Here is a 57,671-nt window from a genome sequence, read left to right as displayed (position 1 = left end):
GGCCGGGGGCCGATCTCGTGTAGAAGACCGGGGTGTTGTGGGTGTCCATGCCCACGTGCAGGCGTCCGTCCTCGGCGGAGACGCCCAGGGAGATGGAGTTGTGCGAGTCGTCGACCGTGAGCCGGTGCGGCAGCCGGACGGTCCGCCACTCGCCGTCTCCGCCGCCGTCGAGGGAGCGGCGCGCGAGGACGGCGTGGCGGTCCCCGGTGTACCAGGCGGCGTACTGGAAGCCGCCGTGGGTGAGGATGCCCGACTGCTGGTAGGAGCCGTTGTTGACCAGGCCGTCGTACGAGACGAAGTACAGGGCGTTCTCGTCCAGGGTCCGGCTGCCCAGGGGTGTGGCCGAGGGCGCGTCGGCCACGGCGACCGTGTCGGTCGGTGTGGCGGCGGTGGCGGCGGCCGGTCCGACGAGTGCGGTGGACAGTGCCAGCGCCAGCGCGCCGGGCACGGTGGTGGTCAGGGTGCGCAGCGGTGATCGGGGGGTGGGGGGCAAGGGGGGTACCTCTCCGGTGGGGGGGTCAGGCCAGGTGGAAGATCTCGGTCAGCGGGACCATGCCCTCGTCCGGGCGGCCGGGCAGGTTCTCGAAGAAGGGCGCCATCTCGGCCTGCCAGCGGGCGTTGACCTCGGTCCTGGCCATCTCCTCGCGGGCGCGGTCGAAGTCCTCGGTCTCCAGGTAGCCGACGACCATGCCCTCCTCGGTGCAGAACAGCGAGTAGTTGTGCCAGCCGGTGGCGCTGAGGGCCTCGCGCATCTCCGGCCAGACCTCGGCGTGGCGCTCCCGGTACTCGGCGAGGCGTTCCTTGCGGACCTTGAGGATGAAGCAGACGCGCTGCACGGGCGTCCTCCTGTCACATCGAGCGGTCGAAACCGGTCAGAGAACTACGGACCGGGTCGAAGGCATGTAGAGCGATACGTACTCATACGGACAGGGGCGGGCGGGGGTGTCCCCCGGCCCGCCCCGAACGCGTCAGGGCCGTACACGCCGGCCCCGGGACGACCGGATCAGAAGTCGAAGTCGTCGATGTTGTCGGCGTCGAAGACCGTCGGCGGGCCGAGCACGATCTCCCCGTCCTCCTCGACGATGAACTCGCCCAGGTCACCGGCGGTGAAGGACTCACCCTCGGCACCGGTGATGCGTCCGGCCTTGAGCGAGGCACCGGCGTATCCGGCCAGGTAGCCCAGCTCCTCGGGGTTCCACAGCGCGAACGCCTCGACCGTGTCGTCCTTCACGAACTCGCGCATCTGGTTGGGGGTGCCCAGGCCGGTGATGGCGACCTCACCCTTGTACTCGGAGTCGCTGATGTAGCGCGCCGCCGCGGCGATGCCCACGGTGGTCGGCGAGACCACGCCGTCCAGGTCGGGGTGGGACTGCATCAGGCCCTGCATCTCCTGGAAGGACTGCAGGTCGTCGTCGTTGCCGTAGACGGTGTCGACCAGTTCCAGGTCTGCGTACTCCTCCTCGGTCAGCACCTCCTCCATCGCGGCGATCCAGGAGTTCTGGTTGGTCGCGTTGGGGGTGGCCGACAGGATGGCGAACGTGCCCTCCCCGCCGATCTGCTCGGAGATCATCTCCACCAGCGTGCGGCCGATCAGCTCGTCGGAGGACTGGTTGACGAAGATGTCGGTGCAGTTGGCGTCGGAGTCGTAGCCGACGATGGCGGCGCCGTTGTCCCTGGCCTGGTCGAGCGAGGGGCACACCGCGTCGGGGTCGTTGGCGGCGATGACGATGACGTCGCTGCCCGCCTGGCTGGCGGCGTTGATGTACTCCACCTGCGAGTCGGCGGTGGGCTCGGTGCCGCCCCGCTCGGTGAACTCGCCGTTCAGCTCCTCGACGGCGTTGGCGCCGCCCGCGTTGACGATGTCGGAGTAGGGGTTGTTGAGCTGCTTGGGCAGGAAGTCGATCTTGAGGCCCTCGGGAATCTCGGCGTCCGGGTCGGCGGTGCCGGTCGGACCCGAGTTCTCCTCCTCCTCGGCGTCGTCGATGGTGGTGCCGCCACAGGCGGCGGTCATCAGCACGGCGAACGCGGACGCTGCCAGGAGCAGGTGGCGTGGACGGGGCTCAGTCATGGTGCTTCTCCCTTGGTGGGGGCGGACGCGGAAAATGACGCGGACGCCGGTACTGGGTCCGGACCCGGGGTGGACGCGCGGCTGGCGCGCACCCGGGCCACGAGGTTGGGGGTGACGACGGAGGCGATGAGGATCAGGCCGGTGACGATCTGCAGGACCTCGCTGCTGATGCCGAACAGCTGCAGGGCGTTGCGGATGGCGCCGAGCAGCACCACGCCGCACATCACGCCGAGGATCGAGCCGATCCCGCCGAAGATGGACACGCCGCCGAGCAGGACGGCGGCCACCACCTGCAGCTCCAGGCCGAAGGCGGTGTCGGCGCGCGAGGTGCCGTACTGCAGGGTCCAGAAGACCCCGGCGCCGGAGGCGACCACGCCGCTGAGCGTGAACAGCCAGAACTTGGTCCAGCGCACCGACACCCCGGTGAAGCGGGCGGCCTCGTCGTTGTTGCCGATGTCGAACAGGGACCGGCCGAAGGCGGTGGCGTGCAGCAGCACCCCGAAGAGCACGGCCAGGAGCAGGATCGCCACGGCGATCCACGGCAGGCCCTCGATTCCCAGGAAGGGCGCGCGGACACCGCTGACCCAGCCCCGGGGGTAGCTGGCCACGGCCCGGTCGCCCAGCAGCACGTAGGCCAGGCCCCGGTACAGGGCCATGGTGCCGATGGTCACGGCCAGGGACGGCAGTCCGCACACGGTGACCAGGAACCCGTTGAAGGCTCCCAGGACCGCGCCGACGGCCAGGCAGATCCACAGCGCCGTCTCGATGGGTACTCCGGACTCCCAGAGCACGCCCAGGGTGGCGCTGCTCAGAGCCAGGGTGCTGGCCACCGACAGGTCGATCTCACTGGTGATGACGATGAGCGTCATCGGCAGGGCCATCAGGGCGATGGCCGCCACGCTCAGCACCAGGAAGTCGATGTTGCGTCCGGTGGCGAACATGTCCACGAACAGGCCGGCGCCCAGCAGGGTGACGATGAGCGCGCCCACGACCGGAGTCTCCCGGGCCGACAGCAGCGACCGGATCCGGGGGGCGGGTCGCTGCCCGGCCGGAGCCGGGGCGCCCTCGGGGGCCCGGTCCGGGACGGGTGCGGTGACGGTGGGTTCAGGCGCCACGGGCACCTCCTCCTCGAAGCTTGCGCGCCGTACGCAGCGCGAGCAGCCGGTCCAGGCCGATGGCGGCCAGGATGAGCGCGCCCACCACGGCCTGGTGCCAGAACTGGTTGATCTGCCAGATGGGCAGGGCGGCGGTGATGGTGGTGAGCAGGACCGCGCCGAGCGCGGCGCCGTAGACGGTGCCCACGCCGCCCGCGATGGCCACACCGCCGACCACGGCCGCGGCGACGACCTGCAGTTCCATGCCGGTGCCCACGGTGGAGTCGACGGTGCCGTAGCGGGCGGCGAACAGCACCCCGGCCAGCCCGGCCAGGGCGCCGTTGGCGGCGAAGGCCAGGGCGACGCGGCGCGCCGCGGGGATGCCCGAAAGCCGTGCCGCGTCGGCGTTGGAGCCGATCGCGTACAGCTCCCGTCCCGAGCGGTAGCGGGCGAGGTAGAAGCCCACCGCGGCGACCACCGCGATGGCGATCGCGGCGGGCAGCGGCACCCCGAGGACGCTGAAGCTGCCCAGGAGCAGGAAGGCGTCGGGCATGTCGTGGGCGTTGACCTGTCCGCCGTCGGCCCACCAGTGGTTGAGGCCGCGGTAGGCGTACAGGGTGCCCAGGGTGACGACGAGGGCGGGAACCCGGGCGGTGGTGACCAGCAGGCCGTTGAGCAGCCCGCACACCAGGCCGATGAGGACACCGGCGAGCATGACGACGGGGACGGGCAGGCCGGGGAAGGTCACGAAGAGGATGCCGGTGCCGAAGGCCGACAGCCCCATCACCGAGCCGACCGACAGGTCGACGTTCCTGGTGATGAGGACCAGGGCCTGGCCGACGGCGAGGACGGACAGGACGGTGGCGCCCAGGAACAGGTCGTGTACGCCCTGGCTGGACAGGAACCCCGGGTTGTACAGCCAGGTGGCGAAGATGAGGATCGCCACGGCCAGGAGCACGCCGAGTTCGCGGAACTGGCGCTGGCCGCGCGCGGGACGGCCCTCGGCCCGGGGCGGTGCCCCTGCGGTGGAGGCTTCGGGGGCGGCGCTGGGTGCGTTCATCAGGCGGCCTCGCTCGGTCGCTGTCCGGTGGCCGCGTACATGACCGACTCCTCGTCGGCCTCGTCGCGGTCGAGTTCGGCGGTGACCCGGCCCTCGTGCATGACCAGGACCCGGTCGGCCATCCCCAGGACCTCGGGGAGTTCGCTGGAGACCATGACGATGGCCAGCCCCTGACCCGCCAGGGTGGAGAGCAGGCGGTGGACCTCGGCCTTGGTGCCCACGTCGATGCCGCGCGTGGGCTCGTCCACGAACAGCACGCGGGGCTCGGTGGAGAGCCACTTGGCCAGGACGACCTTCTGCTGGTTGCCGCCGGAGAGGGTGGAGACCGAGTCGGTGAGCCCGCCGAACTTGAGGTTGAGGCGCTCGCCCCACTCGCGGGCGGAGTCGCGTTCGGTTCGCCGGCGCAGCAGTCCGAGCCTGCTGAGCGGTCCTCGGCGGGTGGCGGTGGCGTTGCGCTCGATGGAGGACTCCATGACCAGGCCCTGCTGGCGGCGGTCCTCGGGCACCAGGGCGACTCCGGCGTCCATGGCGGCCTTGGGCCTTCCCGGGGGCAGGGGCCTGCCCTCCACGCGCACGGTGCCGGCGTCGTAGCGGTCCACGCCGAACACGGCGCGGATGACCTCGCTGCGTCCGGCTCCGACCAGTCCGGCCAGGGCGACGATCTCCCCCGCGCGCACCTCGAAGGACACGTCGGCGAACACACCGTGGCGGGTCAGGCCGTCGACCTCCAGTACGGTCTCGCCGTGTTCGGCGTCCTCCTTGGGGTAGAGGCTGCTGACATCGCGGCCGACCATGCGCCGCACGACGGTGTCCACGTCCAGCTCCGTGGTGGGATCGCAGGAGACGAACGCGCCGTCGCGGACCACGGTGATGCGGTCGCACAGCGAGAAGACCTCGTCGAAGCGGTGGGAGATGAACAGCAGCGCCGCCCCGGAGTCGCGCAGTGTGCGGGCCACGGTGAACAGGCGCTCGGCCTCCACGCCGGACAGGGCGGCGGTGGGCTCGTCCATGACCAGTACCCGCGCCTGGCGGGTGAGGGCCTTGGCGATCTCCACGAGCTGCTGGTCGGCGATGGAGAGTCCGCGCGCGGGGCGGTCGGGGTCCATGTGGACCCCCAGGCGTGTGAAGACCTCCTCGGTGTCCCGGCGCATCCGCCCGCGGTCGATGGTGCGCAGGCGGGTGCGGGGCTGGCGGCCGACGAAGATGTTCTCGGCCACCGACAGGTCGGGGAACAGGGTGGGTTCCTGGTAGATGACCGCGACCCCGGCGCGCTGGGCGTCCACGGGTGCGGCGAACTCGGTGGGACGTCCGTCCACCAACACCTGCCCGCCGTCAGGTCGGTGCACCCCTGCGATGACCTTGACCAGGGTGGATTTGCCCGCCCCGTTCTCGCCGACCATCGCGTGGATCTCTCCGGAGCGCAGTTCCAGGGACAGCCCCCGCAGGGCCCTGACGCTCCCGAAGGACTTGGTGACATCGACCAGGGCGAGGGGTGGGGGGACCTCTGCTGGGTCCACGTGCGCCCTCCTTCTCCGGTGCCGGTCCGGCGTTGTTACCGGACTCGGAAAAAACGTTTTAATATGAAGTGGATGTTAAGTGTCACACACCATACCGTCAAGGGGATCCCCAAGAGTTCGCAGGTATCGCCCTGGTAACGAGTTCTGGCGCCGAGCCGGATCGACCCGCGCACGAGGGGTCATCACACCTCTGGGACGCGAAGGTTATTGACACGTTTCAATCCGGGTGTGAGCATGATGGCCCCCGGCCACGGGGCCATGTACACGTCCTGGAGATGGCGGCCGGGTCAGTACGATGCGACGCGTCGTCACCTGACGGCCCGTCCGCACACGCCCGGGAGAAGCCCCTTGTCCACCAGGTCCCGATCCACCCACCGCGTCGTGGGTATCACCGAGGTCGCCCGGCACGCCGGGGTCTCCCCCGGCACCGTGTCCAACGTCCTCAACCGCCCCGAGCGTGTCGCCGAGGCTACCCGGCTCAGGGTCGAGTCGGCCATCGCCGAACTCGACTACGTGCGAAACTCCTCCGGCAGCAGCCTGAGGTCGGGCCGCAGCGCGTCGGTGGGACTGCTCGTCCTGGACGTCACGAACCCCTTCTTCACCGAGGTGGCACGCGGCGTGGAGGACGAGGCGGCCGAATCGGGGCTGGCCGTGGTGCTGCTCAACTCCGCCGAGGCCCACGAGCGCCAGCAGCGCAACGTGCGCCTGCTCGCCGAGCAGCGCGCGGCCGGAGCCGTCGTGATGCCCGTCGACGACGACCTCTCCGACCTTCTGTGGCTGAACCGCCAGGGCACTTCCTGGGTGGCCCTGGACCGGGGCGACGTCGCCGAGGACGTCGGGTGCAGCGTCAGCGTGGACAACCACGCCGGAGGCATGGCCGCCGGGCGGCACCTGATCGGGCTGGGACACGAGAGGGTCACCTTCCTGACCGGTCCCTTCGCCATCGAACAGGTACGCCGCCGCCACGAGGGGCTGCGCGCCGCCTTCGAGGAGGCCGGGATGGACCCCGGCACCGCGGTGCGCGTGGTCGAGCAGCCCCTGCTCAACCCCGCGCAGGGCGAGCGGGCCGTGGACACGATCCTGGCCGGAGGACCCCGGCAGCGCCCGCAGGCGGTGTTCTGCGCCAACGACCAGCTGGCACTCGGCGTGATGAAGGGCCTGGGCCAGCGCGGTCTGCGCGTGCCCGACGACATGTCGGTGGTCGGCTACGACAACGTCGACATCGCCGACCTGGTCCATCCCGGGCTGACCACCGTGGCCCAGCCCAAGTACGAGCTGGGCCGCGCGGCGATGCGGCTGCTGGACTCGGAACTGAACGAGGCCGACCACGTCCACGAGCGGGTGCTGTTCACACCCGAGCTGGTGGTGCGGGGTTCCACGGCCGTCTACCGGCCCTGACCCGGCCCGGGCCCCGCCTTGGAACGCGACGGGGCCGATCCCACCCCCGGAGGAGACCGTCATGACCACCACAGCGCGGACCGCCGACGGCACCGGCACCCGGCGTCCCAGGCCCACGGTCGGCCTGGTCGCCGGAGGGCTGGGCGCCTACTGGCCGCAGTTCCCCGATCTGCTCCCCCAGCTGCGCGCCTCCGCCGAGACGGTCTCACGCAGGATGCGGGACTTCGACGCCGAGGTGGTCGACACCGGGTTCGTCTCCGACGCCGAGGAGGGCAGGGCGGCGGCCGACCGTCTGCGCGCGGCCGACTGCGACCTCGTCGTCTGCTTCCTGACCACCTACATGACCTCGTCCATGGTGGCGCCGATCGCCCAGCGCTGCCAGGCTCCGGTGCTGTTCATCAACCTGCAGCCGACCGAGTCCATGGACCACGCCACGTTCGACACCGGGCAGTGGCTGGCCTACTGCGGGGCCTGTCCGCTGCCGGAGATGGCCAACCTGTTCGAGCGGCTCGGGGTGGACTTCCGGTCGGTGTCGGGCTACCTGGAGGACGAGCGGGCCTGGGAGCGGATCGGCCGGTGGATCCGCGCGGCCGGGGTGCGCTCGACCATGCGCGACGCCCGGCACGGGCTCATGGGGCACCTGTACCCCGGGATGATGGACGTCTCCACCGATCCCACCCTCATCACCCGCAACTTCGGCGGGCATGTGGAGGTCCTGGAGTTCGACGACCTGCGCGAGCGCGTGCCCGGGTCCGAGGAGGCGTCCGTCGCTGCCAAGCTGGCCGAGGCACGCGAGGTGTTCGAGCTGACCGAGTCGGTGGTCGAGGACGAGCTGCGCTGGGGTGCCCGGGTGGCGGTGGGCCTGGACCGCCTGGTGGAGGACTTCTCCCTGGACAGCCTGTCGTACTACCACCGCGGGCTGGCCGGTGAACTGCACGAGCGGCTCGGTGCCGGGATGATCCTGGGGGCGTCCCTGCTGACCGCGCGCGGGGTTCCGGCCGTGGGTGAGTACGAACTGCGTACCTGCATGGCGATGCTGATGATGGACCGGCTCGGCGGAGGCGGGTCCTTCACGGAGCTGCAGGCGCTGGACTTCACCCGGGGCCACGTCGAGATGGGGCACGACGGCCCGGCGCACCTGGCCATCAGCGCACGGAAGCCGCTGCTGAGGGGGCTGGGCGTCTACCACGGCAAGCGCGGATACGGCGTGTCGGTGGAGTTCGACGTGACGAAGGGCCCGGTGACCCTGTTCGGGGTCATCCAGCGCAGGAACGGTTCGTTCGCGCTGCTCACCGCCGAGGGACGCACGGGTGACGGGCCGCTGCTGCGGATCGGGAACACGACCTCGCGGGTGGACTTCGGGTGCGATCCGGGTGAGTGGATGGACGCCTGGAGCGCCACGGGGATCTCGCACCACTGGGCACTGGGCGTGGGGCACCACGCGGCGCAGGTCAGGGCGGTGGCGGAGCTGATGGGGTTGGAGTTCGTCCAGCTCAAGCTCTGAGCCCGGCAGCACGACACGGAAGACCCCCGTTCCAGCGGATGGAGCGGGGGTCGCGTCGTTCGAGGGGCTGAGGGGCGAGGGGCTGGGGCGTTACTTCCGGCCGGTCACCAGAGTGACCAGGGAGGTCCACTCACGGCGGCCGAAGCTGAGGTGGCCCAATTCCCGGTTCTGCGTATCCCGAACGTCTGCCCCGTCCTGACGTTCACAGACCTCGACGCAGTGAGACGAGTTCTCACTGTAAGTCGCCTTGTGCCAGGGGTTCATAGCAGGCTCTCCAACAGCTTCACAGAGTGATCAACGGGGAGGGAACGAGCTAAAGCGTCCCTCACCAGGGAGCTTATCCGTTCCATGTGCGCAGGCTTCTCATAGACCAAGTTGCCTGCACCGTGATCGGAGGCCGCGATCACAGAGCCGTCAGGCAGGCGGTACAGCTGGACAGGAGCAACCAGGTCCAGTACCAGTGAACCCACCGGAATCATATGGACGTGGAACTTTCCCCGGTCCACCAAAGACAACAACCGTTTCACCTGATCCACACGCACCTCGTCCGAGACCCAGCGAAGAGCGGACTCGGGGAACACAGCGGTCACGAAGGGATCGTTCTTCGCCACCAACGCATCGAAACGACCAACTCGCAGTTGCGCGAGTCGTTCGATGTCCTCCTGTGAGGCTGTCGGACGACCCGAGCGGAACACCAGCCTCGCGTAGGCGTGGGACTGCACCAGGCCTGGAACCACCGACACGGTAACGGTGTCGATCGATACTGCTTTGTCTTCCGCTGAACCGGCTGACCTCATCCAGATGGGCACAGGAGAGCCGCTGGTTTCGGTCTGCCACGCCCGAACCAGCTGGCCGCGACCGTCCAGCAACCTGTCCAAGGCCTCCACTGTCGCGCGGCGGGGGAACACCTCCCCGTTTTCCCAGCGCGAGACAGAAGACGCAACCTTGCCCAAATCGGATGCAACTTCCGTTTGAGTGAGGCCGGATAGTTCTCGCAGCTTGCACAGCATGGCCGTGAAGTTTTCCTCAGTCACAGGGCAAAGCTATCCGGGAATGTGCACTCACAACCATCACTTTGCGGTTAGCTTCGTATGACTGTGGAAATCGAAATTCCCAGAAGAGCCTGGGGGCATGAACGGAACCAGGAAGTTCTCTGAAGACATGTTCACTGCGGCCGTCGCCGCCTTCGAAGGCCAGCGCGGCCTGGCATTCACCGTCGAGTGGCGGCGCTTCCCCTGGACCTACGGCCTGGAGGTCGAGCGTGCGCTGGTCGGCCCCTCCTACCTGGGCAACGTCGCCATCGGCCTCAAGGACGGCTTCTCCTGGGCCTACGAGGACCAGCACGGCGAGTGGAAGTACGTGCAGCGCGACCGTCTCGACATTCTCGTCGAAGCAGTCATACGGGACAGGGCGGGATTCCAGCCGCCGCTGCCGAGCCGTTCCGCTTACCAACAGGTCCGAGCAACAAAATAGGTTCTGACGGACATGATCCGAGAAATCGGAAGCAGAAACAGATCCCGTGCTCCGCCGACACCGGTGAGGAGACGCGGCGCTGCGCCGCCCTCAGTACGCACACCCGGCTCCGGATCGGACGGCAGGAGCCGCCGGCCCGCGGCGTCCGCAGCTCCTCCGACGGTCAGGCCGGGTACGCCGACGGCCCCGGCATCCGTCCTCGTCCGAGGACCTCCAGGTCGGTGCACATCGCCGAAAATTAGGCGTTCTGCACACCTTGTGGCGATACGTCACTACACATAGCATCAGGGCGACCTCACCGGGTCACAAAAATATCAGCACCCTTACCCCCGGGAGACCCCCATGCTGAGACGCGTTCTCACACCCCTGCTGATCGCCCTGTGCGCGCTGGCGCTGACGCTGGTGGGTACCGCACCAGCCACCGCGGCGCCCGCGGAGCAGTCCCAGTCGCTGCGCCAGACCGTCCTGTACTACGACGCCAGCCGGGCCGCGGAGTACACCTCCGCCGTCTCCTCGGCCGTGCGCGTGTGGAACTCCAGCGTCAGCAACGTTCGCCTGGAGCCGGCCTCCGCCGGACGGCGCGCCGAGATCCGCATCATCGCCGACAACGGCTGGCCCCGCGCCCACCTGGGCCCGGTGCGCCCGGGCGGTCAGGTCACCGTCTGGATGGGCCGCCAGGGCACCGCCGAAGGCTACGACGCGGTGCGCATCGCCGCACACGAGCTCGGCCACAGCCTGGGCCTGCCCGACGTCAAGCCCGGCCCCTGCTCGTCGCTGATGTCGGGCTCCACCGGCGGCGTGAACTGCACCAACCCCTACCCCAACGCCTCCGAGCGCTCGCGGGTCGAGGCCTACTACGGCAGCGGCCTGACCGGCCAGCACGCCACCGACGGGCAGCTCCTGGTCGACCACGCCTGACCAGGCGCACCGGCTCCGGAACCAACGGCCTTCGGCGCCGGCCCGCACCGACGGGCCGGCGCCGAAGGCGTCACGCTCCCGTTGCGCTCGCGTGACATCGGCCGGCGGGGGCGGCGGGAAGGCTCCATCGCGGCTTCCCGCCCGTCCAGCGACGGACACGTACTCGTACCCGACCCTCTGGGAGATTGAAAGAGCCCTGGCCCGCGAAAGTAATGCCAAAAACAATCAAACGCCTGGTGGGAGCACTCCCGAGGTAGTTCTCCCACCATATTGAGTTGACACCCGGACGGAGTCGAAGATAGGTTCCACATCGCCGATTCACTGCAGAGTGGGCGCGTCCCTCTGATTTCCTTTTCAACACCCGGCAGTCGCACGAAGCGCTCCATTCCTCAATCGAGACCCGCCGAAAGAAAGGCTGGTACACAGGGTGCCCGTCCCTGCCACCGAAGAAAGGGCGCACCTTGGGAGGGGCAGCCCGACGGCCCTGCTCAGGGCTCGGAGGGAATGGATTTTCTTCGGCACCCTATGGAAGTCCCACCCGAGGCTGACCGCGATGTGGTGGGCACTGATCCTGTTGCAGGGGATTCTTCCCGCCGGCTTCGTCGTGGCGGTCGGAGTTCTCGATGGTCCAGTGCTCGCGCGGGTGGGCGGCAGGATCAGCGGGAGCGGCCCCGTGGGCGCCGGGCTGGTGACGGCGTGGACCGTCGTCCGGGCCGCGCGCTGCCCGCCCGCCATCGGCGGCCCCGCTTTCCGGTGCGTCCCGTGAGCGTGTGAGAGCGGGGTTCGCGCGCTCCACCACCTGCCCTGGGACGGTCTGTCACCAGAGGTGCTTCACGATGATCTCGGCGTCATTGGCCTGGTGCTGGTACCGGTCGGGGTAGGCCGAGCGCTGCACTCCCTGGGCTACGTCACCGATCGGCTCGTCGGCCCAGCTCCCGCCGGGGTAGACACGGTCCATCTCGTCGTAGAAGGCGGCGGTGGCCCAACTGGGGTCGAGCCGCTGCTCATGCGAGCCGTAGTGGTCGCGCTGCTGGAACAGGCCGACGCTGTCGCGGTCACCCCCCGGGTTGTTGTACAGGTGGGTCTCGACGATGACGGTGGCGACCGCGATGGTGGCGCCCTGCTGATCCATGCCGCGCTCCTGCGCCGTCGCGACCACCTCACGGGCGTGGGAGACGCGGTCGTCGGTCATGTGGCCGGCCATGTCGTCGTTCAACTCGCTGTTGAGGGCCTCGGCGGCCGCTTCGTCCGCGTCGGTGTCCTCACCGGAGCCGTCGTTGGAGGCCAGCGTCACGCACGTGTCCTCGGAGCAGTCGGGGGCACCGAGCGTGTCCGCGGCGGCGGTGCCCGGTCCGGCCAAGAGCAGTCCTGAGGTGAGCAGCAGGCTTGAAGTCGCGGTAAACGTGAGCTTGGGTATCGATCCTGTAAATTTCACGAGTGCAATCTATGCGATGACCAGCCCTTTGAAGAGGCATGAAACCATCCCGATGGGGTGGGAAAGACAACACCAAGTCCGAGCAACCTCGTGGGTCGGCGGCATACAGCGTGCCCGCGCGCCCCGAAGCACCGCCACCGGCGAGACCAGCGCGAACGTGACCGAGACGGCTCCCGTCCGGCCCGAGCACGCCCGGGTCGACAAGGCCAAGGACACGTTGGATTACTCGGCGTCGGGCTCCCCTGTGGCGGGCGCGCTCGCGGCGTCAGGCCACCGCCCGCGGCCCGGTCGCCGCGGCGACCGGGCCGCGGAGCGCGGCACCGCGGCGGGGCGTCAGACCACCGTGAACGTGACGCTGGCGAAGCGCGGGTCGGCCTCGGTGACGGCCGCCGCCTCCGCCAGCGGCCCCGGGGCCACCCGGACCACGGGCACCTCGTCACCGGTCCAGGCCTGGTCCGGCAACTGCCGCAGCGTCTCGGTCACGTCGAAGGAGAGCCTGGTGCCGTCGGGGTGTGCGGCCCGGGGTCCGACGTTCTCGAAGAACGTCAGGTGGCCCACGAAGGCGGGCCCGTCGGGGTCGGTGTCCGACTCGTCCTCGCCGAGGAAGACGAGGAAGGTGGTACACGGTGCCGCGTCGGCGCGCACCCCCTCGAAGGTGAGCACGACCCGGTCGCCGGATTCCACCGCGGCCTCGATGGTGTCCGCGTCGCTCCTCCCGATACCGGGTGAGAGGGCGATCGGCTCGGCGCCCAGGTACGTCACCTCGTCGGCGACCGAGAACGTGGCCGCCCCCTGCGGCATCCCGGCGACGAGGAAGGCCGACGGTGCCTCGCCGGTGCCCGTGCCGTCGGTCAGCGACTCGTACGTGTAGGCGCCCCGGGGAAAGGTGAAGACCGGGCCCTCCAGCGTGTGTCGGCCGCCGTTCTCGTCGCGTAGCAGGTAGGGCAGGTCGGGGTCGTCGGTCGCGTGTTTCGGGCGCACCTCGGGCCACCGCCAGGCGAGGGGCACCTGGTGCCTGGTCAGCCAGGCGGCCCAGAAGCGGTCGACGTTGGCGTGGTGCAGCCAGAACACCGGGTCCCCGGCGGCCGTCGGCACCGCGCCCATCAGGCCGCCGGTGCTGCCGTGCACCTGGCCGTGCGGGGAGCCCTCCAACACCCGGGAGAAGCCGGCGTGGCCGATCTCCTGCTCCTCCGGCAGCCAGAAGAACTCCTCCCGCATCGCGGCGGCCGGGTCGACCACGTCGAGGGGCATGGGCTTATCTCCCAGGCAGCGCCCTTCCTTGTCGACCGGCAGGTAAAGCGGGTTGTCCTCCTCCTCCTGGCCCTGGGGGTTGTGAATCCGGCGCTGCCGGAAGGGCAGCGGGACCCTGCGCCACTCCTCCGAGGCCTCCGGGGTGCCGCCGGGCACCAGGTGCGCGTAGTTCCAGTACGGCAGTGCCCAGTCGGCCATGCTGTCCTGGTCCAGCTCGGTGACGATGACGTTTCGCACGATCCGTTCGAAGTAGTACAGGTACCAGCGGTGCCAGGGCAGGAAGTACCGGTCCCCGTGCGGGCACTGGTGCCACTCGGGGGGATCGTTCCGCTCCCGCTGGGGCTTGCCGTGCGTGTACCACTGGAACCGCCAGGAGCTCGGATCGGTCTGCTGCTGCCTCTTCATCCAGCCGACGGCCTTGGCGTACCAGTACAGCTCCGGCGCCCAGGCTCCCGTCCCGGCGTCGAACAGGCCGGCCACGTCCCTGCGTACGAACCGGCTCTGCGGCGGCTGCGCGAGGCCCGCCCGCAGCTGTGGTGCGGCCGCGGCGGCCGACTGGGGCAGTCCCGCGGAGAGGACAACGGCCCCCGTTCCCGCGAGCAGGGAGCGCCTGGACACATGCATGTGGTTCCTCCGGGGTGGTCCGGGTGGTTCAGGTGGTTCGGGCGAGCTCGCGCAGGCGGCCGATGGGAGCCTTCGCTTGCGCGCAATAGTTACCTTCCGCCACCAGACAATCACGCCGAGGGGCGAGGGGCTGGAGGCTCCCCGGAAACCACCGGGACCCGAAAGAAGGCTGTACATGCCTTTTACCTGCGCGGACGCACAATCATGGAGAACCGCTGCCCTTCCGGAGCGCATGTGGTCCGGTGTCCCTCCACCGGCCACAGCCCACCCGGAGCATTCACCGTGGGTGACGGCCTGAGTGCACGACAGGCGGCAGTGGCCAACGTTTCCGCGGGCCGGGAGGCAGGCCGGTCAACGTCTTCCGGACGCGGACGCGGACGCGGACGCGGACGGTCCGGGTCAACGGGTCCTCACGGTCCGGACGGGCCCTCAGGCCGCGGGCCCGGTCGCCCGCGCGACGTATCCCGCGATCATGCGGTAGGTCTCCCGCGCCGCGTCGTCGTGGCTCACGTCGTACCCGTGGTCGCGGCCGCGCACCTCGTGGAGCGCGACGAGCGCGCCGACCCGTTCGAGCCGTTCGGCGTACCGGACCCCCTCCGCTCGGAGGATGTCGTGCTCGGCGACGACGACCACGGCGGGCGCGATGCCGGTGAGGTCGGCCGTGTCGTCCGAGGCCGCCGGGGAGGCGAGCCGGTCCCGGCCCGCCTCCGGGTTCGGGACGTAGCAGGTGCTGAAGACCTCCCCCATCCAGGGCCGCAGCATGGGCCGGTCGATGGGCGAGGGCTTGTCCTCCGTCCGGACCGTCAGGTCCAGCGACGGGTAGTGCAGCACCTGCAGCGTGACCAGGGGGGCGCCGCTCTCCAGATCCAGCCGCGCGGCCGCCGCGGCCAGGGCTCCGCCCGCGCTCTGCCCGCCGACGGTCAGCCGGTCACCGTCCCAGCCGTGGTCGCCGCCGTGGGCCGCCACCCACCGCACGACCTCGTACACCTGGTGGGGCGGTGCCGGGAACGGGTGCCGCGGGGCGACCGCGTAGTCCACGTTCAGCACGACGGCCCCGGCCTCGGACGCCAGCACACGGCACAGCGGGTCGTCCATGTCCGTCCACCCCAGCACGAAGCCCCCGCCGTGCAGGTTGACGTGCACCGCCGGGGTCCGGGGACCGGGCTCGGGGCGGTAGACGGTGACGCGCACCGGTCCGTGCGCGGTGGGCACGGTGAGCGACTCGATCCTTCGCGGGTACTCGGGGAGCCTCGCGTGGGCGCGCCGGGTCGCGCGTCCCGCGGCCAGCGCCATGCCCGCCTGCATCGAACGGGCCACCAGGCGCGCCACCCACGGTCGCCTCATGATCGTCATAGCGCGCCACGGTACCAGCGGCGCCGCTCGGAGGCGCTCGCGGTCCCGGGCGGCGGACACCGCCCGGGACCGCTCCCCTACCTCGCCGTCGGGTACCGGGCGTCGGGCACCCCGACCGTCGCCCAGTCGGTGTCCGAGCCCAGGTGGAAGCTCGGGTAGGTCGGCTGGTTGTAACCGCTCTGCTGCCCGGCCACGCCCACCCGGTACTGCGGGTCGTGCATGAGGGTGTACAGCTTGCGGTCGGTCACCTCGGTGCTGGTGAGGACGCGCAGCGCCGTGCTGTCCCCGGTCCGCACGACCAGTTCCTCGCGCCAGTCGCCGAGCACGTCGGCGACCAGGGCCGGGTTGCCCTTCGTGCCGTTGTTGGTGTGGGTGCCCTCGGCGGTGCGCAGGGTGCCGCGGTTCCAGTCCTGGATCCTCGGGTCCCGCGTCCCCTCGACGATCTGGGTGGTCATGTCCGCGGCCCAGCGGATGCTCATGTTCGTGCCGGGTGTCCGGTCACCGAGGAACTCGCCGTCGGCGCTCCACAGGCCCGCCTCGATGTCGTCGCCGGGCGGCATCGAGGACCAGACCTCCAGCCCCGGGACCTCCGGGTCGATGTCGCCGGCCATGCCCCGGCCGGTGTCCGTGCCGGTGTACCCGCCGAAGAGCACCTCTCCGGTGGCGGCGTCGCGCATCGCGAACCCGTAGGGCACGCTCGCGGAGCCCTCGTGCACGGTCCAGGCCTCCAGGCCGTCCCGCTCGGGGTCGAGGTCGCCCACGTGCATCGCGTCGCCGTGGCCGAGCTTGACGTACTCTCCCGCGACGTCGCTCTCGGGGGGACCGTAGTCGTGGGAGGAGTAGAGCAGGGAGCCGTCGTCGTCCAGTGTCGCGGCGCCGTAGACGATCTCCTGGCGGCCGTCGCCGTCCACGTCGGCGGCGCTGAAGGAGTGGAAACCCTGGCCGGCCAGCGTTCCCGTCTCGGGGTCGGTGCCGTCACCGCCGTGCGGGGCGGCGTTGAACGGGTTGTCCATCGGCACGTGCCCGCTGTCCGCGATCCAGCGCTCGCGAATGGACTCGCCGTCGAAGTCGTAGGCCGCCACGGCCGCACGCGTGTAGTAGCCCCGGGCGAACACCGCCGACGGGCTGGTGCCGTCCAGGTAGGCCACGCCGGACAGGAACCGGTCCACCCGGTTGCCCGGCTCGATACGCGACATGGCGTAGTCGCCCCACATGAGGCCGTCATCGCCGCGCTCCGGTTCGTAGCGGACGGTGTCCAGTTCCGCTCCGGTCGCGCCGTCGAACACCGTCAGGTACTCGGGTCCGTCCACGACGAAGCCCTCGAAGTCCCGCAGGTCGTTCCTTCCGCTGCGCGAGGGCGCGTACTCGTCGATGAAGAAGTCGGCGAGGGACCCGGCGTCCTCCCGGGTCAGCGGGTAGTCGTGGCGCGGCTGCTCGCCGAAGGCCTCCTCCAGTGTCCGCGGCCAGTTCCCGGCCACGACCTCGGGGTGCTCGTGCCAGCCCAGGAACATCTCCACGACGTGCTCACGGTAGTCCTCGGCGCTCATCCGGTAGTCGTCGTCGTGCCCGTACCCGGCCTCGACGTCCTCCTCCGGCATGGTCACGAGGTCCTCGGACACCTCGCCGTCCCCGCCGAAGGTCAGCGACCTGCTGCCCGGGGCGGTCTTGAGCATCAGCTCCGAACGGCCGTCGCCGTCGAGGTCGTAGACCAGGAACTGCGTGTAGTGCGCGCCCGAGCGGATGTTCACGCCCAGGTCGACGCGGTGCAGCAGTTCCCCCTCCTGGGTGTAGGTGTCCACGTAGGTGTTGCCGGTGTAGCCCTTCTGGGAGACGTCCTTGGAGTTGGTGGGGTCCCACTTGACGACGAACTCGTAGCGGCCGTCCCCGTCCACGTCGCCGACGCTCACGTCGTTGGCGGTGTACCCGTACGCCTCCCCCGCCGGGGTCGTCCCGCCCTCGGGCTTGCTCAGGGCCAGGTCGTGGTGTCCCTCGCCCCACACGGCCGTCTCGCCCTCGGGCCCGGCGCCGGGTCTGCCCCGGGGCACCGGAACCACCCTGTACCCAGACTCCTCCGTGCCCTCCTCGTCCAGGAAGTTGGTGCTGTCCCGGACCACTCCGACGACCTTCCCGTCCCGGTACACCCGGAACAGCGGGCCCCGGAGACCCGAGCCCGTGTGCCCGGCGACCTCGGAGGCCAGCAGGCGCCAGCTCAGGAAAACGCCTTCCTCGACATCGACCGCGACCAGGCCCCGGTCCAGCCGTTCCAACTGGGTTCCGGACTGCTCCCGCGGCTCGGCCAGCGCGGTCGTGCTCGCCGCCATCAGCACCGCGCATACGCCTGCTATCAGCGGACTCGTTCTCAGGACGAAACGTGGGGGAATGCCCATGGGTACGCCTCCTCTATGGCTGGGGGGCGGCCCACCTTATAAGGCAAGCGCTTTCCAACCAAGACCCGTACGCACCACGACTTCCAGGAAGAAGCCGGAGTCACGGAACCCCGCCGCGGCGGCGGGAACGGAGCCCCGCGTGAAAATGGTTTGCCGGAACGGCATGGCCCGCTTCTAGGATGCCGGCATGGGCGACACCGGTAGTACCACCGACCTGACCGAGGGCAACCGACGGCACTGGGACGAGCGGGTTCCGATCCACACCGCGAGCGCGTTCTACGACCTCGACGGGTTCCGCGCCGGCGCCGAGCCCCTGGACCGGTTCCAGCTCGACGAACTCGGTGACGTCACCGGCCTCGACCTGGCCCACCTTCAGTGCCACATCGGTCTGGACACCCTGTCCTGGGCGCGCCACGGCGCCCGCGTCAGCGGTCTGGACTTCTCCGAGCCGGCCGTCCGGACGGCATCCGGCCTCGCCGTCGAGATCGGTCTGGGCCACCGGGCCCGCTTCGTCGCCGCCGACGTCTACGACGCCGTCGACGCGCTCGGCGCGGGCGCGTTCGACGTCGTCTACACCGGCACCGGCGCACTGATGTGGCTGCCCGACATCGACCGCTGGGCCCGCACCGTGGCCGGCCTGCTGCGCCCGGGCGGGCGGCTCTACCTGGCCGAGTTCCATCCGCTGACCGAGGTCCTCGACGACGGCGACGGTGTCACCGCCGTGCACGACTACTTCGCCCGCGAAGCGCGCACCTACGAGGTGTCGGGCTCCTACGCCGACGGGGAGACCGAGACCACGCACGACACCGCCACCGAGTGGCACCACACCCTCGGCGACGTCATCAGCGCCGTCGCCGGGGCCGGACTGCGGGTGGAGTTCGTCCACGAACACGACACGATCGCGTTCCGACGCTATGACGCGCTCGTCGCCGACGGCGCGCGCTTTCGCCGTCCCGACGGGTCCGCGCGCCTGCCGCTGACGTACTCGCTGGCCGCCTCCGCGCCCGCCGAGGCCCACCGGTCGGCGAGCTCGTACCCCACCAGGGCGACGGTGCGTCCCCACGCCTGACCGGCGATGGCCAGGTTCGGCCCGGCCTTCTGCCTGACGTTGACGCCCGGGGCCCTCCACCGCCCCGGGCTCAGTCGACGAGCGGCTGGGCGCTGCTGCCCCGCACCACCAGGTCGGTCGCCAGGTCCAGGCGCAGGTTGGCGGGAGTGGCCCCGCGTGCCAGGGTGAGCGCCATCCGGGTGGCCTCCTCGGCCATCTCGGTGAGCGGCTGGCGCACGGTGGTCAGCGGCGGGCCCATCCAGCGGGCCACCGGCAGGTCGTCGTAGCCGACCACGCTGAGGTCCTCGGGAATGCGCACCCCCAGTTCGCGGGCAGCCTCGTACAGGCCCATGGCCTGCAGGTCGTTGCCCGCGAAGATCGCCGTGGGCGGATCGTCCAGCCGCAGCAGTTCCCGGCCCCGGTCTCGGCCGCTCTCGACGTGGAAGTCGCCGTAGCGGATCAGTGCGGGGTCCGGCGTCAGACCGGCGGAGTCCAGCGCCGAGGAGTAACCGTCTATGCGAGCCTTGCTGCACAGCACGTGCCGGGGCCCGCCGACCACCCCGATACGCCGGTGTCCGAGTTCGAGGAGGTGGCGGGTCGCGACCAGGCCGCCGTTCCAGTTGGCCGACCCCACCGAGGGCATGTCGGGCCCCGGATCGCCCGCCGGGTCGACCACGACGAAGGGGATGCCACGAGCGGTCAGACGTGTGCGCTGCTCGGGCGCCAGGTCGGAGAAGACCAGGATCGCGGCGGTGGACTGGCGGGCGAGAACGGCGTCGACCCAGTCGTCGCGCGGGGTCTGGGCGCCGCCGGACTCGGTCAGCACGACGCTGAGGCCCTCGGCGCGCGCCACGCTCTCCACGCCGCGGATGACCTCGACCGCCCAGGCGCTGTCGAGCTCGTGGAAGACCAGGTCGATCATGGACGACCGGCCGCTGCCGGGGCCCCGGCGGCGCCGGTAGCCGTGGCGGCGGATCAGTTCCTCCACGCGTGCCCTGGTGTCGCTGGCCACGTCGGCCCGCCCGTTGAGCACCTTGGAGACCGTCGGCACCGAAACGCCGGCGGCTTCCGCAATTTTCGAGATGGTGACCGGCTCCGAGGGAGGCGTTCGCATGGAGTCGGGGGTCGGGTCTGCACTCACGATGCCTGATCCTACGCGGTCATGTCCGTGCTGTGGTGGTCCAGGTGACCCACCTCTCACTTGCCTATTGACGCCCCACGTCACGCCGCGTACATTCGGGCGCAAATATTTCGAAATACTTCCCGATAGTTTCGAAAGAGGAGTGGCCATGAGAACCCCCCGCCTAGGCTCCGTCGCCGGAGCGACGGCGCTCTGTCTGCTCGCCGCCACCGCCTGTTCAGGCGGCGGCGGTGGCGACGGCGATGACCGCATGCACGTGTGGATGTACCAGGACACGCTGGTCGTGGTGCAGGAGGGCGCCGTCGAACGGTTCAACGCGGAATCCGAGACCGAGGCCGTCATCGACGAGGTGCCCGGCGACAACTACGAGGAGCGCCTGCGCACCGCGATGGGCTCCAGCGAGCGGCCCGACGTGTTCTTCAACTGGGGCGGGGGCAGCATCGAGCCCTACGTCGAACAGGACATGCTCCAGCCCCTGGACGACATGCTGGCGGACAACCCCGAGTTCGCCGACTCCTTCATCCCCTCCATCCTGGAGGCGGGCCAGGTGAGCGGCGTCCAGTACGGCATCCCGCTGCGCGGCACCCAGCCGGTCATCCTCTTCTACAACGAGACGGTGTTCGAGGAGGCCGGCGTCGAGCCCCCCGAGACCTGGGATGACATCCTGGGCCTGGTCGACACCCTCCAGGAGGAGGGCGTCACCCCCTTCGCCCTGGCCGGGGCCGACCCCTGGACCGAGCAGATGTGGCTCCAGTACCTCGTGGACCGCATCGGCGGGCCGGAGGTGTTCGCACGCATCGTGGAGGGCGACTCCGAGGGCTGGCGCGACCCCGCCGTCCTGGAGGCCGCACAGATGGTCCAGGAACTGGTGGACGACGGCGCGTTCGGTGACTCCTACGCCTCCGTGAGCTACACCGAGGGCGCGGCCTCCGCCCTGCTGTCCGAGGGCCGGGCCGCCATGCACCTGATGGGCTCGTGGGAGTACTCCACCATTCTGGACCAGGACGAGGAGTTCGCGCGGGAGAACCTGGGGTACGTGGAGTTCCCGCCGATCGAGGGCGGCGAGGGCGACCCCGACAACGTGGTCGGCAACCCGACCAACTTCTTCTCGGTGACCGCCGAGACCGACCACATGGACGCGGCGCTGGAGTTCCTGACGTACACCTCGGAGGAGGAGTACGTGGCCGACATGGTCGAGAACGGCGAGGTGCCCACCACCACCAACGCCGAGGAGGCCGTGGCCGACAGCCCCAGCCCGGACTTCGCCACCTTCCAGTACGAGATGGTGCGCGACGCGCCGCACTTCCAGCTCTCCTGGGACCAGGCGCTGCCGCCGGAGGTGGCCACGCCGATGGTCACCGAGATCGAGTCGCTGTTCAACGGCCAGAGCACGCCCGAGCAGTTCGTCGACGCACTGGCGGCCCTGTGACCGGCCGCTCCAGCAGCCAGGAGACCGGTGACACCATGACCGGTAACCCGGCGGCCGAAGACCCCGGGGCGGGGAACCGCCCGCCCCGGGGCCCCCGGCCCGGCGGCCCGCGCGACGGTTCCGCCGCGCGGGCCGCCGCCCCCCGCACGGGGCGGCCGGGTCCGCTGTGGGCCGTCCCCGGGCTGCTGTACTTCGCCTTCTTCGCGGCCCTGCCGATGGTGCTGGTGGCCTACCTGTCCCTGACCAGCTGGGGCGGGCTGGGCACACCCCGCTTCATCGGTATGGAGAACTGGTCGCGCCTGGTCGCCGATCCCCTGATGCGCCAGGCCGTGTGGCTGAGCCTGATGCTGACCGCGCTCTCCTGGATCGTCCAGACCCCCATCAGCCTGCTGCTGGGAGTCTGGGCAGCCGGTCGGCAGCGCAGCCGCGCGGTGCTCTCGGCGGTCTTCTTCCTGCCGCTGCTGCTCTCCTCGGCGGCGATCGCACTCATCTGGAAGGCCCTGCTGGACCCCAACTTCGGCCCGCTGGCCTGGCTGGGTCCGCGCCTGGGCCTGGGGTCGGTGGACGTGCTGGGCGGGACGAACAGCGCGTTCCTGATGATCGTGTTCGTCAGTGCCTGGCAGTTCATCCCGTTGCACATGCTGCTCTACCAGGGCGGTGCCCGGCAGATCCCGCCGTCGCTGTACCAGGCGGCGGAGATCGACGGGGCGGGACGGCTGCTGGCGTTCTGGCACATCACACTGCCGCAGCTGCGGCACACCATCACCACCTCGTCGGTGCTGATGGTGGTGGGTTCGCTGACCTACTTCGACACCGTGCTCATCATGACCGGCGGCGGACCCGGGACCAGCACCACCATCGTCCCGTTCCTGATGTACCGGGCCGGGTTCGAGAGCTGGGAGCTGGGATACGCCAGCACCGTCGCGTTCACCCTGGTGTTGGTGGCGACGGTGGTCTCCCTGCTGATGGTCCGCTTCACCGGCTTCGGCAAAATGCGCAGTACCCGGGAGGGAATGTGAGCGTCCATACGGCCGAGAGGCCCTCCCCCCAGCAGCGTCCCGGCAGCCGGCGCCCCGCCGCCCTGCGGTGGCGGGCGGGCCGCCAGCGTCCCAACGTCCTGGGCTGGCTGGGCGCGCTGGTGTGGTTGGCCATCGTGGGGGTGCCGCTGTACGCGCTGCTCGTGGCCACGGTGCAGCGCACGGAGAACTACACCGCCGAGGGGCCGCTCACCCCGCCCTCGGACCCGACCCTGGAGAACTACGTCAAGGCGGTCGAGAACGGGGTCCTGGGGTTCGTGCTCAACACCGCGATCGTCACCGTCGCGGTGGTGGCGATCGTGCTGGTGCTCGCCGCCATGACCGGGTTCGCCGTGGTGCGCTCACGCACCCGGTGGACCTCGGGGGTGTTCCGGATGTTCCTGCTGGGGCTGGCGATCCCGTCCCAGGCGGTGATCATCCCGGTGTACCTGATCATCATCGAGCTGGGTCTGTACGACACGCTGACCGCAATCGTGCTGCCCACGGCGGCGTTCGCGCTGCCGGTGTGCGTACTGATCCTGGTGGGATCGATGCGCGACATCTCCGAGGATCTGTACGAGGCGATGGCCCTGGACGGCGCGGGTTCGGTGCGCACCTTCCTCCAGCTCGTGGTGCCGCTGTCGCGGTCCGGCCTGAGCACCATCGGCGTGTACGCCGCGCTCCAGGCCTGGAACGGGTTCCTGTTCCCGCTGATCCTCACCCAGTCCATGGACAGCCGGGTGATCACCATGGGCCTGTACGAGTTCCAGGGCGAGTACCGCGTGGACGTGCCCGGCCTGCTGACCGCGGTGGTGCTGGCGACCGTGCCGCTCTTCCTCGTGTACCTGTTCGCGCGCCGCTCCCTGGTGCAGGGAATGATGGGGGTCGGCGGCAAGTAGCTCCTCCGGCGGCCCCGGCCCCTCCCACCCGGCGGCCGCGGCCGCGCGCTCCCCGCGGCTTCTCTCCCCACACCCGGTGCCCTGCCCCTTGGTTTCGCTCCCCCCGAGGCAGGGCACCGGGCGTGTGTGGCCGCTGTCGCGCGGTGGAACGAGGGAATGTATGAGCGAACAGAGCATGGATCCGGCTTCTGTTGCGGAGTCGGAGCTGGCCACCCGGCGGGGGACGTTCCGCGCGGTGGCCTTCCGGGACCCGGTGGACGACCAGGAACACGTGGCCCTGGTGTTCGGCGAGGTCCTCGACTCCGAGGAGGTGCTGGTCCGTGTGCACTCGGAGTGCCTGACCGGGGACGCCTTCGGAGCACTGCGCTGCGAGTGCGGCGACCAGCTGGGAGCCGCTCTGGACGCGGTCGTGCGCGAGGGGCGGGGCGTGCTGGTCTACCTGCGCGGACACGAGGGGCGGGGCATCGGCCTGGTCGCCAAGGTGCGCACGCTCGCCCTGCAGGACCGGCTCGGCCTGGACACCGTGGACTCGGCGACCGAGCTGGGGCTGCCGGTGGACGTACGCGACTACGGCCCGGCGGCGCGGGTGCTGCTGTACCTGGGGGTGCGGTCGGTGCGGTTGATGTCGAACAACCCCGACAAGGCACGCGCCCTGGACGAGCACGGAATCAAGATCGTGGGGCGGGTCCCCCTGCTGATGCCCGCCCGCGCGGAGAACCTGGCCTACCTGACCGCCAAGCGCGACCGCCTGGGGCACGACCTACCGCACCTGGACGGAACACGCGGTTGAGGGCCGTGGATGAGCGGTCGGCCCTGGCCGCCGGTGCGTGCGCGCAGACGGCGGCACTGGTGGGCATCGCTGTGACCGTGGGCCTGGGAACGGCCGGCTGGGTGGCCGGGCTCACCTACCTGGTGGCGGGGACCGCGGTACTGGCGTGGGCGATGCGCCGCGCGGGCCACAGCGCCCTGGGACCCGCCGACCTGGTGACGCTGGTGCGGTCGGTGCTCATCGGCACGGTGACCGCGCTGGTGGCCGACGGCGGGCACGTGTGGCCGGTGGTGGCACTGGCTTCGGTGGCGCTGGCGCTGGACCTGGTCGACGGTCCGGTGGCTCGGGGAACCCGGACCGAGTCGTCCTTCGGGGCGCGGTTCGACATGGAGGCCGACGCGTTCCTGATCCTGGTGCTGAGCGTGCACGCGGCGCTCGCGCTGGGGCCGTGGGTGGCGGTGATCGGCGTGATGCGGTACGCGTTCGTGCTCGCCGGGCGTGCGGCTCCGTGGCTGCGGGCCCCGCTGCCACCGAGCCACATGCGCAAGGTGGTGGCCGCCGTCCAGGGGGTGGCCCTGGTGGCGGTCTCCTCCCGGCTCCTCCCCCACTGGGGGGCGGTCGCCGTGGCGGTCGGGGCGCTGGCCCTCCTGGTGTGGTCCTTCGGCCGCGACGCCGTGTGCCTGTGGCGGCGCCGACCACCGGTGGGACCCGCCGCACCGGCCGCCGACACGGGAAGCGAACGAGGAGGAGTATGAGCCGCACGGCACGGGCGTTCTGGGTGAGGTCACCGGGTGAGGGCGAGATCCGCGAGAGCGCGCTGCCCGGCCCCGGGCCCGGGGAGGTCCTGGTCCGCACCCTGTACTCGGGGGTGAGCCGGGCCACCGAGGCCCTGGTCTTCGGCGGGGGCGTGCCGCCGAGCCAGTACCGGCTCATGCGGGCGCCCTTCCAGGAGGGGGACTTCGACGGCGCGGTCAAGTACGGCTACCTCAGCGTCGGGGTGGTCGAGGAGGGACCACCCGGCCTGGCGGGACGCACGGTGTTCGCCCTCTACCCGCACCAGACGCGGTTCGTGCTCCCCGAGGAGTCGGTGCGGCGCGTGCCGGAGGACGTCCCGGCGCGGCGTGCGGTGCTGGCGGGGACGGTGGAGACGGCGGTGAACGCGCTGTGGGACGCCCCTCCGCTGCTGGGCGACCGGCTGACGGTGGTCGGCGCCGGGATGGTGGGCTGCTGCGTGGCGCGCCTGGCCGCCGGGGTGCCGGGAGTACGGGTGCAGTTGGTGGACGTGGATCCCGCTCGGGCGGAGGTCGCCGAGCGGCTCGGCGTGGAGTTCGCCCTGCCGGAGGAGGCCGGGAGCGGACGCGACCGGGTCTTCCACACCAGCGCCACCCAGGCCGGACTGGAGCGTGCTCTGGAGCTGGTCGCGGCCGAGGGCGAGGTGGTCGAGCTGAGCTGGTACGGCGACCGGCGGGTCAGCGTGCCGCTGGGCGAGTACTTCCACTCGCGCCGTCTGGCCGTACGCTCCAGCCAGGTCGGCGTGGTCGCGCCCGCGCGCAGGGACCGGCGCGGCCACGGCGGCCGGCTCGACCTGGCTCTGGAGCTGCTCGCCGACCCCGCCTTCGACTCGCTCGTCACCGGTGAGAGCCCCTTCGAGGACCTGCCGTCGGTGATGCCGCGCCTGGCCGGGGGCAGCCTGCCCGCACTGTGCCACCTGATCGTCCATCCGCGGCCGTGAACAGCCGCGACCACCGACCCCCGAGGGAGCACGTTCGTGTACAGCGTCACCGTCCGCGACCACATGATGGTCGCCCACAGTTTCCGGGGCGAGGTGTTCGGCCCCGCCCAGGGGCTGCACGGGGCCACGTTCGTCGTGGACGCCACCTTCCGCCGCCGTGAGCTGGACGAGGACAACATCGTGGTGGACATCGGCCTGGCCACAGGGGAGCTGAAGGCCGTGCTCGCCGAACTCGACTACCGCAACCTGGACGAGGAGCCGGACTTCGCCGGGGTGAACACCAGCACCGAGTTCCTGGCCGGGGTGATCGCGGACCGGCTGGTGGAGCGCCTCGACGCGCGGGCGCGCGGACTGGACGGGATCGCGGTGACCCTGCACGAGTCGCACGTGGCCTGGGCCGGCCACGAACGGGACCTGTGACCACCGTCCTCGTCGTACCGCCGGACTCGGTGCCCAGCGGCGGCAACACCTACGACCGGCGTCTGGCCGAGGCGCTCACCGGACTGGGGCGGCCGGTGCGCCGGGTCGTCGTCCACGGGGACTGGCCCCGGGCGGACGCCGACGCCCGCACCGGGCTCTCGCGCGTGCTGGCGGAGGTCCCCGACGGTGCGACGGCGGTCCTGGACGGGCTCGTCGCCTGCGGTGTCCCCGAGGTCCTGCTCCCCCACGCGTCCCGGTTGCGGCTGGTGGTCCTGGTACACCTGCCGCTGGCCGAGGAATGCGGCCTGTCCCCCTCCTCCGCACGCGACCTGGACGCCCGGGAGCGACGGGTGCTGCGCGCGGCCGCCGCCGTGGTGGCCACCAGCCGGTGGTCGGCGCGGCGGGTGGCCGACCGCCACGGACCGGACCGGGTACACGTGGTCGAGCCGGGGGTGGACCCGGCACCGCTCGCCCCCGGCGGAGACGGCACGCGGCTGCTGTGCGTGGCGTCGGTGACCCCGCGCAAGGGCCACGACCTGCTGCTGTCCGCGCTGGCCCGGTTGACGTCCCTGGAGTGGGAGTGCGCGTGCGTCGGCCCGGTCGGAGACCTGTCGGCCGACACGGGCTCGTCGGCCGCCTACGCCGAGCGCCTGCGCGCGCTGTGCCGCGATCTCGGTCCGCGAGGCCGGGTGTCCTTTCCCGGCGCGCTCCGGGGGGAGGAGCTGTCCGCCGCCTACGCCCGCGCCGACCTGCTGGTGCTGCCCTCCCGCGGGGAGACCTACGGCATGGTCGTGACCGAGGCGCTGGCGCGCGGTGTCCCCGTGGTGGCCGGCGACGTGGGCGGTGTGCCCGAGGCCCTGGGACACGATCCCCGGGGGGAGCGGCCCGGCATGCTCGTCCCTCCCGAGGACGCCTCCGCACTGGCCGGAGCGCTGCGCCGCTGGCTGACCAGTGCGGACCTGCGCGAGCGACTGCGGTGTTCCGCCCGTCTGCGACGCGGGGGGTTGGCAGGATGGGAGCGTGCGGCACGGGACATGGCCGCCGTCCTGGACCGGGAGGAGCCGCGTTGAGTACCACCGGGGTTCCGGCGTTCGCGCCGGAGTGGCTGGCGCTTCGGGAGAACGCCGACGCCGGGGCGCGTGCCACGGAGCCGCCCACGCTCCTGTACGGACACGGGCGGGTGGTGGCCGACCTGGGGTGCGGGACGGGCTCGCTGGGGCGCTGGCTGGCGCCGCGCCTGCCCGGGCCGCAGCGCTGGGTGCTCTTCGACCGCGACCAGGCACTGCTGGACCTGGCCCGGGGCGCGGTGCCCGCCACCGAGGTGGTCGCGCGGCGGCTCGACCTGGCCTCGTTGCGGGCCGCCGACCTGGTCGGGGTCACGCTGGTGGTGGCCTCGGCGCTGCTGGACCTGTTCACCCGCGCGGAACTGGAGACGCTCGCCGGGGCGGTCGCGGTGACGGGATGCCCGGCGCTGTTCTCGCTGTCGGTGTCGGGCCGGGTGGACCTCTCCCCCGCCGATCCGCTCGACCGTGCCTTCTCCGAGGCCTTCAACGCCCACCAGCGGCGGGAGGGGCGCCTGGGCCCGGACGCCGCCGGAGTCGCCGCTGCGGCCTTCGGGCACCTGGGCTACGGGGTGCGTACCTACCCGAGCCCGTGGCGGCTCGGTCCCGGTGAGGCGGAGTTGACGCGTGCCTGGCTGCGCGGCTGGGTGGGCGCGGCCGTGGAGCAGGACCCGTCGCTGCCCGGCGCGGAGTATCTGGCACGCCGCCTGGAGGAGTGTTCCCGGGGGAGACTGGAGGTCGTGGTCCACCACACGGACCTGCTGGCGCTGTCCCGGCCGCCGGAGTCCGCCGGGGCCGGGGAGGTCCGTCGGCCATGACGGGCGCCACACCCCACGGGTGGCCGGTGTGGGCACGGGCGCTGGCCGGGTTCGCCGTCCTGGCCGCGGTCGTGTGGTGGTACCCCGTCGAGGCCTTCACCGACGCCATGGGAGCGGTCGACGCCGGCGGGGTCCTGGCCGCGCTGGGCATCGGTGCGGTGACCACGACGCTGTCCGCCGCCCGCTGGCGGACGGTGGCGCGCGGGGTGGGGCTGCGGCTGCCGTTGCGGCACGCGGTCGCCGACTACTACCTGGCCGTGTTCCTCAACGCGGTGCTTCCCGCCGGGGTGCTCGGCGACGTGCACCGCGCTCTCAGCCACGGCCGCTACTCCGGTGACATGGGCCGCGGTGTGCGCGCGGTGGTGCTGGAGCGGATGGCCGGACAGGCGGTGCTGGCGGCCACCGGCGCGGCGCTGCTGTTCGTCCTGCCCGCCGCCCTGCTCGGCCCCGGGCTGCGCGCGCTCGGGGCGACGGCCGGGGTGCTCGCCGCGGTCGTCCTGGTGCTCGCGGTCGGCCTGCGGGTGGGCCGCGCGCGCCGGCCCCGGTGGTGGCGCGCCCTGCGCGCGGCAAAGGACGACGCCCGTGCGGGGCTGTTCGCGCGCGGGCCCCGGGTGGTGGTGCTGTCGGTGGCCGCGCTGGCAGGGTACGTGTCGCTGTTCCTGGTCGCCTCCCGTCTGGCGGGGGTCACCGCGCCCGTGCTCCAACTGGTACCGCTGCTGGTCCTGGCCCTGCTGGCCATGAGCCTGCCGGTGAACGTCGGCGGCTGGGGGCCGCGCGAGGCGGTCACCGCCCTGGCGTTCGGTGCGGCGGGACTGGGCTCACGGGAGGGGCTGACGGTGTCAGTGGTCTACGGGCTCCTGGCCCTGGTCGCCGCCCTTCCCGGCGCGGTGGTCCTGCTGGTGCGGCTCGTCCAGCGCCGCCAGGTACCCCGCGAAGGACTCGGCGAGGGCGGCGAGCAAGGCTCGCCCCTTGGCGGCCGTGGCCGGTGAGGGGCGACCGACCACCCCCGAGACGGTGTAGGCAGCCAACCCCACAGTGAGCACATGATCACGCCTGCCCGTGGTGTGATCGACGTGCTCGTACCCGGACCGGACCAGACGCGGACGGGTGTGCAGGAGCACCGAGGTCTCCAACTCCCCGGCATGCATAAGGCGGACGGGGCCGGCACGTCTCACCCGCCGTCACGCGCCAACCCGGGAAGCCCACCCGGAACGAAACAGCCGGCCGCGAACGCACAGTCACCGTGGACCACCGCGCCACTCTTTCGGGCAGGGGGCTACCCGCTCGCACAGTGGCTCACCGTGCGGGCCCCTTCCTGGGATCGGCCCGGGCGAAACCATCCGAAGCGGACCACGGAAAGGGTTCTGCGACCATGCCAGACATCCTCCTGCCCCGAGACTGGCCGGGAACGGGTACTCCCGAACCCCCGCGCGCGATCGGCGCGGGGAGGGTGATGTCCGCGCTGCGCAGCGCGGAGGCCCGCCGGGGCCGGGGCCGACCGGTCCCGGCCCCGCTCCGCGCGGTCGCCTCCTTGGAGGGAGTGGTGGGCGGGCACCGACTCCGCGTCAGCGCGCGGAGGCGAGGAAACGCCCGGTGGCCTCGGCCCACTCGCGGGGGCGCTCACTGGCCAGGGCGTGCCCGCAGTCGATCGGTACCAGGACGGAGCCGGTGATGCCCGCGGCCAGGCGCCGGTGGTCGGCGGGGGTCAGGAGCAGGTCGTCGGTGGGTGAGACCACCAGGGTCGGCACGCGGACGCGGCCGAGTTCCCCGCGCACGTCCAGTCCGCCGAGCAGCTCCAGGTGGGCCTCGGTACCCGGCGGTGTGCCGCAGCCGAAGAGGAGGACCTGCTCGCGCACCTGCTCTGGAGTGCGCTGGTCCAGCCACGCCCGGCTGTTGACCAGCAGGGACAGGTAGGAGGCGAGGGCATCGGAGTCCCCCGCGCGCACCAGGGCCCCCCAGGTGTCGGCGACCAGGCGCAGGCGGGGGTTGGCCGCGGCCAAGCCCGCCGACAGGACCAGGGCGTCGATCCGGTCGGGATGGCGCGTGGCCGTGCGCACGGCGACGGCCGACCCCATGGAGAACCCCGACACCGCGAAGGTGCTCAGGCCCGCCGCGTCAGCCGAGGCCACCAGCCGGTCGGCGAGCAGGTCGAGGGTGAGCGGCCCGGAGGGCAGCGGGACCCCGCCCGATCCCGGGTAGTCGGCGCCGACCACGGTGTGGCACTCGGCCAGGAGTTCGGGCAGCGGGCCGAAGCTGTCCCGGACGTCGCTGCCCGCGCCGTGGGCCAGCACCAGTCCGGGACCCGATCCCAGGATCAGGGGGTCGAGAGGAAGTGTCATACCAAGGATTATCACGGAGAACGAAGGGTTGGTTACACAGGGGAAGGGAGTGCCCCGGATTCGGGTGTCGCCCGGTTCAGGCCGCCGTCTCGGCCGGCACGGCGGCGAGGGCCTTCAGCCGCGGGCTCCTGGGGATGTGCACGCCGCGCGGGGTGAGGCGGGGCGAGTTGACATGCCGCCAATGCGCGGGCGCCCGCGCGGACGGGCTGAGCCGGCGGCGTTCTCCCGGACGGGCGCGCCCTGCCCCGGCGCCCCCGTCCGGGCCCTCACCGTGGTCCGGCGCGCGGTCCCCGGAAGGGGCGGATGCGCCGCCCGCACCCAGGCGGAACGGTCCACTACCAGTACGGGTAGTGGACCGTCCCTCCGCCCGCTCCTAGCATCGGACCCGCCGGACAAGCACTTCTTCCACCCCTTCCACCCCTGCTCCTGAGTGAGGACCCATGTCCGAGAGCACCGCCGCGTACACGCTCGAGAACGGCCTTCGCGAGCTCCTCGACAGGCACGGGAGTCTCCTGCGCGAGGCGCTGTCCGCCCTTTCCACCCGGGTGTACTGGGCGGCCTACGAGGAGGACCGCGACTCCTACGGCCCCGACGCGGCGGCAAGGGCCGCGGACGCCTTCCGGGGGCTGCTCGGACAGCACTTCGCACTGGACCAGCCCGGTGAGGACGGCATGGTCGGACCGGACCCGGAGTCCGGCGGCGAGACGTCCCCGTTCGGTTTCCCCTTGCGGATCTCCTATCCCCACGCCGACCCGGACGTGCTCCTGCCCGCCATGGTGGAGGCGGCGCGGCCCTGGGCGGTGCTGTCTCCATGGCTCCGGGCGGCGGTGTGCGCGGAGATCCTGGCCCGGATCAACGCCCGGTCCCACGAGATCGCGTTGACCGCGACGCACACCAGCGGACAGGGGGAGCTCATGGCCTTCCACGCCGGGGCCGTCCACGCCCAGGACCGGGGGTTGGAGGCGGTTGCGCAGGTCCTGGGTGAGCAGACGCGGTTGCCGGAGCGGGTCGTCTGGCGTAAGCCGACCGCTGCCGGGGAGGAGGTCCAGGTCAAGGAGTTCACCGTGGTCCCCCGCGAGGTGGGGCTGGTGGTGGCCGGGCGGGTGGTACCGGCCTGGAGCGCCTACCCGGGGCTGTTCGCCTCCCTGGCCGCGGGCAGCGCCGTGCTCGTCAAACCGCATCCGGACGCGGTGCTCCCCCTGGCGCTGACCGTCCGCATCGCACGCGGGGTCCTGCGCGAATACGGCCTGTGTCCCGACACCGTGTGCCTGGCACCGGAGCTGCCCGGTGAGGGCCTGGCCCGCGACCTGGCCCTCAGACCCGGGGTGGGCGTGGTCGACTACACGGGTTCCGCGCCGTTCGGAACCTGGCTGGAGGAGAACGTCCGGCCGGGCACGACCGTCCTGGCGAGCAACGGCGCGGTCAACTCCGTCCTGGTCGACTCCACCGACGACTACCGCGGCATGGTCGCCAACCTGGCCTTCACCCTGGCCCTGTACAGCGGGCGGCTGTGCACCGCGCCGCAGAACCTGTTCGTCCCCGAGCGGGGGATTGACACCGACGAGGGGCACAAGGACCTGTCCACCCTCGTCACCGACCTGGGGGCCGAGGTAGCGGTCCTGCTCGGCCGGGGCGGGGAGGCCGCCGAGCTGTTGGGGGCCCTGCCCGACGCCGAGTCCGTGCGGGCGTGGGAGGAGGCGGCCTCCGGAAGGATGGGCGAGGTCCTGTTCACCGGTCCGGAGACGACGCACCCCGACCACCGGGGAGCCGCGGTGCGGCCCCCCGTGGCCGTGCTCGTCGCACCGGGCTCTCCACCGCTGTACCGGGAGCATCCGGCGCCGATCCTCTTCGTTGTCCCCGTCCTCTCGGCGGAGGTGGCCCTGGAGTCCGTTCAGGACATCGCGCTGACCAGTGGTTCCTTCGTGCTCGGCGTGCACACCGCCCGGGAGGGGGTGGAGCGGGAGGCCGAGGCCGCGGCCCGTGCGTGCGGAGTGGGGGTGTCGCTCAACCTCACCGGCTCCTGGCTCATGACCCAGTCGTCGGTCTTCTCCGATCTGCACGGCAGCGGGCTCAACCCGGCGTCGAACTTCGGCGGTTCGCGGGGCGTGTTCGCCACGACCCGCTTCTCGGTGACAGGGGTGCGCCGCTCGGTGGGGTCAGCCGAAGCCGACCAGGTCGTGGCGGCGGATGATGTGCAGGAGCTCCATCCGTGAACCGACACCGTAGGCCCGGAAGAGCTTCTTGAGGTGGTAGTTGACGGTGTTGGGCGAGATGGTCAGGCGGCGCGCGACCTGGCGGTTGGTCAGCCCCTCGGCGACCAGATCGACGATGGAGCGCTCCTGCTCCGTGAGGGGGCGGACCCGCCGCTGGTCGCGTACCGGCGGTCCGTCCGCCCCGGGACCGGTCCGGGGCTCGGGCACGGCCTCGGGCAGGGGCCGCGTCCGGGGCCCGGGGGTGTGGGACTCCCGCCGCATGATCAGCCGGAAGTCCTCGGGGACCATGGAGGAGATCACCCGGCGGGCCAGGGGGCTGGAGAAGTCGAGGTCGGGCCCGGGTTTGAGCAGGCCCGCCCAGCGCGCCTCCTCGATGAGCGGCAGGAGCTCGGTCGGACGCATTCCCAGGAACGCCAGGAACCGGTCGAGGGCCACCCTGTCGCCCAGCACGGCCCTGACCTTGAGGAACTGTCGGCACTCGGCGGAGCACTCGTCCAGCACCGCCTCGGCCCAGTGGTAGAGCCTCTGGGGCAGCCGGTCCGCGGCCAGGCGGCCCCACGACCCGTCGACCAGGACCGAACGCTCCTCCAGCAGGCCGTGGAGGAGTTCAACCACCAGTTGGGGGTTGCCCGAGGCCTGTCCCACCAGGTCGACCAGCGCGGGAGCGGGGTCGGCGCCCAGGATGTCGCGGGTCAGCTCGTGGACTTCGCCCGGGGCGAGCGGCCCGAGGGCGATCCGCACCGTCTGCCGGCTCGGCGTGGACAGGTGCGCATCGAAGCGCCGTGTCCTGGCGCCGGGCTTCCGGGCCACCAGCCATACGCTTCCGTGACCGTTCTGGTCCCATAACAGGGCGAGGTTCCTGACCTCCAGGTCGCTCAGCCGGTCAGCGTCGTCGACCACGGTCAGGAAGCGCTCGGCCGGGTCGGCCGAGGCCCCGTCCGGACCGGCGGCGAACCTGCTCAGGAGGCCCCCGGTGTTGACGCGGTAACCGTACGCCCTGGCGAGATCGATGCACTCCTGGAGGAACCGCGTGCGGCCGGAACCGACGCTCCCCTCCACGAGGACGAGGACGCCGCACCGTCCCGGGACGCGGTCGAGGACGCTGGCGACCCTGGCCAGTTCCCGGTCAAGGCCGCGCAGGGGGCGCCCGCTCCCGGTCGGCGCGGTGAGCGGGCCACAGACTGCGTTCATTACGACTGATCTCCTGTCGACGTGTTCACACTGCCGTGGTGGGGTCGGTGACACGGACCGGGGCAGGGGTCCGCGGGTCGGAAGGAGGCCGCGCCTCAGTCCCGGGAGGGATCCGGGAGGACATCCTCCAGCAGAGCGGCGAACTCGTCGGCGTCGGGCTTGGTGTCGCTCAGCAGGGTGTGCAGGAGGACGCCGTCGATGACCCCCGCCACGATCCGGACCCGCACGGAGTCGTCGGTGTAACACCGGGCGAACGCCGAGACCGCCGCCAGCCAGCGGTCCGTGGCCTCGCGCAGGTGGGGTCGGCGGGCGGCCAGCAGGAACAGCTCGTACTCGGCCAGCAGGCGGCCCGGGTCGGCGGCGACCCTGGACAGCAGCTCGGCCAGGTCGCGTCGGCGGTCGCCTCCCGAGGACATGCGGCGCATCCGTTCGGAGTCCTCGTCCATCACGCTGGTCAGGGCCGCGGTCAGCAGGTCGCCCAGACCGGTGAAGTAGTAGGTGGTGGCGGAGGTGGGCACCCCCGCCTCCTGGGAGACCGTGCGGTGGCTGACCCCGGCCACCCCGTCGCGTTCGATGACGCGCAGGGTGGCCTCGATCAGGTTCTTGCGCCGCTGCTCGCCCTTCAGGCGGCGTCCGTCCGACTGCTTCAACGCTTCTCCTTCAGTTCCTGGTGGATGCTGTCGCGGGGCGGGGGCGGCGCCGACCCCGGAAGCCCTCTCACCCGGCGGTACCCGCCGCCTCCTCCTGGGATCCCTGTGCCCGCCGTGCCTGCCGGGCGCGTTCCTGGGCCTGGCCCAGGAGCGGTGCGCCCACCAGGGCCAGGAGCAGTGCGACGGCGCCGGCGACGACCGCGACGAGGAAACCGCCGGTGGTGCCGTACTCCTCCACCGCCAGGCCGGAGGAGAAGGTGCCGATGGCGGTACCGATGGTCAGGCCTGTCAGGGCCCAGGTCATACCCTCCGTCAGCTTGGACGGCGGGACGATCCTTTCGATCAGCGTCATCACCAGGATCATCGTGGGGGCGAAGAATATCCCCGCGAAGAACACGGCCACGGACAGGGTCCAGATGCCGCCGACCACCAGGAAGGGCAGGGTGGTCACGAAAGTTCCCGCCACGGCCACGATCAGCATCATGTGGGACCTCCAGGGGAGGTTCAGCGCTCCGAAGGTCAGACCGGACACCGCCGAACCCACCGCGTAGGCCGACAGCACGATACCGGTGGCGCTGACCACGCCGAGCGACTCGGCGAAGGCCACGGCGACCACGTCGACGGCGCCCACGATCACGCCTGCGGCGAGCAGGGTCAGGACCAGGACCACGAGGGCGCCGTTGAACGCTCCCACCCTCTTGGCGCCGTGCGGCTCCGGGACCCGTACCGGCGGTTCCGTACCGCGCTGGGCCACGAACAGGGCGACGCCCAGGGCCAGGAAGGCGGCCGCGGCCAGCGGACCGGCCTGCGCGAAGGCCATGGTGCTCAGCACCACCGACAGTGCCGGGCCGGTGATGAAGGTGAGTTCGTCGGCCACGGACTCGAAGGAGTAGGCGGTGTGCAGCCTGGGCGAACCGCGCAGCAGTTCGGTCCAGCGCGACCGGGACATCGCTGACATGTTCGGCATGGTCCCGGCGGGGACCGCGAAGGCGAAGAGGGCCCAGCCCGGCGCGTCGAACTGCACGCACAACAGCATCAGGAGCAGGGAGAGGACGCTGATCGCGGCGGCCGGGGGCAGGATCCGCCGCTGGCCGTGGCGGTCGGCCAGGCGTGAGACCTGCGGTGTGATCAGCGCCATGGACAGGGTGAAGGTGGCGGCGACCGCGCCCGCCAGGGCGTAGCTGCCGTGCGTGGTGGACAGCATCGTGATGATGCCGATGTTGGTCATGGCCACGGGCATGCGCCCGAGGAGACCGGCGACGGTGAAGCCCTTGGCTCCACGCACCGCGAAGATCTGCGCGTACGGGTTGGGCATAACGGAGGGGTCCTTCCGTGGATACGGGTTCATGGCCCTGGTGCGCCCCAAACAACTGGGACACTCGTCCTAATTTCTAACCGATGCCGTCTGCGCGCAAGCCAAAGTGACGCACCCCACAGGATCGCCCCCCACCCCCCGGCCCACGCGACTACCTGTTCGGTCGAACGCCTACCCGATTTCGCAGTCGCCCTCCCCGGCACCGGAGAACTAACCTAAACCTGGTTTTGTTGCGCCACCCCAGTCAGATCGAAAATATCCAGGCCGTTCCCGCAGTACCCCCAAGGACACGAAGAGAAATTTTGGAAACGAGCCGTCAAAGTGATGACAAATAAAACCAGGCACCCCCTGAACGACTATCAACGTGACATCTGGGCGGCCGAGTCCCGCTTTACGCAAAGCCCCCAGTTCAACGTCGCCGCCCACGAGCGCCTGGAGGGCGACATCGACCACGCGCTCCTGCGCGGCTGCGTGGCCCGGGTCCTGCGGCGGCACGACGCCTTCCGTCTCCGCTTCTTCGAGGACACTGACGGGACCCCGTGGGCCGAACTCCCCGAGAACGAAGATATCCGCTGGTCAGAGCTGATTGAGTGTGTGGATCTGACGAGGGGGGACCGGTCCGGGGCCGCGGTGCGCGACTGGTTGAACGCCGCCCTGTACCGCCCCCTGGACCCGCGCGTGGGCCCTCTGGTCCAGGCGGCGCTGGTCATCGAGCACGAGCACGCCGTCCATCTCCTCGTCAAGGCGCACCACATCGTGGCCGACGCCTGGTCCCTCAACTCCGTGACGTTGGAAATATTGAACGCCTACCGGTCCGAACGGATCGGCGACGGCCCTCCCAAGCTTCGGACCAGTTCTTTCACCAAGACACTCGGAAATCCTGACCGGAGCCACCCACCCCTGGCGGCGAGCGATGATCAGGAGTTTTATCAAAAATACCTCGACGGGGTTTCCCCGGCGCTGTTCACCCGTACGTCCACCGGCCTTTCCCGACGAGGACGCCATTCGTTCACCATCGACGGGAAGACGGTCCGCCGCATCCTGGAGGCCGGAGGCTCTCCCCTCGCCTACCTCGCCTCGGCGCTGTCGGTCGTCCTGAGCCGCGTGCACCGCTCCTCCGAGGTCGTCCTCGGCGTGCCCTTCCTGAACCGCCGCACCGAGGAGGAGCGGGAGGTCGTCGGCCAGTTCGCCAACAACCTGCCCCTGCGGGTCGCCGTCGAGGAGGACGAGCCCCTGTTCGATCTGGCCTCCAGGGTCCGTACCGACCTGCGCGGGCTGCGCGCCCACGAGCGGCTGCCCTTCGGTGAGATCCTGCGCCAGGCCCCGGACCGGGGCGCGGGCCCCCGGCGACTGTTCGACGTCACCGTCTCCTACATGCGCTACCCGCGCCCCTCGGCACTGCCGGGAGTGCGCCGCGACACCACGATCATGGCGCCGGTGCACGAGGAGAACGCGCTGTCGGTCATGGTCCACGCCTTCGAGGACGAGGACGACCTGCGGGTGGACCTGGACTTCGCGCTCGACGTCTTCGACGGGGACCTCAGCGCCGAGGCGCTGGCCGGGCACGTCCGCGAACTCCTCCGTAAGGGGCTGGACCTGCGTGAGCTGCCCCTGTCGGCGCTGTCCATGCTCACCTCCGCCGAGTACGAGGAGGTCGTGCGCCTGCGCCAGGGCGAGAGCACTCGCTACCCCGGTGAGAAGACCCTGCACGGGCTCTTCGCCGAGCAAGCCGAACGCACTCCCGGACTCACCGCCGTGGTCGACGACGCCTCGGGCGCCGAGACGACCTACGCCGAGCTGGACCGGGCGGCCAACCAGGTGGCACGCGCTCTGCGCGCCGACGGTGTGGGTCCCGACGACCGTGTCGCCGTGGTGGCCGAACGCGGCCCCGAACTGATGCCCGCCCTGCTGGGCGTGCTCCGGGCGGGGGGCGCCTATGTGCCCGTCGACCCCGGCCACCCGGAAGCCCGGGTGCGCGTGCTGCTCGGCGAGAGCGGGGCCAAAGCCGTCCTGACCAGCGACGGCGTCCGGGTTCAGGTGCCCGTCGGCACACCGGTCCACCGGGTCCACGACCTGCTCAACGGTGCGGACGCCCCGCTCGCACCCGTGTCGGGCTCCAGCGACCTGGCCTACGTCATCTACACCTCCGGCTCCACCGGGCGCCCCAAGGGCGTCATGGTCGAACACCACTCCGTGGTCAACCGCCTGACCTGGATGCAGCGTCGGTACCCGATCGGCCCGGGGGACACCCTCCTCCAGAAGACCCCGACCTCCTTCGACGTCTCGGTGTGGGAGCTGTTCTGGTGGGGTGCCGAGGGGGCCGGGGTGGCCCTGCTTCCGCCCGGCGCGGAGAAGGATCCGCGCGAGATCGCGCGGGCCATACGCCGGCACCGCGTCACGGCGGTGCACTTCGTGCCCTCGATGCTCGGCCCCTTCCTGGACCTGCTGGAGGACGAACCCGGCCTGCGCACCGGTCTGGACTCGCTGCGGTACGTCTTCTGCAGCGGGGAGGCGCTGCCCGCGGAGCGGGTCCGGCGCTTCCACCGAGTGTTCGACACCGCCGGGAGACCGGACGGGGACACGTCCGCCCCCCTGCTCGTCAACCTGTACGGCCCGACCGAGGCCGCAGTGGACGTCAGCTACCACGACCTGCCCGCCGGGGGCGCGCCCGTCGACCGGGTCCCGATCGGCCGCCCCGTGGAGAACACCACCCTCTACGTGCTGGGCGAGCACGGCGGCCCCCAGCCGGTCGGGGCTCCCGGCGAGCTCCACATCGGCGGCGTCCAGGTGGCCCGCGGCTACCTGGACCGCCCCGAGCTGACCCGGGAACGGTTCCTCAAGGACCCCTTCAACCCTGGCGGGCGCCTGTACCGCACCGGAGACCTGGCCCGCCTGCTCGCCGACGGCACCATCGAATACCTGGGCCGCATCGACGGACAGGTCAAGATCCGCGGCAACCGCGTGGAGCTGGGCGAGGTGGAGAACACCCTGGTCAGTGTGGAGGGAGTCCGCGAGGCCGCCGTCGTGGACCACCGCCCCGAGGGCAGGGACGCCCTGCTCGTGGCCTACTACGCGGGCCGGGAGGAGCTCACCCCCGCAGGACTGCGCGCCGCCCTCTCCCGCTCCCTGCCCGACTACATGCTCCCCTCGCTGTTCGTACGCCTGAACCGGATCCCGCTCTCCCCCAACGGCAAGACCGACCGCCGGGCCCTCCCCGCGCCCGAGCTGCCCGGCGACCTCACCGAGGGCGGCGGGCCCAGGAACCCGACCGAGGAGACCCTGGCCCGCGTGTGGGCCGAGGCCCTCGGCGTCCGGCGGGTCGGCGTCCACGACGACTACTACGCCCTGGGCGGGGACTCGATCAGCATGCTGCGGGTGCGCGCCCTGGCCGAGCGCGCCGGTGTCGGCTTCTCCTTGTCCGACCTGGTGGGCAACCCGACCGTGGCCGACCTGGCGTCCGTCGCCACCCGGGTGGGGGCCGGCGCCTCCAGGCAGAGGACCGACCTGGCCCCGTTCGCGCTGGTTTCGCGGATGGACCGGGCCCGGTTGGAGGGGTGGGCGGACGCCTACCCCCTGACCCGGCTCCAGCTCGGCCTGCTCTACCACTCCCGCGAGCACGAGGGCAGCGCCGTCTACAAGGACGTGTTCCGCTACAGCCTCGCGCTCCCCTGGGACGAGTCGGCCATGCGCGCGGCCTTCGACCGGCTCATGGCGCGCCATCCCGTGTTGCGCTCGTCCTTCGACCTGGCCGGCCATTCCGAGCCCCTACAGCTGGTGAAGCACACCGTGGACGGCGCGCTCTCGGTCGTCGACCTGCGCGGAGAGCCGGCCGAGCGCGCCGAGGAGGCCGTCGTCAGCCACATGCGCGAGCGCAGGGTGCACCCCTACGTGTTCGACCGCGCGCCGTTGCACCACTTCCGGTTCTTCGTGCTGCCCGACTCGGTGGAGCTGGTGTTGAGCTTCCACCACGCCCTCCTCGACGGCGGCAGCGTGGCCAACCTGGTCAGCGAACTGCTCCAGAACCATCTGCGCTCCCTGGGCCTGGACGTGGGAGCGGTGCCCGAGCACTCCCTGCCCTCCCCCGCCCTGCACGTGGCGGACGAGCGCGCCGCTACGGGCTCGGAGGAGTCCCGGGCCTACTGGCGCCGCGCGCTGGAGGGCGCCGTTCCTCCCCAGCTGGAGGGCTTCGCCCCGCACGAGCCGCCCCGTCCGGGCGGCGACCCGGTGGTCGTGCGCAACGTGCCCCTGCCCGCGTCGCTGGTGTCGAAGGTCGGCGCGCTGGCGAGGGAGCGCGAGGCACCCCTGAAGTCGGTGCTCCTCGCAGCGCACGTGGCCACCCTGCGCGTGTTCTCCGGCCAGGACGACCTGACCACGGGCCTGGTCACCCACGGCAGGCCGGAGGTGGAGGACGGAGACCGCGTCTGCGGCCTGTTCCTCAACACCGTGCCGATGCGCGTGTCCGCCGAATCCGCCACCTGGTTCGACACCGTGCGCGAGGTCGTGGAGCGCGAGCGCGAGGGCCACCCCCACCGCCGGGTGCCGCTGGCGACCGTTCAGGAGGACCTGGGCGGCGGAACCCTGGTGGACACCGCGTTCAACTTCGTCCACTTCCGCCAGCTGGGGACGGTGTTCTCACTGCCCGGGGTCGAGAACCGTGGCTTCGAGGCGTGGGAGGAGACCAACTTCGCCCTGCTGCTCAACGCCATGGTCGATCCCGTCGACGGCGGTATCACACTGCGCCTGGACCTGTCCGGCCGCCGCTTCACGCCCGCCCAGGGCGACCTGTACGCCGACACCCTCGTACGGGTGCTGAGGCTGCTGGCTGAGCACCCCGACTCCGCGGCGGACCCGTCCGAGCTGGTCGGGCCCGCCGCCCCGGAACCCGTGACCGCCGCCCCGCAGGACGTGGTGCGCGCCTTCGGGGAGCAGGCGCGGCGGCACGCGGACGACACGGCCCTGGTGTTCGGCGAGCGGTCGTGGACCTACGCGGAACTGGACGAGCGGTCGGCGCACGTGGCCCGCGTCCTGCTGGGGGTGGGTGTGCGGCCGCACGACCGTGTGGGGGTGGCCATGGACCGCTCCCCCGAGGCCGTCGCCACCCTGGTGGGCATCGCTCGGGCCGGTGCGTCGGTGGTCCCCCTGGACACCTCCTACCCGGTGCGGCGGCTGCGGTCGATGGTGGAGTCGGCCGAGCCGGTCCGGATCGTGGCCCACGAGCACCACGCGCACCTGGTGGAGGACGGCGAGCGCCTGCTGCCAGCCGAGTTCCTGTTCGACGGGACTCTTCCCGCCGGGCCCGGGCGGGGAGTCGACCTGCCCCGGATCTCCCCGGAGAACGAGGCGTACGTGCTCTTCACCTCAGGCTCCACCGGCCTGCCCAAGGGCGTGTCCATGCCGCACCGATCCCTGGCCAACCTGGTCGCCTGGCAGAACGTGAGGCCCAGCGGCGCGGCCGGAGGGCGCACCCTGCAGTACGCGCCGGCCAGCTTCGACGTGTCGTTCCAGGAGGTGTACTCCACGCTGTGCGGAGGCGGAACCCTGGTGCTGGTCACCGAGGAGCTGCGCCGGGACATGCCCGCGCTGCTGCGCCTGATGGACCAGGAGGGCGTGGAGCGGGTGTTCCTGCCCTACGTGGCGCTGCAGCGCCTGGCCGAGGCCGCCGACGGCCTGGGGATCGTGCCCCGGAGCCTGCGGGTCCTGGCCTCCTCCGGTGAGCAGCTGCGCGTGACCGACGAGATCCGCCGGTTCTGCGCCGCACTGGACGACGTCCTGCTGGAGAACCAGTACGGTCCGACGGAAAGCCACGTGGTGACCGTCCACACCATGACGGGCGACCCGTCGGACTTTCCCTCCCTGCCGCCGACGGGCAAGGCGATCGACGGCGCTCGGGTCCTGGTGCTGGACGGGCGCGGTCGGCCGGTCCCCGTCGGCGGCAGGGGCGAGATCCACCTGGGAGGGGTGTGCCTGGCCGACGGCTACGTCGGCCGCCCCGACCTGACCGCGGAGCGTTTCCTGAACTCGGACGGCGAACGCCTCTACCGCACCGGCGACATCGGCATGGTCCTGCCCGGGGGCGACGTGGTGTGCCTGGGCCGCTCGGACCGTCAGGTGAAGGTGCGCGGGTTCCGCGTCGAGCCGGCCGAGGTCGAACTGGCGATCGGCGAGGCTGCCGCGACAGGCCTGGCCTCCCTGCGCGAGGTCGCCGTGGTGGCGCGCCGACGCGAGGGGCAGGACACATTCCTCGCCGCCTTCCTGGTCGGCGACCCCGACCGCTCGGACCTGGAGGCGCTGCGCCGTCGGCTGCGATCGACTCTGCCGGAGTACATGATGCCCTCCCACCTGGAGTGGGTGGGGGCCATGCCGCTGACCCCCAGCGGTAAGCGCGACGACGACGCGTTGCGCCGCGCCGCGCTCACCCGGGGCCGCACGTGCGTGCGGGTGGCCCCGCGCGACGCGCGTGAGCGCGCCCTGGCCGAGATGCTCGCCGACCTGCTGGGCGTGGCCGACCTGGACGTACACGACAACGTGTTCGACCTGGGCGCCACCTCGATCACCGCGATGCGGCTCGTGGTGCTCATCGAGCAGAGGTTCGGGGTGAGCGTGCCGCTGTCGGAGTTCATCTCGGCGCCGACCGTGGCCGCCCTGGCGGGCCGGGTCGGGGCGGAGCGCGGCGACCGGGCCGCGGCCCGGGAGTTCGACCCCCTGGTGCCGATCCGGTCCGAGGGCGACCAGCCGCCTCTGTTCTACGTCCACCCGATGGGCGGCAACGTGCTCTGCTACGTGCCGTTCGCGCGGCACCTGCCCGGGGACAGGCCGTTCTACGCCCTCCAGGCCGCCGGGACCGACGCGGGCACCGAGCCGGTGCGCGACGTGGAGGAGATGGCCCGGAGCTACGTGGAGGCGATCCGGCGGGTACGGCCCGAGGGCCCCTACCACATCGGAGGGTGGTCCTTCGGGGGGTTCGTCGCCTTCGAGATGGCCCGGCAGCTGCGCGCGGCGGGCCAGGAGGTCGCCTCGTTGGTGCTGCTCGACACCACCGCGCTCAACCCCGGGCGGCGGCCCTGGACCGACGACGAGGCCCTCATCGGCTGGTTCTTCTGGGAGCTGCTGTGGCTGGAGCGCGGCGGCGAGTCGCCCGAGGCGGTGATCCCCGCCGAGCTGACCACGCTGGACGAGAAGTTCGAGTTCATCACCCGCCTCGCCGTGGACGAGGGGGTGCTGCCGCCCGGCAGCACCGACGCGATCGTCCGACGCCTGTTCCGCCTGTACGAGGCGAACTGGCGGTCGGCCTTCGCCTACCGGCCCGAGGGGGCCGACCTGGACGCGGTGCTGGTGCACGCGCGGGAGCCCCTGCCCGACGTCCTGATGTCGATGCACTCGGCGATCGGGAGCATGCACGCCGACCCGGCCAACGGGTGGCGGGAGTACACCTCCGGGCGTCTGACCGTCGTCGACGTATCCGGTGACCACCTCACGATCATGGAGGAGCCCCACGTGGCCGAAGTCGTACGGACCGTCATGGAAGCGGTGTCTCCCCGGCTGCAAGGGGGGAGATGACGATGGCGCAGCGGAGGACGGCGATCGTCGTCGGCGCCGGGATCGGCGGGCTGACCGCCGCGATCGCCCTGCGCAGGGTCGGTGTGGACGTGCGCGTGTACGAGCGCGCGCCCGAGATCCGGGCGGCCGGGTTCGGGCTGTCGGTGATGAGCAACGCCGTGGCCGCGCTCGACGCCCTCGGCATCGACCTGCGGTTGGCCAAGCGCGGAAGGACCCTGGACACCTATCACGTCCGCGACACCCGCGGACGGCTGATCCGCGAGTTCCCCTTTCCCGAGATCATCGCGCGGCTGGGCGTGCCCAGCGTGTGCATCAGCCGTGCCGACCTGCTCCGCGCCCTGACGGAGGAGGCCGCGGGCATCCCGATCGAGCTTGGCCGGTCCGCCGAGCGGTTCGAGACCGAGGGCGACCGGGTGCGCCTGCACCTGGCCGACGGGGGCGCGGACGAGGCCGACCTGCTGGTGGGCGCCGACGGGTTCCACTCGGTGGTCCGTGCGCAGATCGCCGGACCGGAGCCCGCGCATGACAGCGGCTACATCTGCTGGCTGGGAATCACCGACTACGAGCACCCCCGCTTCGCTCCGGGGTCGGTCGTGCACTACTGGGGCGACGGACAGCGGTTCGGGTTGGTGGACATCGGCCACGGCCGCCTGTACTGGTGGGCGACCAAGAACATGCCCGCCGAGCGGTCCGCGAACTGGGACGGCGACAAGGCCGAGGTGCTGCGGGCGCTGTCCGGTTGGCCGGACGAGGTGCGCCATGCGGTCCGGGTCACCCCGCCCTCGGACATCCTCGGCATCCCCTCCCGGGACCGCACCTTCCTGGAGAGGTGGGGGCACGGCCCGGTGACGCTGCTCGGCGACGCCGCCCACCCGATGCTGACCAGTCTGGGACAGGGGTCGGCGATGGCGATCGAGGACGCCGTGGTGCTGGCCCACACCCTGAGCGGCGCCGACCACGTTCCCTCGGCGCTGCGCTCCTACGAGGACGCCCGACGCGAACGCACCCGGGGCATCGTGGAGGCGACCCGCGCGATCAGTGACTTCGAGCAGTCTGAGGGGCCGGTGCGGCGCAGGGTGCGCGACGCCTACTTCCGGTTCATGTCCCACCGCTCCCTGGTGGGCAAGCTCGAACCGGCGCTCACCTTCCCCGCCCCCGCGTTCTCCGCCGCCTCCGTGAAAGGACCGGTCCAGTGACCATCTCCCCCTCCGCACGAGCCGTGATGGTGACCGGAGCCTCCTCCGGCCTGGGCCGTGAGGCCGCCCTGCACCTGGAGGACCGCGGCTTCCACGTGGTCGCCGGGGTACGGCGGGCCGAGGACGGCGAGAAGCTCGTCGCCGAGTCCCTGCACGGCCGCCTCGTCCACCGGCTGGTGGACGTCACCCACGAGGAGTCCGTGACGGCCTGCGCGCAGTTCTGCGAGCGCGAGTTCGGCGGCCTGTGGGGGCTGGTGAACAACGCCGGGATCTGCGTCTCGGCACCCCTGGAGGCGGTCAGCTCCGAGCGGATGCGCGACCAGATGGAGACCAACGTGGTCGGGCAGCTGGCGATGATCCGGGCACACCTGCCCCTGCTGCGCCGCCAGAGGGGGCGCGTCGTCAACGTCACCTCCGGTCTGGGCAAGGTCGCCATCCCCTACCTGGGTGCCTACGCCGCCGCGCAGTTCGCCAAGGAGGCGATGAGCGACGCGCTGCGGCGCGAGGTGGCCCCCAGCGGGGTGCGGGTGTCGGTCGTGCAGCCCGGAGCGGTACTGACCCCCATCTGGGGCAAGGTGTCGGACGTGGGCTCTCGGGCGCTGCGCGATGCCCCGCCGGAGGTGGCGGCGCTGTATCGGATCACGTTCGAGAGGTTCCTGGAGGCCAACGCCCAGCAGGCGGCGAACAGCGGTACGACGCCGGAGGACTTCGCGCGGGCGGTGGCGCGGGCGCTGACCGAGGAGAGCCCGCGCACGCGCTACCGGGTGGGGGCCGACTCCCGCCTGGTGAACGCGCTGGCCCGGGCCCTGCCCGACCGGTTGCTGGACCGCTACTTCTCCGGGATCGTCACCCCCTGAGAAACGCGGGGCCGCCGCCGTCCGGGGCGGCCCCGCCCCTCACCGGCCGACGATGCTCGCGGTGAGCTCCCGGTCCGGCGGGCGCAGGTGGTCGTAGCCATCACCCTTGCCGCCCCGTGCAGTTTGGCGGGCCTGAACCGCCTCGGCCCGCGGCGGGACCGGATCGGAGGGATCCCGTGCACCAGGGGACCGAGGGCCTGGCTGCCACGGGTGTTGGCCCCGGGGGCCGCCACGGACAGGGGCAGACCGGCCCGGACGGTGATCAGGTGGATCTTCACCCCCTGCCTCACCGGTCGACGGGATCGGGACCTGTCAGCTCCCCCCTTGAGGACGCGCATGATGACCGCGGCCAGCACCTCACGGTCCTCGTGTCTGCGTCGACCGCCGCCCCGGGGGCGCGTGGGCGCCTCGGGCACCGCTCGCTGGAACAGCCCCCACAGCTCATCCGGCACAAGGCGTTCAACCATCGACGCCCGGCCAGGTTGCCGAGAATCCAGATGAGATGGGCTCTTAACGAGTTGGTGCGTGACAGCGGGCGAGGTGTGACGGCCCCGTCCGCCTTGCTTTCCGGATGTTCGCGGTGCGGTCGGAGACCAGCCCCGCGACGGCCCGCCAGGTGGTCGGGGGGTTCTCGCGCCGGTGGATCCAGCGCGTCGGCTGCTTCCAGCGTCTGCGGTCGGCCACGGCGTGCTCCACGGTGATGCGTCCTGAGGAGTGCGCGTGACGACGGCGTCTCCACCTCTCATGGACATCGGGCAGGGCGCTCCGGTTCGGTTCGCGCGGTGGCGTGACGGCTTGACCGGGGTGATCACGCCGCAGACCGAGTAGCCGTCGTCCAGCGGCACCCCCACCTCCGAGAAGTGGCGCAAGCAGGAGTCGATGCCCATCGCCACGGCGGGATCGTGCCACAGCCGTTCCTCCCCCGCCTCACCCGCCATCACTCACCGACTCGTAGGCCTGGGCGCGCATCGGACCCCCTGAACAGCCCCTGACCTGGCCTTGTATATCAGGAGAGGGAATCCAGGAGGGCGGTCCGGCCGTTGGTCCTGGCTCATGTGACCCTCACTCGGCCGGTCCGCGCCCCTGGGCGATGCTTCGGCTCTCCTGGCCGGGTTCCTCGCCAAGCAGTTCGACTCTCCATGGCCGCACACCCAAGAGCGGTTCCGGGAGCGGGCTGTGGGAGGCTCTGGGGTCACGGCCCGGAACGGGAACCGCACGGAACCACCACAGCATCGAGAGACGGCAGCAGCTATGGAGAGCTACGGGGTTCAACTCGGCCTTGTCCTTGTCCTCGTTCTCGTCAACGCCCTGTTCGCAGGCAGTGAGATCGCCCTGATCACACTCAGGGAAGGACAGGTCAAACAGCTGGCGGCGCGAGGTCCGGGCGGACGCGCGGTGGCCCGTCTGGCGAAGGATCCCAACCGCTTCCTGGCCACCATCCAGATCGGCATCACCCTCGCGGGTTTCCTCGCCTCGGCCACCGCCGCGGTGTCCCTGGCCCAACCGCTCATCGGGCCCCTGGGCTTCTTGGGCTCGGCCGCCAGCCCCGTATCGATCGTCCTGGTCACCGTGCTCCTGGCCTTCGTCACACTGGTCTTCGGTGAACTGGCGCCCAAGCGCATCGCCATGCAGCGGTCCGAGAGCTGGGCGATCATGGTCGCCCGGCCGCTGAACCTGCTCGCGCTGCTCTCCCGTCCCGTGGTGTGGCTGTTGAGCGTCTCCACCGACCTGGTGGTGCGCCTGACGGGTGGCGACCCCTCCGCGGCCAGGGAGGAGGTCAGCGAGGAGGAGCTGCGCGACATGCTCGCCACCCAGCGGGGCATGACCCGCGAGCAGCGCACCATCATCTCCGGCGCCTTCGAGATCGACGACCGGCGCCTGCGCCAGGTCGTCGTTCCCCGCGGCGAGGTGTTCACCATCGGAGCCCGCACACCCGCGGACCAGGCGGCGCACATGCTCGCCGAGCACGGCCACTCCCGGGCGCCGGTGGTGGACGACGACGACCTCGACGACGTGCTCGGTGTCGTGCACTGGTCCGACCTGGTGCGTGGTGAGGGAAGCGTCCGCGAGCTGGCCCGCGAACCGCTGCTGCTGCCCGACTCCCTGGTGGTGTCGCTGGCCCTGCGCCGCATGATCGCCGAACACCAGCAGCTGGGCGTGGTCGTCAACGAGATGGGCGGCGTGGACGGCATCGTGAGCCTGGAGGACCTGCTGGAGGAGATCGTCGGAGAGATCTACGACGAGACCGATTCCGACATACGTACCGTGGCCCGCAACGACGACGGATCCCTCACACTGCCCGGGACCTACCCCGTGCACGACCTGTCCGACGTCGACGTCCATCTGACCGACGTTCCGGAGGGTGACTACGTCACCGTCGCCGGACTGCTCATCGCCGTGCTGGGCCACATCCCCAAGAAACCGGGGGAACAGGTGGATCTCGGCTCCTGGACGGCCAAGGTCGACCAGACCAACGGGCGCACCGTCACCCAGGTGACCATGTATCCGGCGACGTAACACCCGCAGGCCCGCCCCACACGTGCCACACCACACCTTCGGTACCGGCCTGGTGCGCAGCCGCGACGGTGACGTTCGGCGTGGAAGTACTTCCCTGCGTCCTGAGGTGCGCGTGTCTCCCCCGGCCGCCTTTCACGCCGCCTGCCCTGGAGGAGGCCTTGCGAAGATTCGCGCCGTGGACCGCGCCCACGCTGGTGATCCTCTTCCCCACCCTCGTCCTGGGTTCCAGGTACCTACTCGTACCGGCGAACCGGCCTTGCGAGTACGGCGACGGGCCGGCGGAGAGGTCTCACAGCAGCGGTCGCCAGGGCGCCAGCACGAGTTCGCCGAACCTGGAGAGGAGCGGCCGGTTGTCCCACTCCTCCTCGGTCAGCTCCCGGCAGTTGGCGAGGTCGTTGGCGAAGACCTCCTCCAGGTGCCGGGCCACGCCCTTGTCGAAGATCTCGATGTTGATCTCGTAGTTGCCGGTCAGGCTGAGCCGGTCCACGTTCGTGGTGCCGACCGTGGACCACTGGCCGTCCACCGTCGCGGTCTTGGCGTGCACCATCGCGTCCTGGTAGAGCCACAGTCGCACTCCGCCGCGCAGTAGCGCCGAGTACTGGCTGCGGGAGATCTGGTCCACGATGACGTGGTTGGACTCCTCGGGGACGAGCACGTTCACGTCCGCGCCACGGCCGGCGGCGTCGATGAGCGCTCGTTGAAGCTCCTGGTCGGGGAGGAAGTAGGCCTGGGTGAACAGCACGCGCTCCTTGGCCCGGTCGATCGCCTCCAGGAACACCGCCCGGATCGGGTAGATCAGCAGTTCGGGCACGTTGCGGTGGAGCCGCAGGTGCGAATCCCACGCGGCCTCCCCCAACCTGTCCAGCTCGGGGAGGCGGTGCCTGTTCCAGAAGTCGACGAAGGCGTTCTCCAGCTCCCACACCGCCGGCCCGGCCAGCCGCAGGTGGGTGTCACGCCAGTTGGTGGCGTAGAGCGATCCCACGTTGTACCCGCCGGAGAACCCCACCTCGCCGTCGACGGTGAGGATCTTGCGGTGGTCCCGGCCGGACTTGCGGATGTTCAACAGCAGCACACCGGGACGGAAGACCGGATACCGCAGCACGTGAACGCTGGGCGGGAAGCGGAAGAAGGAGCGAGGCACCACCAGGTTCGCGAAGCCGTCGTAGACCACGTACACCTCGACGCCCCGCTCGGCGGCCTCGATGAGGGCCTCCTTGAACCGTTGGCCCACCTGGTCGTCCTTGACGATGTAGGACTCGAACAGCACGCGGTGCCAGGCCCCGCGGATCGCCGCGAGCATGTCCTCGAACAGGTCCTCGCCGTAGGTGTAGACGGTGACGCGGGTCCCCGAGTCGCCCACCGGCAGCTCCACCGGTGCCGTGCGGGGAAAGACCGCCCGGCGGGGACGTACCTTCCGGCGCCAGTGGTTGACGCCCATGGAAATGGCTGCCACCGCGACCTGGGTGCCCACCAGTCCTACGAGTCCCCACCTGACCACGGATCTGAGTGTTGGGTGTGTGGAGCGTTGCACAGTCGCCTCCCGGGCAGAACGTCCGCGGTGCCGGAGGCCTCCACTCCGCAGACCGCCGTTTCCGGTACGAGTATTGGGTCTGTCTCCGCGCTGGCCCGGAGTGGCGGCCAACGCCAGGGGAGGCCGGCAGGAGCCGGCGATCGGGTGGGGGCCTTGGTGATCAGTCCGCCCCGGAAGCCTCCAGGTGCTTCACGTGCGTTCGTTCCGTTCCCCGCCGCGTGCCCTCCTCCGCTGGCCCGAGGCCGTGACGACCACTCGCGTGCTCCCCCCTGGTACCTATGGTTCACCCCTTCTCCTACGTCGACCTCTCGGCGGCCGTCCGGGGCCGCTGCCACGGCCATCGGTTCTCCAGCTCGACCTCCAGCGAGAAGCTGAGGAAGGTACGGATCAGCACGATCCCGGCGAGCACACCGACGCTGCGGAAGGACGGCTCGATCGCGACCGTACGGATGATGTCACCGGCCACCAGGAACTCCAGCCCCAGTAGGATCGCCCGCCCCACCCCGTGGCGGTAGGACCGGTAGATCTCGGCCAGGGGTGTGCGATGGGCGAACCGGTACAGGAACGCGGCGGTCGCCGCGGCCGTGCCCACGGCGATCACCGCGACACCGGCCACTTCGATCGCCGTTCCCACGGCCTCGACCACCTCGACGACGCCCATGAGTCCCTCCCCCGTCGTGGGCCCGTGCTCCGTCCCTGCGCTCGGGATACCGATGGCGGCCCATGCTCCGACGTGGGACCGCCACCCGGCTCAGGTTGCGACACGTGACACCACGCCTGCCCACAACACGTAGCGTTCATGCCGTCGCAGCCGACGCAGGGTCCGGCCCAGCGGGACGGGCGGCTCCAACGCCCACGTGACCCGACCGGCCGTCCACCCCCGGCCCGGGTCGGCCACAGCACACCGCAGGACCACGCCGGCACGGGCAGGACCCCGCCGCGGGGACCCGCACGGCGGGGCGACCATGTTGGTCGCCGTCCGTGGCCGGGAAGGGACCGTCTCGCGGCCGTCCCGCCCGGGTGACCGAGGGCCTCCACGGAGCGGAAGGCACTCGGCCCGCCCGGGGAAGACAGGAGTCTCCCACCCGCGAGTGGGAGGTTTTCGGGAGACGGGAACCTCCCCCGACTGTCCTCAACGGCTGCAGAGGTTCTCCCAAAGGGATACCTCGAATCGCTGGGACAGGAGTTCACGCGGGTCGCGCCGAGGGGCGGAGAGAGGCGTGGCCAGTCTTTCGCGCGGTGAGGGCGAGCCCGGCGATGAGGGCCACCTCGCCCAGGTTACCCACGACCAGCGGCGCGTCAGGCACGGCCGAGACCACGGTCATGATCGCGGCGCCCAGCAGCATCCATCCGCTGCGCGCACGCACGAGTAGCGCCACACCGACGAGGAGCAGTACCACGATGGTCACCACGGACGGGACCGGCACGGTCGGCTCGGCGGCCGAGTAACGCAGTGCGTCGCCCTCGCGGCCCGGCACCAGGGTGAGTCCGACGAGATCGGCCACGACACCGTAGGCGACCAGCGCGGCCGCCAGCACGGAGAACCCGGCGTGGACCGCACGCGAGCGCGCCCAGGCGAGCCCGAGGTCACGGGCCGCCCCGACCGCGAAGACGACCAGGAGCGGAGTGACCAGAGCGTGCACGACGAAGCGCGGCAGGTTCAGTGCGAACAGGAGGTCGCCGGCGCCGAGGGAGGAGCCCAGTGCCACGATCGCGTTGTCGTAGACGAGCCCGGCGGCCACGGCCGCGACCAGCCAGGTGTGCGTGGAGTGCCGTACGAGCGCCAGCCGGACCAGCCAGACGGTCAGGCACAGGTGCACCACCGAGAACACGGCGAAGACGAGGGAGGTCATCGGCGACCTTTCGGCTCGTTTTACGATATGTCAGCTGTTCGAAGCCTTCTCTCGAAGCCTGCCCGGACGGGTTCGCGCCATGCGCGCGGACGTCTCGGGCCCCGGTGCTCGGGGGGCGCTGGCCGGACCGGCGGCTCGTGCTCGCTCACCCGCACGGCTCGTCCAGCGCCGCCAGGTACCCCGCGAAGGACTCGGTGAGGGCGGCGAGCAAGGCTCGCCCCTTGGCGGCCGTGGCCAGTGAGGGGCGACCGACCACCCCCGAGACGGTGTAGGCAGCCAACCCCACAGTGAGCACATGATCACGCCCGCCCGTGGTGTGATCGACGTGCTCGTACCCGGACCGGACCAGACGCGGACGGGTGTGCAGGAGCACCGAGGTCTCCAACTCCCCGGCATGCATGTCGTGGTCGTTGTCGGTGGCCATCCCGGCGACGGTCCGGGCGGCCTCCCAGTCGTGGGGGCCCGGGAAGAGCGCCATGCGCCCGCCCGACTCCTGGACGAGGTTGGCCAGCACGTGGTTGCCGCCGTGCCCGTTGACCAGTACGAGCCTGGTGTCACCGAGGGAGGCGGCGATGTCCCTGACGAACGCGTACAGGGTGGGCGCGGAGACGCTCACGGTTCCGTGCCATGCGGAGTGCTCGTGGGAACAGCCGACGGTGACCGGCGGCAGCAGGCGCAGCGGGTACGCGTCGGCCAGGCTCCGGGCCAGGTCGCAGGCGATGACGGTGTCGGTGACCAGGGGAAGGTGGGGGCCGTGCTGTTCGAGGCTGCCCACCGGCAGCAGCGCCACCCGGGCGGCCCGTTCGCGCTCCTGCGCGCTGGTCGTCAACGGCAGCAGGGACAGTGTCAGGTCGTCCATGGTCCCCAGTATTCCCACGGCTCCGGCTTCCAGCGCTCATCGCCGCGGGGACCAGCCTCCTGCCGCCCTCCCCGGCCGTGCGGGTGGAGTCGCGTGTGGCGCGGCCGGTCGTACCCCTGCACCTGGCCATGCGGCGGGACGGCCCTCGCCGTCCTGGCCAGCGCGGCGGCCGGCACGGCGGTGTTCGGCGGCGCGGTCTCCCCCGGACAGTACTCCCGGCCGGCGCGCGGATACTCCCCGGGCCGGGACCACCCCCGGGGAAGGCTTCCCGCGTTCCGGGCGAGAAGCCCGCAACGACAGGGGTTCTCGGGTTGCGGGCGTGTAGCGGACGCACAAGACTGCGCGTACTGCTTGTTACGGATCGTCCCCGTTGAGAGGCCCCCATGACGGACACCCCCATCGACACCACCGTCGCGCACACCGCACGGGTGTGGAACTACTGGCTCGGAGGCAAGGACAACTACCCCGTGGACCGCGAGGTGGGCGACACCATCAGGGAACTCGTGCCGCAGGTGGTCGAGACCGCCCGGGGGGACCGCCTCTTCCTGCGCCGCGCGGTCACCCACCTGGTCCGGGAGGAGGGTGTCCGCCAGTTCCTCGACATCGGCACCGGACTTCCCACCGCGGACAACACCCACGAGGTGGCCCAGGCCCAGGCCCCGGAGTCACGCGTGGTCTACGTGGACAACGACCCCCTGGTGCTGGCGCACGCGCGCGCCCTGCTGGTGGGTACCGACGAGGGCCGGACCCGGTTCGTGGGATCGGACCTGCGCGAGACCGGCACGGTGCTGGAGGCCGCCGGCCAGACCCTGGACCTGAGCCGCCCCGTCGCCCTGACCCTGCTGGGGACGATGGGCCACTTCGGCGACCTCGACGAGGCCCTGGGTATCGTGCGCACCTATATGGACGCCCTGGCGCCGGGCAGCTTCCTGGCCGTGTGCGACGGCGTCTTCGCCCACATGGACGCGATCACCGGTGAACGCGCGCTGGAGGCCATGCGGCGCTGGCAGGAGAGCGTCGCCCAGCCGTACCACCTGCGCTCGGTGGAGGACTTCACCCGTTTCTTCGACGGGTTCGAACTGGTCGATCCCGGGGTCGTCTGCGTCACCCGATGGCGGCCCGAGCCCGTCGAGGTCGGGCAGGAGCGCGACATTCCCCAGTACTGCGGCCTGGCCCGCAAGGTCTGAGCCCGTCCCTCCCGGGGTCCGGTCCGAGCCGGGCCCGGACGTACGTGCTCTCAGTGGCCGTGCCACTGCAGGAGGAGGACGGTGGCGTCGTCCTGGAGCCGTCTGCCGTGGTAGTCCATGACGCTGTGGATGAGGCGCCGCAGAGTTTCCGGAACGGGGAGGCCGCTGGCGTGCTGGCGGATGATGAACTCCAGGAACCGGTCCACGCCGAACTCGTGGCCGTCCGCGCTGCGCGCCTCCGTGATGCCGTCCGTGTACAGGATGACGCGGTCGCCGGGCTGCAGCTGCTCACGGCATGTGGTGACCGGCAGGCCCAGGTCCGAACCCAGCGGGTGGGAGGGCTCGCACTCCAGGGTGCTCACCCAGCGCCCCTCACGGATGACGACGGGCGGCAGGTGGCCGTGGTTGGTCCAGGTGAGCAGGCCGGTGCGGGTGTCCAGGTCGGCCAGGACGGCGGTGACATAGCGCGTCTGGCCGAAGAAGCCGGCGTCGGCGGAGGCGTCGTACTTCTGCCCGAACTCGGCGAGCAGGACGTCCTCGATGCCCGCGGCGACCTCGTCCAGGCCGCATGAGTACTGGCGGCGGTGGTTACGGCAGGCCGCCACGGCGAGGTTGGCGGTCAGCCCGGCCGCGATGTCGTGCCCCATCGCGTCGAAGATGCCCACGTGTACGTTCCTGTCCGCCGTGGCGTAGTCGAAGGCGTCGCCGCTGACCTGGTAGGCCGGTTCCAGTGCGGCGTCGATGGTCACGTATCCGTCGGTGTAGGTGCGCGGCGGCATCAGGTTCCACTGCATCTCGGCCGCCACGCTCATCTTCTGGGCACGGATCAGCCTGGCGTAGGAGTCGCTGTGGACCCGTTTGCTCACCACCAGCAGCGCGACCAGGGACGCCAGGTGCCACATGTACTCGTGGGTCCGCGCGTCGTCGGTGGAGGTCTCCACCCAGAGGAGACCCATGCGCTCGGTGCCGTCCAGCACCGGTACCCACCAGTGGTACCGGTCGTCCTCCTCCGTCTCCTCCGTGGAGGCGCGCAGGATCCTCTCGGTCTGGAAGGCGCGTCCCGCCAGTGTTCCGTCGATGCGCAGCGGTGTGCGCGCCCGACCGGGGTCCTGTCCGGCGTTCGGGCCGTGCCCGGTCATCAGCACCAGCACCTCCTGGCGCACGTCGACCACGTAGATCAGGACTCCGTACAGCCCGGCGTGAGCCGCGTAGTCGGCCACGTGGCCCGGTACCTCCTCCATGGCCATGACGTGGCTGGCGCCGATCAGGCCGCCGAGCATCCGCTCCGCGGTGCTGGGGTCCTCCATCGCGGGTCCGTCCTCTCCACGGGTCGTGTCGTGTGTCCGTAGCGCTCCGCGGGGATTCCGGAAATCCGCCGCGGACGGTGAAGACGTCCGCTCCGAGTGCGGTCCCCGCGCGGGGGCGTGCGGACGTCCACTCGAACCCGGATCAGTGGGTGATCTCATCACATCAGGCCACAGAAGGTTTCCCGGACACGCCGCGCCCGAACACCGCGGGCGCCGGAAGGCCGTCCCCGAGCAGATCGCCGCCCTGGGGGAGGCTGGAACCGGCCTGGTGCTCTTCGGCGGCGCCGGGCCGGCCGCGGCCCTCGGTTTACGGGGTCGGGACCTGGGTAGCCGCCGCACTCGAGTACCAGCAACTGTCCACCGCTCCGGGCGGCGCGAACGCGCCCCCACCGCTGGTTGGAGGAAGACCATGAAGGCCGTCGTGTGGCATGGCATTGGCGACATCCGCGTGGAAGACGTGGCGGAACCGAGCATCGAGCACTCCCAGGACGCCATCGTGCAGATCACCACGAGCGCGATCTGCGGCACCGACCTGCACATGATCCGAGGCACCATGCCGGGTATGGTGCCGGGCACCGTCCTCGGCCACGAGGGTGTCGGCGTGGTGACCGAGGTGGGATCCCAGGTACGCAACTTCCAGCCGGGCGACCGGGTGGTCATCCCCTCCACCATCGGGTGCGGGACGTGCAGCTACTGCCGGAGCGGCTACTTCGCCCAGTGCGACAACGCGAACCCCGGGGGCAGCCGAGCGGGAACGGCGTTCTTCGGAGGGCCGGAGTCCACCGGTTCCTTCCCCGGCCTCCAGGCCGAACGGGTCCGCGTTCCCTACGCCAACGTGGGGCTCGTCAGCATCCCCGAGCGGGTGAGCGACGAGGAGGCCGTCCTCGTCTCCGACATCTTCCCCACAGCGTGGTTCGGGGCCAAGCTCGCCGAGATCTCCCCGGGTGACACCGTCGCGGTGATGGGCTGCGGCCCCGTGGGACTGTTCGCCGTGCTGAGCGCCTTCCTCCAGGGAGCGGGACGCGTACTGGCGGTCGACGGGGTCGGGAGCCGGTTGGAGCAGGCGCGTCTGCTGCACGCCGAGGTGATCGACTACACCGAGGAGGACCCGGTGGCCACCCTGGTGGAGCTCACGGGGGGCATCGGCCCGGACCGCGTGATCGACGCCGTCGGGGTCGACGCGGAACAGCCCAAGCAGGGACCGGCCGTCCAGGAGGACCTCAAGGAGCAGTTCGCGACGGAGGTCTCCGAGATCGTGCCCAAGGCCCGCCCCCAGGGAGACACCTGGGTTCCCGGCGACGCGCCGTCCCAGGCCGCGCGGTGGGCTGTGGAGGCGGTCGCGAAGGCGGGGACCCTGTCCATCATCGGCGTCTACCCGCCGCCGATGACGCACTTCCCCATCGGCGCGGCGATGAACAAGAACCTCACCCTGAAGATGGGCAACTGCAACCACCGCACCTACATCCCCGAACTGCTGGAGATGGTGGCCAGCGGCCGAGTCGACATCACCTCGGTCCTCACCCAGGAGGTGCCGTTCAACGAGGTGGTGAACTCCTACCGCGCCTTCGACCACCGCGAACCCGGCTGGACCAAGGTGGCCGTGACCATGGCCTGACCCGGCGGCGTTCGGGAACAGGGAACAGAGGGCGTAGCGGAGCCACTCGTCTGGGAAATGCGCGGGGCCGGTTCTCGTGAAGAGCACCGGCTCCGCTGCTCACCAGGGTCACACGAGCCCGGCACGCAAGCGCCGGACCGCCGGCGTCGGCTCCCTGGTGTCGTACGTGGGAGCGCAGCCGCACCCGAGGAGGTCAGGAGGAGGCGGGGGAATCCGCCCCGGGGATTCCGGTGCCACGCCGTCACCACCGTCGACAGCGCGCCCGCCTGCCGCGAGACTTCTGGACGTCACCACCCGCGTACGGAGGAGGGTGCTTCGCGGTGCCGTGGTCCACGACTCGCCACGCCGCTTTGGCGGCACTGGCCCCGATCGCCCTGGTCCTGCCCCTCGGCTGCTCGTCCCACGACGACCCGGTCGGTCCCGCCGCTCCGCCACCGTCGGCCGAGGGAACCACCGCCGTCCCGTCCGCGGAGCCTGCCGATCCCGTCCGGATGGACTCCGAGTTCGCACACCTCGAAGAGGAGTTCGACGCCCGGCTCGGCGTCTACGCGCTCGACACCGGCACGGACCGGGCGGTCGGGTTCCAGGCCGACGAGCGGTTCGCCTACTGTTCCACCTTCAAGGTCCTGGCCTTCGGCGCCGTGCTCGACCGGACACCGGTCGACGAACTCGACCGGGTCGTCACCTTCTCCGGAGCGGACCTGGTCTTCCACTCCCCCGTCACCCGGGAGCACGTGTCCACCGGTATGACGCTGCGCGAGATCGGCGACGCGGCGCTGCGACACAGCGACAACACCGCCTCCAACCTGCTCTTCGAGGAGCTCGGTGGGCCGCAGGGGCTGGACGAGGCCCTGCGGGAGATCGGCGACGACGTCACCAGCGTGGACCGGATCGCGCCGGAGATGGCGGAGGCGGTGCCGGGAGACGTCCGCGACACCAGCACCCCGCGCGCGATGGCCACCAGCCTGCGCGAGTTCGCCCTGGGTGACGTCCTGTCCGAGGACAAGCGCGGCGTCCTCGTCGAGATGATGCGGGCCAACACCACCGGCGACGACCTGATCCGTGCCGG

General features: G+C 71.3%; 45 protein-coding genes and 2 pseudogenes (2 of these 47 cut by a window edge). 23 read left to right on the top strand and 24 right to left on the bottom strand.

Translation table 11 applies throughout. The features are described 5' to 3' along the window. The 6 genes from FYX01_RS09565 to FYX01_RS09540 all read right to left on the bottom strand — a co-directional run. Positions 1–493: the start of a BNR repeat-containing protein gene (locus FYX01_RS09565; protein ID WP_150239678.1), read on the bottom strand. The gene continues 983 nt to the left of window position 1, outside the view; only the first 493 of its 1,476 coding nucleotides appear in the window; it begins with the start codon at positions 491–493; the stop codon falls past the left edge of the window. Positions 494–518: 25 nt separating this feature from the next. Then, on the bottom strand, positions 519–836 hold the full coding sequence (locus FYX01_RS09560) for an L-rhamnose mutarotase (protein WP_150239676.1): 318 nt from the start codon (positions 834–836) through the stop codon (positions 519–521). A gap of 167 nt (positions 837–1,003) precedes the next feature. Then, entirely contained in the window at positions 1,004–2,068 is a 1,065-nt protein-coding gene (gene rhaS, locus FYX01_RS09555) for a rhamnose ABC transporter substrate-binding protein (protein ID WP_150239674.1), read from the bottom strand. Further along, complete coding sequence (locus FYX01_RS09550; RefSeq protein WP_150239672.1) at positions 2,065–3,189, bottom strand: ABC transporter permease; 1,125 nt, start codon at positions 3,187–3,189, stop codon at positions 2,065–2,067. The genes rhaS and FYX01_RS09550 overlap by 4 nt, the downstream gene beginning before the upstream one ends. Further along, positions 3,173–4,222 (bottom strand): ABC transporter permease, encoded by a 1,050-nt coding sequence (locus FYX01_RS09545; RefSeq protein WP_190394251.1) that lies wholly within the window; start codon positions 4,220–4,222, stop codon positions 3,173–3,175. The genes FYX01_RS09550 and FYX01_RS09545 overlap by 17 nt, the downstream gene beginning before the upstream one ends. Next, complete coding sequence (locus FYX01_RS09540; protein ID WP_150239670.1) at positions 4,222–5,739, bottom strand: sugar ABC transporter ATP-binding protein; 1,518 nt, start codon at positions 5,737–5,739, stop codon at positions 4,222–4,224. Before FYX01_RS09540 ends, FYX01_RS09545 begins: the two co-directional genes overlap by 1 nt. Positions 5,740–6,087: 348 nt before the next feature. On the opposite strand from FYX01_RS09540, the gene FYX01_RS09535 reads away from it, so the two are divergent. Both FYX01_RS09535 and FYX01_RS09530 read left to right on the top strand, forming a co-directional pair. After that, on the top strand, positions 6,088–7,137 hold the full coding sequence (locus tag FYX01_RS09535) for a LacI family DNA-binding transcriptional regulator (protein WP_150239668.1): 1,050 nt from the start codon (positions 6,088–6,090) through the stop codon (positions 7,135–7,137). 61 nt (positions 7,138–7,198) lie between these two features. Next, on the top strand, positions 7,199–8,641 hold the full coding sequence (locus FYX01_RS09530) for an L-fucose/L-arabinose isomerase family protein (RefSeq protein WP_150239665.1): 1,443 nt from the start codon (positions 7,199–7,201) through the stop codon (positions 8,639–8,641). A gap of 90 nt (positions 8,642–8,731) precedes the next feature. On the opposite strand, the gene FYX01_RS09525 is transcribed toward FYX01_RS09530, so the two are convergent. Then, positions 8,732–8,905, bottom strand: coding sequence for a DUF397 domain-containing protein (locus FYX01_RS09525; RefSeq protein WP_150239663.1), 174 nt, complete (start codon positions 8,903–8,905; stop codon positions 8,732–8,734). Further along, positions 8,902–9,675, bottom strand: coding sequence for a helix-turn-helix domain-containing protein (locus tag FYX01_RS09520; RefSeq protein ID WP_150239661.1), 774 nt, complete (start codon positions 9,673–9,675; stop codon positions 8,902–8,904). The genes FYX01_RS09525 and FYX01_RS09520 overlap by 4 nt, the downstream gene beginning before the upstream one ends. Positions 9,676–9,772: 97 nt before the next feature. On the opposite strand from FYX01_RS09520, the gene FYX01_RS09515 reads away from it, so the two are divergent. Together FYX01_RS09515 and FYX01_RS09510 are read left to right on the top strand one after the other, a co-directional pair. Beyond that, a complete protein-coding gene (locus FYX01_RS09515; RefSeq protein WP_150239659.1) occupies positions 9,773–10,114 on the top strand; it encodes a hypothetical protein in 342 nt (113 codons plus the stop codon). 342 nt (positions 10,115–10,456) lie between these two features. Continuing rightward, on the top strand, positions 10,457–11,032 hold the full coding sequence (locus FYX01_RS09510) for a snapalysin family zinc-dependent metalloprotease (RefSeq protein ID WP_150239657.1): 576 nt from the start codon (positions 10,457–10,459) through the stop codon (positions 11,030–11,032). Between the two features lie 817 nt (positions 11,033–11,849). On the opposite strand, the gene FYX01_RS09500 is transcribed toward FYX01_RS09510, so the two are convergent. The 4 genes from FYX01_RS09500 to FYX01_RS09485 all read right to left on the bottom strand — a co-directional run bounded on the left by FYX01_RS09500 (position 11,850) and on the right by FYX01_RS09485 (position 18,082). Next, positions 11,850–12,467, bottom strand: coding sequence for a hypothetical protein (locus FYX01_RS09500; protein WP_223830377.1), 618 nt, complete (start codon positions 12,465–12,467; stop codon positions 11,850–11,852). A gap of 333 nt (positions 12,468–12,800) precedes the next feature. Beyond that, positions 12,801–14,342, bottom strand: coding sequence for a tyrosinase family protein (locus FYX01_RS09495; protein WP_223830376.1), 1,542 nt, complete (start codon positions 14,340–14,342; stop codon positions 12,801–12,803). Between the two features lie 429 nt (positions 14,343–14,771). Next, complete coding sequence (locus FYX01_RS09490; protein ID WP_190394250.1) at positions 14,772–15,695, bottom strand: alpha/beta hydrolase; 924 nt, start codon at positions 15,693–15,695, stop codon at positions 14,772–14,774. A 77-nt stretch (positions 15,696–15,772) separates the two neighbouring features. Continuing rightward, positions 15,773–18,082: a rhamnogalacturonan lyase gene (locus FYX01_RS09485; protein WP_190394249.1), complete on the bottom strand. Its 2,310-nt coding sequence runs from the start codon at positions 18,080–18,082 to the stop codon at positions 15,773–15,775. 187 nt (positions 18,083–18,269) lie between these two features. Here FYX01_RS09485 and FYX01_RS09480 point away from each other — a divergent pair, with 187 nt between their 5' ends. Next, the gene (locus FYX01_RS09480; RefSeq protein WP_150239655.1) at positions 18,270–19,151 is read left to right on the top strand and encodes a class I SAM-dependent methyltransferase; all 882 of its coding nucleotides are present in this window, start codon (positions 18,270–18,272) and stop codon (positions 19,149–19,151) included. A gap of 70 nt (positions 19,152–19,221) precedes the next feature. Here the strand turns inward: FYX01_RS09480 and FYX01_RS09475 are convergent, their stop codons facing one another. Next, on the bottom strand, positions 19,222–20,244 hold the full coding sequence (locus FYX01_RS09475; RefSeq protein WP_150240068.1) for a LacI family DNA-binding transcriptional regulator: 1,023 nt from the start codon (positions 20,242–20,244) through the stop codon (positions 19,222–19,224). 175 nt (positions 20,245–20,419) lie between these two features. Between FYX01_RS09475 and FYX01_RS09470 the strand changes: the two genes are divergently transcribed. From FYX01_RS09470 to FYX01_RS09425, 10 genes are all read left to right on the top strand, one after another. After that, positions 20,420–21,700, top strand: coding sequence for an extracellular solute-binding protein (locus FYX01_RS09470; RefSeq protein ID WP_150239653.1), 1,281 nt, complete (start codon positions 20,420–20,422; stop codon positions 21,698–21,700). Beyond that, complete coding sequence (locus tag FYX01_RS09465) at positions 21,697–22,719, top strand: carbohydrate ABC transporter permease (RefSeq protein WP_150239651.1); 1,023 nt, start codon at positions 21,697–21,699, stop codon at positions 22,717–22,719. Before FYX01_RS09470 ends, FYX01_RS09465 begins: the two co-directional genes overlap by 4 nt. Continuing rightward, positions 22,716–23,615, top strand: coding sequence for a carbohydrate ABC transporter permease (locus tag FYX01_RS09460; protein WP_150239649.1), 900 nt, complete (start codon positions 22,716–22,718; stop codon positions 23,613–23,615). The genes FYX01_RS09465 and FYX01_RS09460 overlap by 4 nt, the downstream gene beginning before the upstream one ends. 160 nt (positions 23,616–23,775) lie before the next feature. Further along, positions 23,776–24,405, top strand: a complete 630-nt coding sequence (ribA, locus tag FYX01_RS09455; RefSeq protein WP_150239647.1) for a GTP cyclohydrolase II — start codon at positions 23,776–23,778, stop codon at positions 24,403–24,405. Continuing rightward, entirely contained in the window at positions 24,402–25,139 is a 738-nt protein-coding gene (locus FYX01_RS09450) for a CDP-alcohol phosphatidyltransferase family protein (RefSeq protein WP_394350446.1), read from the top strand. The genes ribA and FYX01_RS09450 overlap by 4 nt, the downstream gene beginning before the upstream one ends. Then, a complete protein-coding gene (locus FYX01_RS09445) occupies positions 25,136–26,116 on the top strand; it encodes a zinc-dependent alcohol dehydrogenase (protein ID WP_150239645.1) in 981 nt (326 codons plus the stop codon). The genes FYX01_RS09450 and FYX01_RS09445 overlap by 4 nt, the downstream gene beginning before the upstream one ends. Positions 26,117–26,152: 36 nt before the next feature. Then, positions 26,153–26,536, top strand: a complete 384-nt coding sequence (locus FYX01_RS09440; protein WP_150239643.1) for a 6-pyruvoyl trahydropterin synthase family protein — start codon at positions 26,153–26,155, stop codon at positions 26,534–26,536. After that, complete coding sequence (locus tag FYX01_RS09435; protein ID WP_150239641.1) at positions 26,533–27,606, top strand: glycosyltransferase family 4 protein; 1,074 nt, start codon at positions 26,533–26,535, stop codon at positions 27,604–27,606. The genes FYX01_RS09440 and FYX01_RS09435 overlap by 4 nt, the downstream gene beginning before the upstream one ends. Next, the gene (locus tag FYX01_RS09430; RefSeq protein ID WP_223830375.1) at positions 27,603–28,415 is read left to right on the top strand and encodes a class I SAM-dependent methyltransferase; all 813 of its coding nucleotides are present in this window, start codon (positions 27,603–27,605) and stop codon (positions 28,413–28,415) included. Before FYX01_RS09435 ends, FYX01_RS09430 begins: the two co-directional genes overlap by 4 nt. After that, a complete protein-coding gene (locus FYX01_RS09425; RefSeq protein WP_223830374.1) occupies positions 28,412–29,404 on the top strand; it encodes a lysylphosphatidylglycerol synthase transmembrane domain-containing protein in 993 nt (330 codons plus the stop codon). Before FYX01_RS09430 ends, FYX01_RS09425 begins: the two co-directional genes overlap by 4 nt. Here FYX01_RS09425 and FYX01_RS09420 read toward each other — a convergent pair. Then, a pseudogene (locus FYX01_RS09420) lies at positions 29,324–29,563 on the bottom strand (creatininase family protein); the annotation flags it as partial. The gene FYX01_RS09425 and the pseudogene FYX01_RS09420 sit on opposite strands and share 81 nt — an antisense overlap. A gap of 417 nt (positions 29,564–29,980) precedes the next feature. Beyond that, on the bottom strand, positions 29,981–30,754 hold the full coding sequence (locus FYX01_RS09415) for an alpha/beta fold hydrolase (RefSeq protein WP_150239638.1): 774 nt from the start codon (positions 30,752–30,754) through the stop codon (positions 29,981–29,983). A 440-nt stretch (positions 30,755–31,194) separates the two neighbouring features. On the opposite strand from FYX01_RS09415, the gene FYX01_RS09410 reads away from it, so the two are divergent. Then, positions 31,195–32,967, top strand: a complete 1,773-nt coding sequence (locus tag FYX01_RS09410; protein WP_150239636.1) for an aldehyde dehydrogenase family protein — start codon at positions 31,195–31,197, stop codon at positions 32,965–32,967. Here FYX01_RS09410 and FYX01_RS26570 read toward each other — a convergent pair. The 3 genes from FYX01_RS26570 to FYX01_RS09395 all read right to left on the bottom strand — a co-directional run bounded on the left by FYX01_RS26570 (position 32,911) and on the right by FYX01_RS09395 (position 36,123). After that, entirely contained in the window at positions 32,911–34,158 is a 1,248-nt protein-coding gene (locus tag FYX01_RS26570) for a helix-turn-helix transcriptional regulator (RefSeq protein ID WP_223830373.1), read from the bottom strand. The two genes, FYX01_RS09410 and FYX01_RS26570, sit on opposite strands and share 57 nt — an antisense overlap. A 95-nt stretch (positions 34,159–34,253) precedes the next feature. Further along, a complete protein-coding gene (locus FYX01_RS09400; RefSeq protein WP_223830395.1) occupies positions 34,254–34,718 on the bottom strand; it encodes a TetR/AcrR family transcriptional regulator in 465 nt (154 codons plus the stop codon). A gap of 157 nt (positions 34,719–34,875) precedes the next feature. After that, the gene (locus FYX01_RS09395) at positions 34,876–36,123 is read right to left on the bottom strand and encodes an MFS transporter (RefSeq protein WP_150239634.1); all 1,248 of its coding nucleotides are present in this window, start codon (positions 36,121–36,123) and stop codon (positions 34,876–34,878) included. 324 nt (positions 36,124–36,447) lie between these two features. Between FYX01_RS09395 and FYX01_RS09390 the strand changes: the two genes are divergently transcribed. The 3 genes from FYX01_RS09390 to FYX01_RS09380 are packed head-to-tail and all read left to right on the top strand — an operon-like array spanning position 36,448 to position 45,733. Further along, the gene (locus FYX01_RS09390) at positions 36,448–43,680 is read left to right on the top strand and encodes an amino acid adenylation domain-containing protein (protein ID WP_150239633.1); all 7,233 of its coding nucleotides are present in this window, start codon (positions 36,448–36,450) and stop codon (positions 43,678–43,680) included. A gap of 2 nt (positions 43,681–43,682) precedes the next feature. Next, positions 43,683–44,876: an FAD-dependent monooxygenase gene (locus FYX01_RS09385; RefSeq protein WP_150239631.1), complete on the top strand. Its 1,194-nt coding sequence runs from the start codon at positions 43,683–43,685 to the stop codon at positions 44,874–44,876. Next, a complete protein-coding gene (locus FYX01_RS09380) occupies positions 44,873–45,733 on the top strand; it encodes an SDR family oxidoreductase (RefSeq protein ID WP_223830372.1) in 861 nt (286 codons plus the stop codon). The genes FYX01_RS09385 and FYX01_RS09380 overlap by 4 nt, the downstream gene beginning before the upstream one ends. An 81-nt stretch (positions 45,734–45,814) precedes the next feature. Here the strand turns inward: FYX01_RS09380 and FYX01_RS09375 are convergent. Then, a pseudogene (locus FYX01_RS09375) lies at positions 45,815–46,200 on the bottom strand (hypothetical protein); the annotation flags it as partial. A 784-nt stretch (positions 46,201–46,984) separates the two neighbouring features. Between FYX01_RS09375 and FYX01_RS09365 the strand changes: the two are divergent. After that, positions 46,985–48,250: a hemolysin family protein gene (locus FYX01_RS09365; RefSeq protein WP_150239629.1), complete on the top strand. Its 1,266-nt coding sequence runs from the start codon at positions 46,985–46,987 to the stop codon at positions 48,248–48,250. Between the two features lie 289 nt (positions 48,251–48,539). On the opposite strand, the gene FYX01_RS09360 is transcribed toward FYX01_RS09365, so the two are convergent. From FYX01_RS09360 to FYX01_RS09345, 4 genes are all read right to left on the bottom strand, one after another. Continuing rightward, the gene (locus FYX01_RS09360) at positions 48,540–49,688 is read right to left on the bottom strand and encodes a phospholipase D-like domain-containing protein (protein WP_394350451.1); all 1,149 of its coding nucleotides are present in this window, start codon (positions 49,686–49,688) and stop codon (positions 48,540–48,542) included. Between the two features lie 388 nt (positions 49,689–50,076). Further along, the gene (locus tag FYX01_RS09355; RefSeq protein WP_150239625.1) at positions 50,077–50,442 is read right to left on the bottom strand and encodes a DUF1622 domain-containing protein; all 366 of its coding nucleotides are present in this window, start codon (positions 50,440–50,442) and stop codon (positions 50,077–50,079) included. Positions 50,443–50,968: 526 nt separating this feature from the next. Next, a complete protein-coding gene (locus FYX01_RS09350; protein ID WP_150239623.1) occupies positions 50,969–51,634 on the bottom strand; it encodes a hypothetical protein in 666 nt (221 codons plus the stop codon). A 145-nt stretch (positions 51,635–51,779) separates the two neighbouring features. Continuing rightward, positions 51,780–52,493 carry a creatininase family protein gene (locus FYX01_RS09345; RefSeq protein ID WP_150239621.1) on the bottom strand — a complete coding sequence of 238 codons (714 nt, stop codon included), beginning with the start codon at positions 52,491–52,493 and terminating at the stop codon, positions 51,780–51,782. Between the two features lie 383 nt (positions 52,494–52,876). On the opposite strand from FYX01_RS09345, the gene FYX01_RS09340 reads away from it, so the two are divergent. Beyond that, positions 52,877–53,680, top strand: a complete 804-nt coding sequence (locus FYX01_RS09340; protein WP_150239619.1) for an SAM-dependent methyltransferase — start codon at positions 52,877–52,879, stop codon at positions 53,678–53,680. Positions 53,681–53,730: 50 nt separating this feature from the next. Here the strand turns inward: FYX01_RS09340 and FYX01_RS09335 are convergent, their stop codons facing one another. Next, positions 53,731–54,987, bottom strand: coding sequence for a PP2C family protein-serine/threonine phosphatase (locus FYX01_RS09335; protein ID WP_223830371.1), 1,257 nt, complete (start codon positions 54,985–54,987; stop codon positions 53,731–53,733). A gap of 409 nt (positions 54,988–55,396) precedes the next feature. Here FYX01_RS09335 and FYX01_RS09330 point away from each other — a divergent pair, with 409 nt between their 5' ends. Both FYX01_RS09330 and bla read left to right on the top strand, forming a co-directional pair. After that, on the top strand, positions 55,397–56,602 hold the full coding sequence (locus tag FYX01_RS09330; protein ID WP_150239617.1) for a zinc-dependent alcohol dehydrogenase: 1,206 nt from the start codon (positions 55,397–55,399) through the stop codon (positions 56,600–56,602). A 320-nt stretch (positions 56,603–56,922) separates the two neighbouring features. Further along, positions 56,923–57,671: the 5' portion of a class A beta-lactamase gene (gene bla, locus FYX01_RS09325; RefSeq protein ID WP_150239615.1), read on the top strand. Its footprint extends 199 nt past the window's final position; 749 of the gene's 948 nt are visible here — the first part of the coding sequence; the start codon lies at positions 56,923–56,925; its stop codon lies off the right edge, out of view.

It is taken from the genome of Nocardiopsis quinghaiensis (assembly GCF_008638365.1).
GTDB classification, from domain to species: domain Bacteria; phylum Actinomycetota; class Actinomycetes; order Streptosporangiales; family Streptosporangiaceae; genus Nocardiopsis; species Nocardiopsis quinghaiensis.
This window is presented reverse-complemented; position numbering and strand designations above follow the sequence as displayed.

What these genes read in the sequence shown, in the direction of transcription:
- rhaS (WP_150239674.1), bottom strand. Translation starts at nt 2,068, where the DNA reads ATGACTGAGCCCCGTCCACGCCACCTGCTCCTGGCAGCGTCCGCGTTC.
- FYX01_RS09545 (WP_190394251.1), bottom strand. Translation starts at nt 4,222, where the DNA reads ATGAACGCACCCAGCGCCGCCCCCGAAGCCTCCACCGCAGGGGCACCG.
- FYX01_RS09530 (WP_150239665.1), top strand. Translation starts at nt 7,199, where the DNA reads ATGACCACCACAGCGCGGACCGCCGACGGCACCGGCACCCGGCGTCCC.
- FYX01_RS09525 (WP_150239663.1), bottom strand. Translation starts at nt 8,905, where the DNA reads ATGAACCCCTGGCACAAGGCGACTTACAGTGAGAACTCGTCTCACTGC.
- FYX01_RS09515 (WP_150239659.1), top strand. Translation starts at nt 9,773, where the DNA reads ATGAACGGAACCAGGAAGTTCTCTGAAGACATGTTCACTGCGGCCGTC.
- FYX01_RS09510 (WP_150239657.1), top strand. Translation starts at nt 10,457, where the DNA reads ATGCTGAGACGCGTTCTCACACCCCTGCTGATCGCCCTGTGCGCGCTG.
- FYX01_RS09495 (WP_223830376.1), bottom strand. Translation starts at nt 14,342, where the DNA reads ATGCATGTGTCCAGGCGCTCCCTGCTCGCGGGAACGGGGGCCGTTGTC.
- FYX01_RS09490 (WP_190394250.1), bottom strand. Translation starts at nt 15,695, where the DNA reads ATGACGATCATGAGGCGACCGTGGGTGGCGCGCCTGGTGGCCCGTTCG.
- FYX01_RS09485 (WP_190394249.1), bottom strand. Translation starts at nt 18,082, where the DNA reads ATGGGCATTCCCCCACGTTTCGTCCTGAGAACGAGTCCGCTGATAGCA.
- FYX01_RS09480 (WP_150239655.1), top strand. Translation starts at nt 18,270, where the DNA reads ATGGGCGACACCGGTAGTACCACCGACCTGACCGAGGGCAACCGACGG.
- FYX01_RS09475 (WP_150240068.1), bottom strand. Translation starts at nt 20,244, where the DNA reads ATGCGAACGCCTCCCTCGGAGCCGGTCACCATCTCGAAAATTGCGGAA.
- FYX01_RS09470 (WP_150239653.1), top strand. Translation starts at nt 20,420, where the DNA reads ATGAGAACCCCCCGCCTAGGCTCCGTCGCCGGAGCGACGGCGCTCTGT.
- ribA (WP_150239647.1), top strand. Translation starts at nt 23,776, where the DNA reads ATGAGCGAACAGAGCATGGATCCGGCTTCTGTTGCGGAGTCGGAGCTG.
- FYX01_RS09445 (WP_150239645.1), top strand. Translation starts at nt 25,136, where the DNA reads ATGAGCCGCACGGCACGGGCGTTCTGGGTGAGGTCACCGGGTGAGGGC.
- FYX01_RS09425 (WP_223830374.1), top strand. Translation starts at nt 28,412, where the DNA reads ATGACGGGCGCCACACCCCACGGGTGGCCGGTGTGGGCACGGGCGCTG.
- FYX01_RS09415 (WP_150239638.1), bottom strand. Translation starts at nt 30,754, where the DNA reads ATGACACTTCCTCTCGACCCCCTGATCCTGGGATCGGGTCCCGGACTG.
- FYX01_RS09410 (WP_150239636.1), top strand. Translation starts at nt 31,195, where the DNA reads ATGTCCGAGAGCACCGCCGCGTACACGCTCGAGAACGGCCTTCGCGAG.
- FYX01_RS26570 (WP_223830373.1), bottom strand. Translation starts at nt 34,158, where the DNA reads ATGAACGCAGTCTGTGGCCCGCTCACCGCGCCGACCGGGAGCGGGCGC.
- FYX01_RS09395 (WP_150239634.1), bottom strand. Translation starts at nt 36,123, where the DNA reads ATGCCCAACCCGTACGCGCAGATCTTCGCGGTGCGTGGAGCCAAGGGC.
- FYX01_RS09390 (WP_150239633.1), top strand. Translation starts at nt 36,448, where the DNA reads ATGACAAATAAAACCAGGCACCCCCTGAACGACTATCAACGTGACATC.
- FYX01_RS09385 (WP_150239631.1), top strand. Translation starts at nt 43,683, where the DNA reads ATGGCGCAGCGGAGGACGGCGATCGTCGTCGGCGCCGGGATCGGCGGG.
- FYX01_RS09365 (WP_150239629.1), top strand. Translation starts at nt 46,985, where the DNA reads ATGGAGAGCTACGGGGTTCAACTCGGCCTTGTCCTTGTCCTCGTTCTC.
- FYX01_RS09360 (WP_394350451.1), bottom strand. Translation starts at nt 49,688, where the DNA reads ATGGGCGTCAACCACTGGCGCCGGAAGGTACGTCCCCGCCGGGCGGTC.
- FYX01_RS09355 (WP_150239625.1), bottom strand. Translation starts at nt 50,442, where the DNA reads ATGGGCGTCGTCGAGGTGGTCGAGGCCGTGGGAACGGCGATCGAAGTG.
- FYX01_RS09350 (WP_150239623.1), bottom strand. Translation starts at nt 51,634, where the DNA reads ATGACCTCCCTCGTCTTCGCCGTGTTCTCGGTGGTGCACCTGTGCCTG.
- FYX01_RS09345 (WP_150239621.1), bottom strand. Translation starts at nt 52,493, where the DNA reads ATGGACGACCTGACACTGTCCCTGCTGCCGTTGACGACCAGCGCGCAG.
- FYX01_RS09340 (WP_150239619.1), top strand. Translation starts at nt 52,877, where the DNA reads ATGACGGACACCCCCATCGACACCACCGTCGCGCACACCGCACGGGTG.
- FYX01_RS09335 (WP_223830371.1), bottom strand. Translation starts at nt 54,987, where the DNA reads ATGGAGGACCCCAGCACCGCGGAGCGGATGCTCGGCGGCCTGATCGGC.
- FYX01_RS09330 (WP_150239617.1), top strand. Translation starts at nt 55,397, where the DNA reads ATGAAGGCCGTCGTGTGGCATGGCATTGGCGACATCCGCGTGGAAGAC.